This is a genomic window from Kitasatospora sp. NPDC092039 (assembly GCF_044756065.1).
Lineage (GTDB): Bacteria > Actinomycetota > Actinomycetes > Streptomycetales > Streptomycetaceae > Kitasatospora.
Window position 1 is genome coordinate 432,521 of sequence record NZ_JBIVSD010000004.1, and the last position, 57,671, is coordinate 490,191.

Below are 57,671 nucleotides of genomic sequence, written 5' to 3' on the forward strand. Positions count from 1 at the left end.
GCGACATCGCGCACACCCTGGAGATCTTCGGGACCTGCGCGGAGTGCGCCAAGAAGGTCTGACTCCGGCCGGACGACGGAAAGGACCCACCGGGCTGTTGCCGGTGGGTCCTTTCCGTCGTCCGGTACGGCCTCAGCGCGGGGACGGCACCGGCGCGCCGACCTCGTTCGGGATCGCGCCACCGAAGCGCCGGTCGCGCATCGCGTACTGCTCGCAGGCGCGCCACAGGTCGCGGCGGTCGAAGTCCGGCCAGAGCACGTCCTGGAACACGAACTCGGCGTAAGCGGACTGCCAGAGCAGGAAGTTGGAGGTGCGCTGCTCGCCGCTGGGGCGCAGGAACAGGTCCACGTCCGGCATGTCCGGGTGGTACATGTACCGGGCCAGGGTCTTCTCGTTGACCTTCTTCGGGTCGAGCTTCCCGGCCGCCACGTCCCGGGCGATCGCCTGCGCCGCGTCGGCGAGTTCGGCCCGGCCGCCGTAGTTGACGCACATGTAGAGGGTGACGGCGTCGTTGCCCTTGGTCTGCTCCTCGGCGACCTGGAGCTCCTGGACGACGCTCTTCCACAGCTTGGGCATCCGGCCCGCCCAGCGGATCCGCACGCCCATCGCGTCCATCTCGTCGCGGCGGCGGGCGATGACGTCCCGGTTGAAGTTCATCAGGAACTTCACCTCGTCGGGCGAGCGCTTCCAGTTCTCGGTGGAGAACGCGTACAGCGAGATGTTCTTGACCCCGAGCTCGATGGCGCCCTTGAGGACGTCCAGCACCACGGACTCGCCGACCTTGTGGCCCTCGGTGCGGGGCAGCCCGCGCTCCTTGGCCCAACGGCCGTTGCCGTCCATCACGATGGCGACGTGGCCGGGGACCAGCTCGCCGGGGAGCTTCGGGGGCCGTGCGCCGCTGGGGTGCGGGGTCGGGGGGACGTACGTCCTCTGCTTGCCGCCGCCGAAGAGCCGTCGCGCTGCCATGTGCTCACTTCTCCACGTATCTCATCGAGCGGATTCCCCGCTCCAGGTGCCACTGCAGATAGGCCGCGACCAGGCCGCTGCCCTCCCGCCAGTACCGCGGCTCGCAGGCGTCGGCCGTCTGCCAGTCCCCTGACAACAGCGCCCCGAGCAGTACCAGTGTCTCAGGGGAGGGTACGGCACATCCGGGCACTCGGCAGTCCCCGCACAGCACCCCGCCCGCGGGGAGGGAGAAGAAACGGTTCGGCCCCTCCAGGCCGCACTTGGCGCAGTCGGTGAAGCTCGCGCCGTACCCGTTCACCGCGAGCGAGCGCAGCAGGAAGGCGTCCAGCACCAGGTGCGACTCGTGCAGCCCGGCCGCCAGCACGCGCAGCCCGCCGACCAGCAGCAGGTACTGCTGGACGGCCGGCTCGCCCTCGTTCTCGGCGAACCGCTCGGCGGTCTCCAGCATCGCGGTGCCGGCCGTGTAGCGGCCGTAGTCGGTGACGATCGAACCGCCGTACGGCGCGATGGTCTCCACCTGGGTGCAGAGCGGCAACCCGCGGCCGACCAGCTCACTCCCGCGACTGAAGAACTGCACGTCCACGTGCGAGAACGGCTCCAGGCGGGCACCGAACTTGGACTTGGTCTTCCGCACCCCCCGCGCGACCGCCCGCACCTTGCCGTGCTGGCGGGTCAGCAGGGTGATGATCCGATCGGCCTCGCCGAGCTTCTGCGCCCGCAGCACGACGCCGTCGTCCCGGAAAAGACTCATGGGGACCATTCTCCCCCACCCGCGCCCGGCGCCGGACAGCCGTGTTGCCCGCACCGGCGGCCGTGGGGGAGGCCCACAACGGTGCGGGTCACGGCGGGCCCGGGGTGGGGCGCAGGCCCGTTTTGTGGGGGATTCGAGATGGTCTACGGGGAGTCGGTCCACGGTGGCCGCGGACGGCCTTCGGGTTCGCGGGCGGGCCTTCGGGACGGAACGCCGCTACTAGTACGGCGCCCTGGTCGCCGCCTCCAGCAGCGCCCCGACCCGGGACTGCGGCAGGTCCAGGCAGCGCCCCACCGCGGCCAGCGCCTCGCGCTCCTGCGGCAGGTAGCGCCCGTCCGCCAGCGCGATGGCCGCGCCCTGCAGCAGCAGCCGCTCGCGGCCCTGCCGGGCCAGGTGCGGGGTGAGCGGTTCGAGCACCGCGTGCAGTTCGACGGCCAGGCCGCCGGACATCCCGTGGGCTTCGTGGAGTTCACTGCCGAGCCCGGAGAGCGCGGCGAGCGCGGCCAGCACCTGGGCCTCCCCGCAGTCCTCGAACCCGGCCTCGCGCACCGCTGCGCAGGCCGCGTCGCGGGCCGCCCGGTGGGCGGTGCCGCCGGCCGCGAGCAGGGCCAGCGCGACGGTGTACTGGGCGTCCCGCAGCATCGCGCCGAGGCGCACGCAGGTGGGCTGCTCCAGGCTCTCCACGCCGTACCTGCCGTGGCAGCTGGTGCACTGCACACTGCCGATCACCGGGCCGAGCGGGGCCACCGGGGCCCCCAGCAACCGCAGCCACCGCCGGCCGTGCTGCCGGCGGTAGTTGCGGTCCCCGCCACAGCCCGGGCAGAAGAAGTCACCGAGAACGTCAGTCCGCCACCGCGGGCGAACACCCCACAACCTGGTCACGGCGCCACTCCCCAGACATGGCAGGCGGCCTGCTCGACGATGGGCAGGTCACGCGACCGGACACCGAGGCCGTCCCACCGACCCGGCTTTCCGGTGGATCGATGTTGCCACGGTTACCGGCACGTGTCAGTACCTCGAACGGCTTCCGATTCGAAAAAATGTGGCGCAGGCCACAACGGCAGGCGGACACGGCGAAGGGCCGCCCCGCGGGACGGCCCTTCGCACACCACCCGTTCGAATTAACCGCGCTGCGAGCGGTTGACGGCGCTGATCATGGCCTTCAGCGAGGCCAGCACGGTGTTGCCGTCGATGCCCACGCCCCACAGCACCTTGCCGTCCACCGCGCACTCCACGTACGCGGCGGCCTGGGCGTCGCCGCCCTCGCTCAGCGCGTGCTCGGCGTAGTCCAGGACGCGCACGTCCACGCCGATCCGGGCCAGCGCGTCGGCGAAGGCCGAGACCGGGCCGTTGCCGGCACCGGTCAGGGTCACCGGCGCGCCGTCCACCAGGGCCTCGGCGGTCAGCGCGTCCCGGCCGTCCTCGGTGGTCAGGGTGCGCGAGCCGCTCAGCGAGATCCGGCCCCACGGGTTGTCGGTGGTCGGCAGGTACTCGTCCTCGAAGACCCGCCAGATCTCGGCCGGGCTGACCTCGCCGCCCTCGGCGTCGGTCTTGGCCTGGATGATCCGGGAGAACTCGATCTGCATCCGGCGCGGCAGGTCCAGCTTGTGGTCGTTCTTCAGCACGTACGCCACGCCGCCCTTGCCGGACTGGCTGTTGACCCGGATGACCGCCTCGTAGGTGCGGCCGACGTCCTTCGGGTCGATCGGCAGGTACGGCACGCCCCAGGCGTGCTCCTCCACCGGCACGCCCGCGGCCGCGGCGTCCGCCTCCAGGGCGTCGAAGCCCTTCTTGATGGCGTCCTGGTGCGAGCCGGAGAAGGAGGTGTACACCAGGTCGCCGGCGTACGGGTGGCGCGGGTGCACCTCCATCTGGTTGCAGTACTCGGCGGTGCGGCGCACCTCGTCGATGTCGGAGAAGTCGATCTGCGGGTCGATGCCCTGCGAGAACAGGTTCATCCCCAGCGTCACCAGGTCGACGTTGCCGGTCCGCTCGCCCTGCCCGAACAGGCAGCCCTCGATGCGGTCGGCGCCCGCCATGTACGCCAGCTCGGCGGAGGCGACGGCGGTGCCGCGGTCGTTGTGCGGGTGCACCGACAGGCAGACGAACTCCCGGCGGGACAGGTGGCGCGACATCCACTCGAACTGGTCGGCCTGGACGTTCGGGGTGGCCCGCTCGACGGTCGCGGGCAGGTTCAGGATGATCTCGCGGCCCTCGCCCGGCTGCCAGACGTCCATGACCGCCTCGCAGACCTCCAGCGCGAAGTCCAGCTCGGTGTCGACGAAGATCTCCGGCGAGTACTGGTAGCCGAAGACGGTGTCGTCGCCCAGCAGCTTCTCCGCGTACTCCATCACCAGCCGGGTGCCCTCGGTGGCGATCGCCCTGGTGGCCGCCCGGTCGTTGCGGAACACCACCCGGCGGAACAGCGGCGCGGTCGCGTTGTACAGGTGGACGGTCGCCCGCGGGGCGCCGACCAGCGACTCCACGGTCTTCTCGATCAGTTCCTCGCGGGCCTGGGTCAGCACCGAGATGGTGACGTCCTCGGGGATCGCCCCCTCCTCGATCAGCGACCGTACGAAGGCGTGGTCGGTGGCCCCGGAGGACGGGAAGCCGACCTCGATCTCCTTGTAGCCCATCTTCACCAGCAGGTCGAACATCATGCGCTTGCGGGCCGGCGACATCGGGTCGATCAGCGCCTGGTTGCCGTCCCGCAGGTCGGTGGACAGCCAGCGCGGCGCCTTGGTGATCACCTGGTCCGGCCAGGTGCGGTCCGGCAGGTCGACGGTGCCGAACGGCAGGTAGCGCCCGTACCGCATGCCGGAGGAGTGCTGGCGCACCGAGGCGGCGGTGATCGGGGTGGGGCGGTCCACGAAGGGACGGCCGGCGGGGGCGGACACGGCGGAGTTCTGCTCGGTCATGGAGGTGACTCGGCTTCCTGTGATGCGTGGAGCGGGCGGGTCGGGGGTGGTCAACACCTGGTTGACACCGACTGGCCGGCCTCTGCTGCCGCTCGCGATACACCGTCGGATCGCCGATCGCGCGCACAGCACGTTCCCCGCGGCGAGGGTGCCGGCCCCAGTGGACTACAGGCCCTCGACGCGGCAGCTAAGAAGAAGCAGCCCGTTGCGCATGATGGCCCCAGCGTAACCCAGCGCCGCGCGCCCCCGAAGTGATCCGGGCAACCGTTCCACTCCTTGAGACACCGATCGGTCCCGTCAAAGCCGGTGACAACCGGTCACCGAGGCCTCACCCTGGGCGACATGACTGCAGCAGCACCGATCTGCACGATCGTCCCGCCGTACGTCCTGGACCGCCTCGCCGAGGCCGGTCACGAGCCCGCCGCCCACTCCCTGGCCCTCGACGCCGCGCACCGCACGGCCCGGCTCTCCCCCGCCCCGCCGGTGGCCGCCGTCCCGCCGGTCGCCGCCACCCCGGGCCTGGACCGGGTGGTCTACGACGCCGGCCACGGCCAGCGGCTGCCCGGCCGCAGCGTGCGCGGCGAGGGCGCGCCCGCGTCCTCCGACCGCTCCGTCAACCAGGCCTACGACGGCCTCGGCGCGACCTTCGCGCTCTACGCGGACGTCTTCGGCCGCCACTCGATCGACGACCGGAACCTGCGGCTGGACGCCAGCGTCCACTACGGCCGCAACTACGACAACGCCTTCTGGAACGGCCACCAGATGGTGTTCGGCGACGGCGACAACGTGGTGTTCGGCGACTTCACCGCCTGCGTCGACGTCATCGGCCACGAACTCACCCACGGCGTCACCCAGTTCACCGCCGGGCTGGACTACCAGGACCAGCCCGGCGCGCTCAACGAGTCGGTCTCCGACGTCTTCGGCTCACTGGTCAAGCAGTACGCGCTGCGCCAGGGCGCCGCCGACGCCGACTGGCTGATCGGCGCCGGGCTGCTCGCCCCGGGCGTCCAGGGCGTGGCGCTGCGCTCGATGAAGGCGCCCGGCACCGCCTACGACGACCCGCAGCTCGGCAAGGACCCGCAGCCCGCGCACATGCGGGACTACGTGAACACCACCCGGGACAACGGCGGGGTGCACATCAACTCCGGCATCCCCAACCACGCGTTCTACCTGCTGGCCACCGCGCTCGGCGGCTCGTCCTGGGAGCGCGCGGGGCGGATCTGGTACGACGCCCTGACCGGGGGCGCGCTGCCCGCCGACGCCGACTTCACCGCCTTCGCCCGGGCCACCGTGGCCGCCGCCGGGGCCCGCTACCCCGACGACCGGTCGGTCGCGGACACCGTCACGGCGTCCTGGGCCCAGGTCGGGATCAGCCCGACCTGACCTCCGGCGCCGGTCCGGGGCGGCGGGGGCGCGCCTGAAGGGTGGTTGAGACCGGGTTGAGGCGGGCTTAAGGTCACGGTCCGGGAAAAGCCCGGCAAACCCCCTCCCTGCATAGCACCATGGACACCATGCGCATCCAGGTGACCCGGACCGGCGGCTTCGCGGGGATCGTCCGCCAGGCGGAGATCGACACCGCCGACCGCACGGACGCCCCGCACGTGCACGCACTCGCCCGCGAGGCCGTCGCGGGCGGGCTGCGCGCGCCCTCGTACGGGGTGCCGGACGGCTTCCACTACGAGATCACCGTCGACGGCCGGTCGGTGTACTGCGCCGACCCGAAGCTCACCGACTCGCAGCGGGAGCTGATCTCCCTGGTGCTGCGCGAGGGCGCCTAGCACCCGGCGCGAGGGCGCTCAGCACCAGGGAGACCGGGGTCAGAGCCAGCCGTCGAGCGCGGCCAGGAAGCCGACCGGGTCGTCCCGGTGGACGGTGTGGCCCGTGCCGGGGACGGTGCGCACCTCGAAGCCCCGGGCGCGCAGCGCCTCGGCGCTCGCCGCGTCCACCAGCAGGCTGCGGTCGGCCAGCACCACCAGCGAGGGCACCGCCGGCCGGGCCGGCAGGTCCGAGCCGCGTTCGGCCATGGCCTGCGCCGAGTCCGGGTCCCAGGCGGCCACTGCGGCGAGTTCGGCGTCCACGTCGGCCGGTTCCCACTTGGGGCTGAGCTCGACGACCTGCTCCCGGGTGAGGTGCCTCAGCTCCGCCATCACCCGCGGGTCCATCCCGGACTGGGCGAACCGCCAGGCCGGGTCGACGTACACCGCGCGGGCCGGCTTGAGCCGCTCGACCGCGTCGGCCAGCGCGATGCCGCCCAGCGAGTGGCCGATCGCCAGCTCCGGCCCGGCCGGCACGGTCTCCAGCAGGTCCTCGGCGTACGCCTCCAGCGGGTAGCGCTCCAGCGGGCTCGCGCCGGTGCCGCGCGGGCTGGCGCCGTGCCCGCGCAGGTCGACGGCGACCACCCGGTAGCCCCGCTCGGCCAGCGCCGGGCCGACCAGCCGCCAGGTGCGGTGGTCGGACATGATGCCGTGCACCAGCACGGCCAGCCGGTCCCCGCTGCCCCACTCCCGGGTGTGCAACTTCATCGCGGTGTTCCCCTTCTGACGTCGCGTACGGCCGGGCCACGGCGAAGGCCCGCCCGGACGCACAACGTCCGGACGGGCCCCAGGCCTCCCGGCGGCGCGGACTACCGCGCCCCGGGCTCGGATTCCGGGCTCAGAAGCCCAGCTTGCGCAGCTGCTTGGGGTCGCGCTGCCAGTCCTTGGCGACCTTGACGTGCAGGTCCAGGTAGACCGGCGTGCCGAGCAGCGCCTCGATGTGCTTGCGGGCGGTGGTGCCGACGTGCTTGAGCCGCGAGCCCTTGGCGCCGATCACGATCGCCTTCTGGCTCTGCCGCTCGATGTAGACGTTGGCGTGGATGTCCAGCAGCGGGCGGTCCGCCGGGCGGCCCTCGCGCGGCAGCATCTCCTCGACCACCACGGCCAGCGAGTGCGGGAGTTCGTCGCGCACGCCCTCCAGCGCGGCCTCGCGGATCAGCTCGGCGACCATGATCTGCTCGGGCTCGTCGGTGAGGTCGCCCTCCGGGTAGAGCTGGTCGCCCTCCGGCAGCAGCTTGGTGAGCAGGTCGGCGACCAGCTCCACCTGCTTGTCGCCCACCGCGGAGACCGGGATGATCTCGGCCCACTCGAAGCCCAGCTCGACGCCGAGCTGCTGGATCGCGATGAGCTGTTCGGCCAGGCGCTTGGAGTCGACCAGGTCGGTCTTGGTGACGATGGCGACCTTCGGGGTCTTCTTGATCCCGGCGATCTCCTTGGCGATGAACTTGTCGCCGGGACCGATCTTCTGGTCGGCGGGCAGGCAGAAGCCGATCACGTCGACCTCGGCCCAGGTGGTGCGGACCAGGTCGTTGAGGCGCTCGCCGAGCAGGGTGCGCGGCTTGTGCAGACCGGGGGTGTCGACCAGCACGAGCTGGGCGTCCGGGCGGTGCACGATGCCGCGCACGGTGTGCCGGGTGGTCTGCGGGCGGTCGGAGGTGATCGCGACCTTCGTCCCCACCAGGGCGTTGGTCAGGGTCGACTTGCCCGCGTTGGGCCGGCCGACGAAGCACGCGAACCCGGAGCGGTACGAGGAGGAAGGGGCATTCATGGGCTCCATTCTCCCTGATCACCGGAGCCCCGCTGTCCGGGCCCACCCCCGACGCCGCCCGGGGGCGCGCTCAGCCCTTCTTCCCGCCCTTCCCGCCGGTGCCGTCGGTGGGGATCAGCGAGACCACCACCAGCACCAGCAGGAAGCCGAGCGAGCCGAACAGCCAGACCTCCGACCCGGTCTCCTGCCACTTGCCCAGCCCCATCACGAACAGCAGCAGCCCGGCGAAGAACGCCACCGCCCCCATGCCCCCAGCCCCCTCACCGAGTCCACTCCCCCGGTGAGATTATCCGCCGCCGGACCTGGCCGGGACCGTGCCGGGCGGTACCGCCGCCGAGGGCCGCCCCGGGCCCCGGCCGGGCCCCGGGCAGCCACGACGCCGGCCCCTCGCCGGCCCGGTACCGAGCCCCGGCACCAGCCCTCGCCGGGGACGGTCTCAGCGGGCCTCGGCGGACACCCGCAGCGTCCCGTCCGGCCCGGCCAGCAGCACCGGCGTCCCGGCCCCGCCCAGGTCCCGCACGGCCGCCAGGTCAGCCTCGGCCGGCTGCTGCGCCTCGCTCACCACGGCCGCCGCCTCCAGCGACCGGGCGCCGCTGGCCACCGCCATCGCCACCGCCGTCTGCAGGGCGCTCAGCCGCAGCGACTCCAGCGCGACCGTCCCGGCCACGTAGGTGCGTCCGGTCTCGTCACGCACCGCGGCCCCCTCGGCGACGCCGTTGCGGGCGCGGGCCGAGCGGGCCAGGGTGATGATCTTCTTGTCTTCGGGGTCGAGCTCGACGATGTCACTCATGCCGCCGAGCATAGGCACCCGGCGCCGGTCAGTGGCCGACCGGGTGGGTCCGCCCCGGGTTCGGCCTGAGGACCTTGACGAAGGTCTTCGGCCCGGTCGGCAGAGGCTCCTCCTGCTCGACGCGCTCGCGCCAGAACGGGTTGTCGTGCGGCAGGTGGCTGCTCACCCGGCCGTACATCCCGAAGGTCGTCAGGACGATCCCGAAGACGAACGCGAACAGCACGTTCGACATCCGGAAGTTGAGGATGTTCGCGTCCGGCCGCCCGAGCACCGTCAGCCCGTAGAAGCCGGACAGGACGAACAGCACGCCCGCCGCCATGTTGAGGTTGGACGCGAAGTTCCCGCCGATCACCGCCCCCAGCACCAGGATCGCGCCCACCACGATGGACAGGATGCTCAGCGCCCCGTTGGTCGACAGCCCGGCGATCCGGTCACCGTGGGTGGCCAGGAAGCCGGGGTGGTCGGCCAGCCCCAGGCATCCGAACACGATCAGGAAGATCCCCCCCAGCCCCGCTCCGATCCGCCACACCAGGGCGAGTCGGCGGTCGACGGGCTTCAGCGAGTCTTGCAGCTTCATGGCGGCCTCCAGAGCCCGGCCGTGGTCCGGCCGGGCCTAGCTGTAGGGATGGAGCTTCTCCATGTGCGGCGTCTCGTGCATGTAGAGCGAGCCGCACTGCTGGCAGCAGCGCAGCCCGGTGCCCCACTCCTGCTCGGGCCGCGTCTCGGCGTCGTCGGACACCGTCCGGCCGCAGAGCGCCGCCGACAGGTCCTCGTCCCGCACCACGTGCCAGGACTTGACTCCGCCGGCCGCCCCCTGCGGGCCGTACTCCGCGCGAAGTTTGTGCGTCATGCCCTCCATGGTCGCTCGGCGACCGCCCACCCGCTACTCGCCCGCCGGGACCCCGGCCCCGTCGGTGCCCCGGACGGGGGCGGCGACCATGGAGCCGATCCGGTTGCGGCGGCCGGCCGAGGACTCGGCGGTCAGCAGGATGCCGGTCAGACCGCCGTCGACCGGCTCGGGCAGCGGGATCTCGCAGGACGATCCGGGGATCGGCACCCGGCCCAGGTGCTTGGCCAGCAGGCCGCCGACGGTCTCGACGTCCTCGTCCTCCAGCTCGATGCCGAACAGCTCGCCCAGGTCCTCCACCAGCAGCCGGGCGGTGATCCGGTACGAGCCGTCGCCGAGGTCCTCCACCGGGGCGATCTCCCGGTCGTACTCGTCGGTGATCTCGCCGACGATCTCCTCCAGGATGTCCTCGATGGTGACCAGGCCGGCCGTGCCGCCGTACTCGTCGATCACGATCGCCACGTGCGAACGGCGCTGCTGCATCTCGCGCAGCAGGTCGCCGGCCGGCTTGGAGTCCGGGACGAAGACGGCCGGGCGCATCACCGCGCCGACCTCCTCGGACTCCGCCTCCCGGTTGATGTGGGTGCGCCGCACCAGGTCCTTGAGGTAGACGATGCCGACCACGTCGTCCTCGCTGTCGCCCACCACCGGGATCCGCGAGAAGCCCGAGCGCAGCGCCAGGGTGAGCGCCTGCCGGACGGTCTTGTGCCGCTCGATCATCACCAGGTCGGTGCGCGGCACCATCACCTCGCGCACGATGGTGTCGCCCAGCTCGAAGACCGAGTGCACCATCCGGCGCTCCTCGTCCTCGATCAGGTCGTCCTTCTCGGCGAGGTCCACCAGGGACCGCAGCTCCGCCTCGGAGGCGAACGGGCCCTCCCGGTAGCCCTTGCCCGGGGTCAGCGCGTTGCCGAGCAGGATCAGCAGCCGCGGGATCGGGCCCAGCACCGCCGCCAGCGGCAGCAGCACGAAGGAGGCCGCGGTCGCGGTGGTGAGCGGGTGCTGGCGCCCGATCGTGCGCGGCGAGACCCCCACCGCGACGAAGGACACCAGCACCATCACGCCGAACGCCAGCAGCACGGCCTGCCAGGTCGGGCTGACGTTGCGCACGCAGACCACGGTGACCAGGACGGCCGCCGCCATCTCGCTGGCCACCCGGATCAGGGTGGCCAGGTTGAGGTAGCGGATCGGGTCGGAGGCGACGGTCAGCAGCCGCGCGGAACCGCGCCGGCCGCTGCGCACCGCCTCCTCCGCCCGGAACCGGGAGACCCGGGAGATGCCCGCCTCGGCGCACGCGGCCAGCCAGCCGAGCACGACGAGCAGCACGGCACCGAGGATGAAGCTCGTACTCTCACCACTCACAGGGGTTCGGGCTCCGCGCTCAGTGGGTGGTGGGGGCCGGGGAGATGCCGCCGAGGCCGCGGCCCGCCCGCCAGTCGTCCAGGATGCGCTTCTGGAGGGCGAACATCTCCTCCTCTTCCTCCGGCTCCTCGTGGTCGTAGCCGAGGACGTGCAGCACGCCGTGCACGGTGAGCAGTTGCAGCTCCTCGTCCATCGAGTGCTTGGAGGGGGCCGCCTTGCCCTGCTGCTCGGCGACCTCGGGGCAGAGCACGATGTCGCCGAGCAGGCCCTGCGGCAGCTCCTCGCCCTCCTTGCCGGGCCGCAGCTCGTCCATCGGGAAGGACATCACGTCCGTGGGCCCGGGGAGGTCCATCCACTGGATGTGCAGCTCCTCCATCGCCGCACCGTCCACCAGGATCACGGACAGTTCGGACTGCGGGTGGATCCGCATCTTGTCCAGGGCGAAGCGGGCGACGTCGAGGATGGCTTCCTCGTCGGCGTCCCAACCGGACTCGTTGGCGATGTCGATCGACATGACGGGCTGTGTGCTCAGCTTTCGGTGCGATGGGACTGTCGGGGTGCGCGGGGCGCGGTGGCCTTGCCGGTGCGCCGCTGGGCGGGCTTGCGGGCCGCCGGTGCGGCGTCCTCGGCCTCCTGGCGGGCGTCCCAGCGCTCGTAGGCGTCCACGATCCGGCCGACCAGTTTGTGGCGGACCACGTCGGTGCTGGTGAGGACGGAGAAGTGGATGTCGGGCACGTCGGCCAGGATCTCCTGGACGACCTTGAGGCCGCTGCGGGTGCCGCCCGGGAGGTCGATCTGGCTGGTGTCGCCGGTGACCACCACCCGGGAGTTGAACCCGAGGCGGGTGAGGAACATCTTCATCTGCTCGGGCGAGGTGTTCTGGGCCTCGTCGAGGATGATGAAGGCGTCGTTGAGGGTGCGGCCGCGCATGTACGCGAGCGGGGCGACCTCGATGGTGCCGGCCGCCATCAGGCGCGGGATGGAGTCCGGGTCCATCATGTCGTGCAGCGCGTCGTACAGCGGGCGCAGGTACGGGTCGATCTTCTCGTAGAGGGTGCCGGGCAGGAAGCCCAGCCGCTCCCCCGCCTCGACCGCCGGACGGGTCAGGATGATCCGGTTGACCTCCTTGGCCTGGAGGGCCTGGACGGCCTTGGCCATCGCCAGGTAGGTCTTGCCGGTGCCGGCCGGGCCGAGGCCGAAGACGATCGTGTGCTTGTCGATCGCCTCGACGTAGCGCTGCTGGTTGAGGGTCTTCGGGCGGATCGTGCGGCCCCGGTTGGACAGGATGTTCGCGGTGAACACCTGGGAGGGCGCCGGGCTGTCCGGGTCCTGCTCCTGGCTGCGGAGCATGGCGATGGAGCGCTCCACGGAGTCCTCCGTCAGGGGCTGGCCGGTGCGCAGCACCAGCATCATCTCGTTCAGGAGCCGCTGGACGAGGGCGACCTCGGCCCGGGCCCCGGTGGCGGTCACCTCGTTGCCGCGCACGTGGATGTCGGCGGCGGGGAAGCCCCGCTCGATCACGCGCAGCAGCGAGTCCGCGGTGCCGAGCAGGGTGACCATCGGGTGCTTCTCGGGGATGACGATCCGGGTGCTGACGCGGCCGTCGTCGGCCGGTTCGGGGCGCGGCTGTCCGTTGGTACGGGTCTGCGATGTGTCACTCATAGGTCGGCGCTGGGGCCTGCCTCATCCCATCCGTGGTGTCGGGTGCCGCTCGGTGTCTCCGGGGCACCAGGGTACGCCGCGACCGTGATCGCCGTGGCGGGCGGCGGGGCCGCACCCGACGATGCTGCGGCAGTTCGCGGGCCGACGCGAACCCTTTTTCGGGCTGTTCACGACCTTCACAGCGCTCGCGGCGCGCCCGGTCTTCCCGCCCCCGGCGCCGGAGGCGCTCGCGGCGGCCGCGGCGGTGGCGGCCGTCACGACGGGCGGCGGGCCGGGACGGGCACCCGGTCGAGGTCGGCGGCCAGCACCAGCTCCCCGTCGAAGTGCTTGCGGGCGTCGGCCAGGTGCTGGCCGAGGTCCGGGTAGCGCTGGGAGAAGTGGGTCAGCACCAGGGTGCGCACCCCGGCCTCGGCGGCGGCCTTGGCCGCCTGCCCCGCGGTGAGGTGGCCGTGCTCCTCGGCGAGCCGGGCGTCGGCGTCGGTGAAGGTCGCCTCGACGACCAGCAGGTCGGCGCCCTCGGCGAGCTCGTGCACGCCCTCGCACAGCCGGGTGTCCATCACGAAGGCGAACTTCTGGCCCGGCCGCGGCTCGCTAACCTCGCCCAGGGTGACGGTGCGGCCGTCCACCTCGATCGCGCCCTCGTGCTGGAGGCGGCCCACCGCCGGGCCGCGCACGCCGGACGCGGCGAGCCGCTCCGGCACCAGTCGGCGGCCGTCCGGCTCGGACAGCCGGTAGCCGAAGGACTCCACCGGGTGGTCCAGCCGGACGGCGTCCAGCGCGAAGCGGGCGCCGGGCGCGGGCAGCGGCCCGGCCTCGTCGATCGGCCGGGGCCGCAGCACGGCCGTCTCGTGGTAGGCGGTGGAGTGCCGCAGCCGCTCGAAGTAGACCTCGCCGGAGGCCGGGAAGTAGACGTCGACCGGGTGCGGGACCCGGTCCAGGTTGATCCGCTGGATCACCCCGGCGAGGCCCAGGCAGTGGTCCCCGTGGAAGTGGGTGACCGCGATCCTGGTGATCTGGGTGGCGGTGACCCCGGCGTGCAGCATCTGGCGCTGGGTGCCCTCGCCGGGGTCGAACAGCAGGCCCTCGCCGTCCCAGCGCAGCAGGTAGCCGTTGTGGTTGCGGTTCCGGGTGGGCACCTGGCTGGCGGTGCCGAGGACGACGAGTTCGCGCTGGGACACCCGCGGTCAGACCATGCGCTCGGTCATCGGCTTGCCGCCGAGCACGTGGACGTGCGCGTGGAAGACGGTCTGCCCGGCGCCCGCACCCGTGTTGAAGATCAGCCGGTAGTCCTCGATGCCCTCGTCCCTGGCCACCGCGCCCGCCTCGGCGAGCAGTTCGCCGGCGGTCTCCGGCTCGGCGGCGGCCAGCGCGGCCGCGTTCGGGTAGTGGACGTGCGGGATCACCAGCACGTGCACGGGCGCCTTGGGGGCGATGTCGCGGAAGGCGAGGATGCGCTCGGTCTTGCGCACCACGGTCGCCGGGATCTCGCCCGCCACGATCTTGCAGAACAGGCAGTCGGGCTGCGGCTCGCCGGCCATGGCTCTCTCCTCGGGATCGGTACGTCGGGTGGTGGGGCGGTACGGGCGCAGCCTAGCCGAGCCGGGCCACGGCCTGCTGGTACTCCTGGAGGTGCTTCCAGCGCACCGCGCGCATGCCGACGACGTCGCCGTCGTCGGTGTCGAAGTCCTCGGCGAGGAAGGCGACCGCGAGGATGACGAAGCCGAGCAGCCAGCGCCTGGTGAGCCGCCAGGTGTTCGGCCGCATCACGCCCTTGCGGCGCACCACCCGCATCGCCATGATCCCCTTGCCCACGCTGAAGCCGGTCAGCCGGGCGAGCACCACCTGGTTGAGGAAGGACGTGCCGAGGCCGACCACCAGCAGCGCCACGAAGTAGGGCACCACCGGCCCGCCGCTCTGCACCGCGTGGCCGGCCATGTGCCGGGTCTTCGGACGGCTGGCGGCGTTGGCGGCGACGAACCCGAGGCCGACCGCGAACAGCCAGTCCAGCACGATCGCCAGGAACCGCCGGCCGCCGCCCGCCTCCTTGGGGCACGGCGGCAGCGCCGCCCGCCGCGGCTGCCCGGGCCGCGGGTGCGGGTTCGGGTACGGCTGGGCGTACCCCTGCGGCGGCTGGGCCTGCGGCGGCGGGTAGCCGCCCTGCGGCGGGTACGGCTGCGCCGGCGGGTAGCCCTGCGGCTGTGCCGGCGGGTAGCCCTGCGCCTGCGCCGGCGGGTAGCCCTGCGCCTGCGCCGGCGGGTAGCCCTGCGCCTGCGCCGGCGGATAGGGCTGCGGCTGCTGTGCGTAAGGATTCTGGCCGTACTGCGGCGGCGGGTAGCCCTGCGCCATGTGGTTCCCCCGTGAGCTGTGGATCAAGAGCAGCCCCGCATCCTACCCACGCCCCGGGCTCCGGAGCAGGAGGTCGGACGGGCCGACTTCCCGCTCCGGAGCACCCCCGGCCGACCGGTCAGAGCCAGGGCAGCGGTGGCGCCGTGCGGGCCGGGGTCTCGGCCAGCCCCGCCAGGGCGATCCGGACGCCCTCGGCCAGCTGCGGGTCCTCGCCGGCCGCCCAGTGGTGCGGGGCGAACGGCACCTCGACGTCCGGGTCGACCCCGTGGTTCTCCAGGCCCCAGCCGTAGTTCTCCAGCCAGAGCGCGTACTTGGGCTGGGTGACCAGGGTGCCGTCGACCAGCCGGTAGCGGCTGTCGATGCCGATCACCCCGCCCCAGGTGCGGGTGCCGACCACCGGGCCGATCCCGAGCGCCTGGACGGCGGCGTTGACCACGTCGCCGTCCGAGCCGGTGAACTCGTCGGCGAGCGCGACCACCGGCCCGCGCGGGGCGTCCGCCGGGTAGGGCACCGGGTGGTCGGTGTCCCGGATGACGTCCCAGCCGATGATCCGGCGGGCCAGCTTCTCGATCACCAGCTGCGAGGTGTGGCCGCCGCGGTTCCCCCGGACGTCGACGACCAGGCCCTCCCTGGCCATCTCGGTGCTCAGGTCGCGGTGCAGCTGCGCCCAGCCGGCCGTCTGCATGTCGGGCAGGTGGAGGTAGCCCAGCCGCCCGCCGGACAGTTCGCGCACCGCGGCCCGCCGCCCGGCCACCCAGTCGTGGTAGCGCAGCGCCTCCTCGTCGGCGAGCGGGACGACCACCGGGTGGCGCCGGTCGGTGCCGTCCTTCCCGGCCACGGTCAGCTCGACCGGCTGCCCGGCGGTGCCGGCCAGCAGCGGGGCCGGCCCGGTGACCGGGTCCACCGGGCGGCCGTTGACGGCGAGCAGCGCGTCGCCCGGGCGGATCGCGGCGCCGGGCGCGGCCAGCGGCGAGCGGGCCCTGGGGTCGGAGGACTCCCCGGGCAGGATCCGCCCGATCCGCCACCGCTCGCCGTCCCGGACCAGGTCGGCGCCGAGCAGGCCCTGGCGCCGGGCGGGCTCGGTGTACCGGCCGTACGGCATCACGTAGGCGTGCGAGGTGCCGAGTTCGCCGTGCACCTCCCAGAGCAGGTCGACCAGTTCGTCGTGCGAGCCGACCCGCTCGACCAGCGGCCGGTAGCGCTCCAGCACCCCGTCCCAGTCGACGCCGGAGAGGTCGGGGCGCCAGAAGTTGTCCCGCATCAGCCGGCCGTTCTCGGCGTACATCTGCCGCCACTCGGCGGCCGGGTCGACGGTCACCCGCAGCCGGGCGAGGTCGACGGCGGTCTCCTCGTCGTCGCTGCCCTTGTGGTCGGCCGGGACGACCCGCAGCTCGCCCTCGTCCAGCACGGCCACCCGGGTGCCGTCCGCGCTGACCGCGAAGTCGTCCAGGCCGTGCACCAGCTGCTCGACCCGGCGCTTCCTCAGGTCGAAGCGCTCCAGCACCGGGCGGGGCCGCTCGTCGTCCAGGGAGGCGGCCCCGTCGCCGAGTTCGCCGGTCAGCGGGGCCCTGGTCCAGAGCACGCCGTCCTTGGCGGCGGCCAGTTCCTCGAAGCGGCCGCCCTCGACCGGGAAGGGGACGATCCGGTCGGCGATGCCGTCCAGGTCCACCCTGGTCACCGGCGCGGCGCCGGCCGCCGCCTCCTCGCCGTCCGCCTTCCCGGCCTTCGGCTCGTCCTCCTCCCCGCCGAGCGGGCGCCCGGCCCGCTGCGGCCCGAACGGGGACGGCGTGTCGGCGGCCAGCGTGACCAGGTAGGGGCGGCAGCCGTTCGGGAAGGACAGGTCGAAGACGTGCGCGTCGTAGACCGGGTCGAAGTTGCGCACCGACAGGAAGGCCAGGTAGCGGCCGTCCGCGGTGAAGGAGGGCGAGGTGTCCACGAAGCGCGGCTGGGTGACCTCGCCGACCGTCCGGGTGGCCAGGTTGGCCAGCACGATCTGGCGCAGCGAGTGCGGCCCCATCCCGCGCACCGGGCGCGACCAGGCCAGCCAGGCCGAGTCCGGGCTGAAGACCGGCCCGCCGGGCTCGCCGTCGGCGCTGCGGTCCAGCTCGTGCACGGCGCCGTCGGCCAGCGTGACCAGCAGCAGCCGGCCGTCGTGCACGCCGAGCGCGGCCTGCTTGCCGTCCGGGGAGACCACCAGCGAGTTGACCCGGCCCAGCTGCCCCGCGGCGAGCCGGCGGCGCTCCTCGCCGTGCAGGTCGGGGGCGAACTCCAGGGCGTCCTCGCCCTCGGCGTCGGTCACCCACAGCACGCCCTGGGCGCCGTCCTCGCCCGGCACCACCCGGACCAGGCGCCCGCGCACGCCCGGGGTCTCGTCCAGCACCCGGGCCGGGCCCTCGCGGTGGGTCAGCCAGTGCACGCTGCCGCGCACCACCACGGCGCTGCCCCGGCCGGTGCGGTCGGGGGCGACGGACTCCAGCCAGTGCGCGGCCGGCACCGGGCGGGGACGGCGCCCGGCCCGGGGGCCGGCCAGCCGGACGTCCAGCCGGCGCGGCTCGGCGCCCTCCAGGTCGTCCAGCAGCCACAGGTCGCCGGCCCGGTGGAAGACCACCCGGATGCCGTCGGTGGTGGCGTTCCGGGCGTAGAAGCCGTCGGGGTCGGTGGTGTGGCGGCGCAGGTCGGTGCCGTCCGGGCGGCTGGACCACAGCTCGCCGACGCCCTCGTGGTCGGAGAGGAAGGCGATGCGCTCCCCGGCCCAGAGCGGCGAGTCCAGCTGCCCGTCCAGCTCCGCGTGGACGCGGACGAACTCGTCCCGGCCGAGCCACAGCTTGCCGGCCCGCCCGCCCCGGTACCGCTTCCACCAGGCCGGGTCACGGCCGTTGACGCTGGCCAGCAGCACCCTCCCCCGGCCTTCGGCCGGGGGGACCCCCATGCCGCCCGGCTCGAAGGCGAGCCCGCCGACCGGCCCGTACGGCAGCCGCAGCGGCTCGCCGCCGTCCAGCGGCACGGCGTGCGCCCAGGTGCGGCGGAAGCCGGACTCGCCGGCGGCGGTGGCCGCGATCGGGCGGCCGTCGTCGGTCCAGCCGAGCACCCGGGTCTGGTGGCTGCCCCAGTGGGTGAGCCGGCGCGACGGACCGCCGTCCACCGGCACCACGTGCACCTCCGGAGCGCCGTCCCGGGTGGAGGTGAAGGCGAGGTGCCGCCCGTCCGGGGAGAACCTCGGGTGGTGGACCGGCAGGTGGTCCGCCGTCAGCCGCCAGGCCCGGCCGCCGTCCAGCGGGGCGAGCCAGAGGTCGTCCTCGGCGACGAAGGCGACCAGGTCGCCGTGCAGGTGGGGATGGCGCAGGTAGGCGCCGGCCGGGGTGCTCAGGGAGTCCGTCACCCGGCCAGCCTAGGCAGCCGCGCGTACGGTCCGCGCCGTTTTCGGCAGACTCCCGGCGCCGCCCGCGGACGGCCGTGACGCGCTCGCGCCGGGCGCCGTCCCGGGCGCCCCGAGCGCCCTCCGGGCGCCGTCAGGACCAGCGGCCGCTGCGCCCGAGCAGCAGTGCGCCGGCGGCCACCCCGGCGGTGGAGGTGCGCAGCACCGAGGGGCCCAGCCGGTACGGCTCGGCGCCCGCCTCGGCGAAGGCGGCCAGCTCCTCCGGGGAGACCCCGCCCTCGGGGCCGACCACCAGGACGATGTCCCCGGTCTCCGGCAGCCCGGCGTGCGCCAGCGGCTCGGCGCCCTCCTCGTGCAGCACGGCGGCGAACGCGGCCTGCGCCAGGACGGGGGTCAGCTGCCGGGTGGTCATGACGTCCCGGACCAAGGGGAAGCGCAGCCGGCGGGACTGCTTGCCCGCCTCCCGGGCGGTGGCCCGCCACTTGGCGAGGGCCTTGCCGCCGCGCTCGCCCTTCCACTGGGTGATGCAGCGCGAGGCGGACCACGGGATCACCACGTCCACGCCGACCTCGGTCATGGTCTCCACGGCCAGTTCGCCGCGGTCGCCCTTGGGCAGCGCCTGGACCACGACGATCCGCGGCGCGGGCTCCGGCTCCCGGCGCACGGCGGCGACCGCCACGTCGATCTCGTCCTTGCCGAGCACCTCGGCGACCGTGCCGTCCACGCCGAGCCCCAGCCCGTCGGCCAGGGTCACCGCCTCGCCCGGCTGCAGCCGCTTGACCGCGGCCGCGTGGCGCCCCTCCGGGCCGTCCAGGCGCACCACGGCCCCGGGCACGGCGGCGGCGATCCGCTCGGTCTCGACGAAGAAGACGGGCGCGGTCATGGCGGGGACCTTTCCAGGAGGGGCCTGCGGCCGAGGGGGAAACACGGGAGGGGTGCCGGGGCTCACCCCCCGGCACCCCTCCGCGGACGGCTACCGGCCGTTGAAGGCGTCCTTCAGCCGGGAGAACAGGCCCTGCTGGCCCGGCGCGAACTGGCCGGACGGCCGCTCCTCGCCGCGCAGCACCGCGAGGCGGCGCAGCAGCTCCTCCTGCTCGGCGTCGAGCTTGCTGGGCGTCTTCACCTCGACGTGCACTATCAGGTCGCCCCGGCCGCCGCCGCGCAGGTGGGTGATGCCCCGGCCGTGCAGCGGGATCGACTGGCCGGACTGGGTGCCGGGCCGGATGTCGACCTCCTCCAGGCCGTCCAGGGTCTGCAGCGGCACCTGGGTGCCGAGCGCGGCCGCCGTCATCGGGATGGTGACGGTGCAGTGCAGGTCGTCCCCGCGCCGCTGGAAGATGTTGTGGGTGGTCTCGGCGATCTCCACGTACAGGTCGCCGGCCGGGCCGCCGCCGGGGCCGACCTCGCCCTCGCCGGCCAGCTGGATCCGGGTGCCGTTGTCGACACCGGCCGGGATCTTGACGGTCAGGGTGCGGCGGGCCCGGACCCGGCCGTCGCCGGCGCACTCCGGGCACGGGGTCGGCACGACGGTGCCGAAGCCCTGGCACTGCGGGCAGGGGCGGGAGGTCATGACCTGGCCCAGGAAGGACCGGGTGACCTGGGAGACCTCGCCCTTGCCGCGGCACATGTCACAGGTCTGCGCCGAGGTGCCGGGGGCCGCGCCCTCGCCACTGCAGGTGGTGCAGGTGACCGCGGTGTCGACCTGGAGCTCCTTGGTGGTGCCGAAGGCGGCCTCCTCCAGGGTGATTTCCAGCCGGATCATGGCGTCCTGGCCGCGGCGGGTGCGCGAGCGCGGGCCGCGCTGGCCGGCCGCGGCGCCGAAGAAGGCGTCCATGATGTCGGAGAAGCCGAAGCCGGCCGCACCTGCCCCGAAGCCGCCCGCTCCGCCGCCGCCCGGGGACAGCGGGTCCCCGCCGAGGTCGTAGACCTGGCGCTTCTGCGGATCGGAGAGCACCTCGTAGGCGGCGTTGATCTCCTTGAACCGCTCCTGCGTCTTCGGGTCCGGGTTGACGTCCGGGTGCAGTTCGCGTGCCAGGCGCCGGAACGCCTTCTTGATCTCGTCCTGCCCCGCATCCCGTCGGACGCCGAGTACCGCGTAGTAGTCCGTGGCCACCAAATGCTCCGCTTGTTCCGCCTGTAGTAGTGCTGCGACTGGTCGCCGCCGCCGGATTTCCGACGACGGCCGCTTGCTAGGACTCGGCCAGGATCTGGCCCACGTACCGCGCCACCGCTCGCACCGCCCCCATTGTGCCCGGATAGTCCATCCGGGTCGGACCGATCACACCCAGTTTCGCCACGCTCTCGTCGCCCGAACCGTAGCCGACCGAGACGATCGACGTGGAAGTCAGCCCCTCGTAGGCGTTCTCCCGCCCGATCCGGACCGTCATCGCGGCGTCCGCGGTCTCACCCAGGAGGCGGAGCAGGACGACCTGCTCCTCCAGGGCCTCCAGCACCGGCTGGATGGAGAGCGGGAAGTCGTGCCCGAAGCGGGTCAGGTTGGCCGTGCCGGCCAGCATGATCCGCTCCTCGTTCTGCTCGGCGAGCGTCTCGAACAGGGTCGCCAGGACCGTGCTGACGGTCGGCCGGTCGGCCTGCTCGAACTGCGCGGGCAGCTCCTCCAGCAGCCCGGGGACCTCCGGGAGGCGCCGGCCGGCGGCTCTCGCGTTGATCCGGGCCCGGAGGTCCGCCAGCACCGTCTCGCCGACCGGGCCCGGGCAGTCGACCATCCGCTGCTCGACCCGGCCGGTGTTGGTGATCAGGACCAGCATCACCTTCGCCGGGGCGAGCGCCACCAGCTCGATGTGCCGGACGGTGGAGCGCGTCAACGAGGGGTACTGCACCACCGCGACCTGCCGGGTCAGCTGGGCGAGCAGCCGCACCGTGCGGGCGACCACGTCGTCCAGGTCGACCGCGCCGTCCAGGAAGTGCCGGATGGCCCGGCGCTCGGGGGCGCTCATCGGCTTGACCTCGGCGAGCTTGTCGACGAAGAGGCGGTACCCCTTGTCGGTCGGGATCCGGCCGGCGCTGGTGTGCGGCTGGTGGATGTAACCCTCCTCCTCCAGCGCCGCCATGTCGTTGCGGACGGTCGCCGGCGAGACCCCGAGGTTGTGCCGTTCCACCAGGGCCTTGGAGCCGACCGGCTCCTCGGTGCCCACGTAGTCCTGCACGATCGCGCGGAGCACGGCGAGCTTGCGTTCGTCCAGCTGGCGGACCTCACCGGCCATGGGGCACGCACCTCCGTCTTCGCACGTTGTCCGACTGTGTCCCTCGTTGCTGCGGGCCGCTCCGGGAGGCCCTCGGCCTTGGCACTCTGAACACGCGAGTGCCAAAACCGTACCTGCCAGTGTAAGGCCCGGGTCCTACGGCAGGAACGGCCCGACCGGGGTGATCCTCCCCGCAGTTCCGCCCACGGCCCGCGGGGCCCCCGCGGTTCGGTCGTTCCGGCGCCGGGGTGGTGCCGGGAGGCCGTCCGGGTGGCAGCATCGAAGGCGACGGCGAACGGAGGAGCAAGCGATGTCGAGCTCGGGCCAGCACACCCGTTTCGCGCCCGACCGCGGCCTGACCGGCCGCATGGTCGCCACGATGTTCGTGATCGGGCTGCTGTACGTCGGTTTCACGGGCCTGCTGATCGCGCTGATGCGCGGCGCCTGGCCACTGATCGTGCTGATCTCCGGCGGGCTGTTCGTGGCCCAGTTCTGGTTCAGCGACCGGATCACCGAGCGGGCGATGGGCGCCCACCGGGTGTCCCCCGAGGAGTTCCCCCGGCTGCACGGCACCGTCGACCGGCTCTGCGCCCTGGCCGACATGCCCAAGCCCCGGGTGGCGGTCGCCGACAACGACATGCCGAACGCCTTCGCCACCGGCCGCAACCCGCGGAACGCGGTGGTCTGCGTGACCACCGGGCTGCTGCGCCGGCTGGAGCCGGAGGAGCTGGAGGGCGTCCTCGCGCACGAGCTGTCGCACGTCGCCCACCGGGACGTGGCGGTGATGACGATCGCCGGCTTCCTGGGCGTCCTCGCCGGGGCGATGACCCGGATCGCCGTGTACGGCGGGTTCATGGGCGGCGGGCGCAACAACAACGACCAGAACGCGGCCGTCCTGGCGCTGGTCGTCCCGCTGGTGTCGATGGTCGTCTACGCGGTCAGCTTCCTGCTCACCCGGCTGCTGTCCCGCTACCGCGAGCTGGCCGCGGACCGGGCCGCCGCCCAGCTCACCGGCCGGCCCAGCGCGCTGGCCTCCGCGCTCACCAAGGTGACCGGGCAGATCGCGGCCATCCCCAGCAGGGACCTGCGCCAGGCGCAGCCGTACAACGCCTTCTACTTCGCCCCCGCGCTGAGCGCCCGGGAGACCGCCTCTCAGCTGCTGTCCACCCACCCGAGCCTGGAGCAGCGGCTGGCGCAGCTGGCGAGGATCTCCGAGCAGCTCGGCCGCTGACCCCCGAACCCGAGAGGACCGCCGTGGGAATCCTGGACGCCCTGTTCGGCCGCACCAAGCCCGTCAAGCCCGACCTCGACCAGCTGTTCGGCGTGCCGTCCGCCGCGCTCACCCTGGAGGCCGGGGCCGGGTTCACCCCCACCGGGCTCGGCTCGGTCTGCTTCGCGGCCGTCGAGGGCGCGGCCTTCGTCCAGGTCGAGCAGCAGGTCCGGGCGCTGCTGGACGCCGACACCGGGCGCGGCGGCGTCCCGGTGGAGGCCTCCAAGGACGCCTACGGCTACTCCTGGCTGCTCGCCCGGCACCGGCCCGAGGAGCTGCCGGAACTGGTGAACGACCTGCACGCGGTCAACAGCGAGCTGGAGGCGAACGGCTTCGGGCCGCAGCTGCTCTGCTCGCTGGTCGGCTTCCGCAACCCCGAGGGGCAGTCGCTGGCCCTGGTCTACCTGTACAAGCGCGGCACCTTCTACCCCTTCGCGCCGGTGCCCGGCGGCGGGGAGAAGCGCAACAGCCCGCTGGAACTGCAGGTCAACGCGATGCTGGGGAACGACCTGCGGCTGGAGAAGGACCTCGGCCGCTGGTTCCCGGTCTGGGGCGCGCCGGGACTCTGACGGGCCGTCCGCCGTCCCTATGATCACCCGTATGCGCAGCCGCCAGTACGGACCCGACCTGACCCCGCCGTGGAAGAAGCAGCAGCCCGCCCCGGAGGTGCCCGCCGAGCGGGACCTGGTGGTCGAGGAGGCGGCGACCGGCTTCTGCGGGGCGGTGGTGCGCTGCGAGAAGACCGCCGAGGGGTTCACCGTCACCCTGGAGGACCGGTTCGGCAAGCACCGGGTGTTCCCGCTGGTGCCGCGCGGCTTCCTGCTGGAGGGCAGGGTCGTCACCCTGGTGCGCCCGGCCGGCCCGGCGGCGCCCCGCACCCCGGGCCGCACCGCCTCGGGCTCGATCGCCGTCCCCGGCGCCCGGGCCCGGGTCGCCCGCGAGTCGCGGATCTACGTCGAGGGGCGGCACGACGCCGAGCTGGTCGAGCGGGTCTGGGGCGACGACCTGCGGATCGAGGGCGTGGTCGTCGAGTACCTGCGCGGCATCGACGACCTGCCCGCGATCGTCGCCGACTTCGCCCCCGGCCCGGGCCGGCGCCTCGGCGTCCTGGTCGACCACCTGCTCCCGGGGACGAAGGAGCACCGCATCGCCGCCCGGGTCACCGGCGAGTCCGTACTGGTCGTCGGCCACCCCTACATCGACATCTGGCAGGCCGTGAAGCCCGCCAGCGTGGGCATCCCCGCCTGGCCCGCCGTCCCGAGGGGAGAGGACTGGAAGGAGGGCACCTGCCGCCGCCTCGGCTGGCCGGTGGACACCCCGGCGGCCTGGAAGCACATCCTGTCGAAGGTGGACAGCTACCGGGACCTGGAGCCCGAACTGCTGGGCCGGGTGGAGGAGTTGATCGACTTCACGGCCCTGCCGGGTCAGGAGTAGGTCTGGAACTCCGAGGTGTCGAGCGTGACGCCCAACAGGTCGAGTCGAATGGGATCACCGAACTTGCTGATCCGCTCGGACAAGTACCTCGGAAGGCCGGACCCGGGATCCTGGCCCAGTTCGGTCAGGAGCACGCACACTCCCCTGATCGGATCGACGATCAAGTACGCAGGGATGGTGCCCTCCGCGTAGAGCTCCCGCTTGGTCCGGTAGTCACGATCGACACTGGTCTTCGACACCACCTCGACCACCAGGGTGACGGCAGGCGACGGCAGCAGGCGACCGTGTTCCTCGACCGCCCCGCGTTCGAAGACCACCAGGTCGGGCTGGGGTTCGCTCGCCTGCCCGGGGATCCCCACGTCTTGGGTGGTGAGTGGACGCCACCGGCTGAGCGGAAGCTGGTACTGGATGGCCAGGACGATGAGGTTGTGGACCATGTCAGGCCCCGCCATCATCACGATTTCCCCCCTGATGAGCTCGGCCTTGACGCCTTCCGGCACCTCCAGGTTCTCGAAGATCCCGGTCATCCGGTCATCGATGGCGGTCATCGCACGCTCCCTCCGACGGCTGACGCCCACGTTAACGAATGTCAGTCCACCAGGTCACGCACGACGGCGTCGGCCAGCAGCCGGCCCTGGAGGGTGAGGGCGGCGCGGCCGTCGGCGTACGGGCCTGCGGCGAGGAGGCCGTCGGCGAGGTGCCGGTCCGCGGCCTTGCGGCCGGTGTCCGTCAGCAGGTCCAGGGGGATGCCGTCCACCAGCCGCAGCTCCAGCAGGATGCGCTCGACGCGGCGGTCCTCGTCGGCCAGCACCTCGCGGGCCAGGGCCGGGGTGCGGCCCTCCGCCAGGGCCCGGGCGTAGGCGGCGGGGTGCTTGGCGTTCCACCAGCGGACGCCGCCGACGTGGCTGTGGGCGCCGGGGCCGGCCCCCCACCAGTCGGCACCGGTCCAGTAGAGCTCGTTGTGGCGGCAGCGGCCCTCGGGGGTGGTGGCCCAGTTGGAGACCTCGTACCAGGAGTAGCCGGCGGCGCCGAGCGCCTCCTCGGCGATCAGGTAGCGGTCGGCGTGGACGTCGTCGTCGATCATCGGCAGTTCGCCGCGCTTGACCCTGGCGGCCAGGCGGGTGCCCTCCTCGACGATCAGCGAGTACGCGGAGACGTGGTCGGGCCCGGCGCCGATGGCGGCGTCCAGGGAGGCCCGCCAGTCGTCGTCGGACTCGCCCGGGGTGCCGTAGATGAGGTCGAGGTTGACGTGGTCGAAGCCGGCCGCGCGGGCCTCGGCGACGCAGGCCTCGGGGCGGCCCGGGGTGTGGTGGCGGTCGAGCAGCCGCAGGACGTGCGGGCGGGCACTCTGCATGCCGAAGGAGAGCCGGTTGTAGCCGCCCTCGCGCAGTTCGGCCAGGTAGGCCGGGTCCACCGACTCCGGGTTGGCCTCGGTGGTGACCTCGGCGCCCTCGGCGAGCCCGAACTCCTCGCGGATCGCGGCGAGCATCTTCACCAGGTCGCGGGCGGGCAGCAGGGTCGGGGTGCCGCCGCCGAGGAAGACCGTCCGCACCGGGAGGTCCGTGTCCCCCAGCACCCTGCGGGCGAGGCGGATCTCGGCGACCACGTTGTCCGCGTACGTCTCCTGCGAGGCGACCGCCCCGGAGGAGCGCAGCTCGGTGGCGGTGTAGGTGTTGAAGTCGCAGTAGCCGCAGCGGCTGGCGCAGTACGGCACGTGCAGGTAGAAGCCGAAGGGTCGCGAGCCCAGCCCGGCCAGGGCGTGCGCGGGCAGGGAACCGTCGGACGGCACCGGATCGCCGTCGGGAAGTGCGGAGGGCATGGACCCATTGTCCCGTACGGCCCGGCCTGACCGGCGGGCCGTACGGGAGCGGGGCGGATCAGGCCTCGTTGGCACCCGCGTACATCGCGGTCACCGCGTCCGCGTAGGTCCGCTCGACCACCGGGCGCTTGATCTTCAGGCTCGGGGTGAGCTCGCCGTGCTCGATGTCGAGGTCGCGCGGCAGCAGGTGGAACTTCTTGATCGTCTGCCAGCGCTGGAGGTCGCCGTTGACCCGCTTGACGAAGCCCTCGATCAGCTCGTGCACGGCCGGCTCGGCGGCCAGCTCGGCGTAGCTCCGCCCGGCCAGGCCGTGCTCGGCGGCCCACGGCATCAGGACCGCCTCGTCCAGGCCGATCAACGCGGTGCAGTAGTTGCGGCCGTTGCCGATCACCAGGATGTTGCTGACGAACGGGCACACCGCCTTGAACTTGCCCTCGACCTCGCTGGGCGCCACGTACTTGCCGCCGGAGGTCTTGAACAGGTCCTTCTTGCGGTCGGTGATCCGCAGGAAGCCGTCCGGGGTGAGCTCGCCGATGTCCTCGGTGTGGAACCAGCCGTCCGGCTCCAGCACCTCGGCGGTCTTCTCCGGCAGGTTGTGGTAGCCGCGCATGACGCCCGGGCCGCGCAGCAGGATCTCGCCGTCCTCGGCGATCCGCACCTCGGTGCCGGGCAGCGGGCGGCCCACGGTGCCGATCCGCACGTCCTCCGCGCGGTTGACGCAGGAGCCGGCGCTGGTCTCGCTCAGGCCGTAGCCCTCCAGGATGGGCACCCCGGCGCCGAGGAAGAAGTAGCCGATCTCCGGGGCCAGCGCGGCGCTGCCGGAGACGGCGCCGCGCATCCGGCCGCCGAAGGCCGCCCGGATCTTCGCGTACACCAGCCTGTCGGCCAGCGCGTGCTGCAGCCGCAGGCCCAGCGGGGCGGTCCCGGCCCCGGTGGCGACCCGGTTCTCCTGGACCACCCGGGCGTGCTCGCGGGCGACCTTGGCCGCCCACAGGAAGATCTTGTACTTGGCGCCGCCCTCGGCCCGGGCCTTGCCCGCGATGCCGTTGTAGACCTTCTCGAAGATGCGCGGCGCCGAGGCCATGATGGTCGGCCGGATCGCCGGCAGGTTGTGGATGATCCGGTCCACCCGGCCGTCCAGCGCCATCACGTGCCCGGTGGCGATCTGCCCGGAGATCAGCGTCTTGCCGAACACGTGCGACAGCGGCAGCCACATGAACTGGACGTCGTCGGGGCCCAGCAGCCCGCTGGCCTCCTGCGCCCGGCCCTCGTACGCCCAGCAGTCGTGCACCAGGCGCACGCCCTTGGGACGCCCGGTGGTTCCGGAGGTGTAGATGAGGGTGGCCAGCTGCTCCTTGCCGAGCCCGTCGACGGCCTTCTCCACCGCGTCGGGGTGCTCCGCCAGGTACCGGGTGCCGCGCTCCTCCAGCTCGGCGAGGGTGATCACCTCCAGGCCCGCGGTCTCGGGGGCCTCGGCGGGCGCGTCGAAGAGGATCACGGTGCGCAGCTCGGGCAGCTGGTCGATCTGCTCGACGGCCTTGGCCAGCTGGGCCTCGTTCTCGGCGAACATCGCCCGGGAGCCGGAGTCGGAGAGGATGAACGCGGTCTCGGACGCGTTGGTGCTCGGGTAGACGGTGGTGATCGCGGCGCCCGCGCACATGGCGCCGAGGTCGGTGAGGACCCACTCCAGCCGGGTCGAGGAGGCCAGGGCCACCCGGTCCTCGGGCCGGATGCCGAGCGCCATCAGGCCGGCGGCCACCGCCTTGACCCGGGTCGCGGTCTGCGCCCAGGTGAGCGAGCGCCACTGCTCGGCGCCGGGCGCGCCGTCGGCGGCCTGCTCGTCCACCGGCGAGGGGTAGCGGTAGGCCTCGGCGTTCGGGGTCAGGGCGACCCGCTCCAGGAACAGGTGGGCGACGGAGGCGGGGCGCCCGGCGACGAGGTCGGGCCTGCCGGAGTCGATCAGGGACTGCGCGGAACTCAACGAGGACCTCCGGGGGCGGGTGGCCGTCTGAGGGATTGTCGCGGCGTCCGTGGGGGCGGTCGCCGGGCCCCCGGTTCACCTGAGCGGTACCGGTCAGTAACAAAGGGGCAATCAGCAGCCTAGGGGGAAACCGGTCAATCCGTAAGAGGGCAGCGGCCGACGGCACACCGCCGCGGCACCCGTGCCGCACCCGGCCATTCGGCAAAAGCCGGGCAAACCTCCGGCTCCCGCACGCCGAATCGCCTGCGCGACGCTTGAGAACATCGAGAATTGGGGTGCGAACCCGACCGGCGACCGACAAGAGTGTGCTAGTGCTGATCAGACTGCTGAGGGCGTACCTGCGCCCGTACTCCCGACCGATCACCCTGCTGGTGCTGCTCCAGCTGGTGTCCACCCTCGCGGCGCTCTACCTGCCGACGCTCAACGCCGACATCATCGACGACGGGGTGGTCAAGGGCGACACCGGCTACATCCTGCGCGTCGGCGGGGTGATGATCGCGGTCACCGTCCTGCAGGCCCTGTGCTCGATCGGCGCCGTCTTCATCGGCGCCCGCACCGCCATGGCCTTCGGCCGCGACGTCCGCGCCGCCGTCTTCGACCGGGTGCAGGGCTTCTCCGCCCGGGAGGTCGGCCAGTTCGGCGCCCCCTCGCTGATCACCCGCACCACCAACGACGTCCAACAGGTCCAGATGCTCGCCCTGATGAGCTTCACGCTCATGGTCGCCGCGCCGATCATGTGCGTCGGCGGCATCATCATGGCGCTCAACCAGGACGTCCCGCTGTCCGGCCTGCTGCTCGCCGTCATCCCGGCGCTCGGCGTCGTCGTGGTCCTGCTGGTCCGCGCACTGCGCCCCAGGTTCCGCAGCATGCAGGAGCGGATCGACACCGTGAACCGGGTCCTGCGCGAGCAGATCACCGGCATCCGGGTCATCCGCGCCTTCGTCAAGGACGACCAGGAGCAGGCCCGCTTCGCCGGCGCCAACGAGGACCTCACCCAGGTCGCGCGCCAGGTCGGCCGGCTGATGTCCATCATGTTCCCCGCCGTCATGCTGGTGGTGAACGTCTCCAGCGTCGCCGTGCTCTGGTTCGGCGCCCACCGCATCGACGGCGGCGCGATGGAGATCGGCGCGCTCACCGCGTTCCTCTCCTACCTGATGCAGATCCTGGTGAGCGTCATGATGGCCACCTTCATGTTCATGATGGTGCCGCGCGCCGAGGTCTGCGCCGAACGCGTCCAGGAGGTCCTCGGCACCCACAGCAGCGTCGTCCCGCCCGCCGCCCCCGTCACCGAGGTGCTGCGCCGCGGCAACCTGGAGCTGCGCGACGTCGCCTTCCGCTACCCCGGCGCCGAGGCCCCGGTGCTGCGCGGCATCGAGCTCACCGCCCGCCCCGGCGAGACCACCGCCATCATCGGCTCCACCGGCAGCGGCAAGTCCACCCTGCTCGGCCTCGTCCCCCGGCTCTTCGACGCCACCTCCGGACAGGTCCTGCTCGACGGCGTGGACGTCCGCGAACTCGACCCCGCCGCGCTCGCCGAGAACGTCGGCATCGTCCCGCAGAAGCCCTACCTCTTCTCCGGCACCGTCGCCAGCAACCTCCGCTACGGCCGGCCCGACGCCACCGACGAGGAGCTCTGGCACGCCCTGGAGATCGCCCAGGCCAAGGAGTTCGTCGAGAAGCTGCCCGAGGGCCTGGACGCCCCCATCGCCCAAGGCGGCGGCAACGTCTCCGGCGGCCAGCGCCAACGCCTGGCCATCGCCCGGACCCTGGTACGCCGGCCCTCCGTCTACCTCTTCGACGACTCCTTCTCCGCGCTCGACTACGCCACCGACGCCAAGCTCCGCAAGGCCCTCGCCCGCGAGACCTCCGACGCCACCGTCCTGATCGTCGCCCAGCGCGTGTCCACCATCCGCGACGCCGACCGGATCATCGTCCTCGACGAGGGCGCCGTCGTCGGCACCGGAACCCACCACGAGCTGATGGCCGACAACCCGACGTACCGGGAGATCGTGCTCTCCCAGCTCACCGAGCAGGAGGCGGCGTGAACGAGCGAAGCGAGCGAATCATCAAGAGGTGCGCATGGGCGAAGGCCCCTGCCGAGCGCAGCGAGGTGGGCGCATGAGCAGCCCCGGCAAGAAGCCCGACCTGAACAAGGGCCAGGCTCCGAGAGGCGCCGCCCCCGAGCGCGCCCTGAAGAAGGACGCCGCGAAGGACGCCGACCTGCCCAGCGACTCGCAGGCCGCCGCCGCCCGTCGCGGACCGGCCGGCCCCGGCCGCTTCATGGGCGGCCAGGGCACCGAGAAGTCCATGGACTTCAAGGGCTCCGGCAAGCGCGTCCTCGGCCTGCTGCGCCCCGAACGCAACACCCTGATCGGCGTCCTGGTCCTCGGCGTGCTCGGCATCGGCTGCGCCGTCATCGGCCCCAAGATCCTCGGCGACGCCACCGACCTGATCTTCGCCGGCGTCGTCGGCGCCCGCTTCCAGTCCGGCACCTCCAAGGACCAGGTCGTCGACGGGCTGCGCGCCCACGGCGAGGGCGGCGTCGCCGACCTGCTCTCCTCCGTCGACTTCGTCCCCGGCCAGGGCATGGACTTCGGCGCCATCGGCACCGTCCTGCTCTGGGTGCTCGGCGTCTACGTCGCCTCCTCCGTCCTCGGCGTCTTCCAGGGCCGGCTGGCCACCCACGCCATCCAGGCCGCCAGCTACCGGCTGCGCCAGGACGTCGAGGCCAAGCTCTCCCGGCTGCCGCTCAGCTACTTCGACAAGCAGCCGCGCGGCGAGGTGCTCAGCCGGGTCACCAACGACATCGACAACATCGGCCAGTCCATGCAGCAGACCCTCGGACAGGTCGTCAACTCGCTGCTCACCGTGGTCGGCGTGCTCGCGATGATGTTCTGGATCTCCCCGCTGCTCGCCCTGATCGCGCTGATCTCGGTGCCCGTCTCGGTGGTCGTCGCCACCAAGGTCGGCAAGCGGGCCCAGCCGCAGTTCGTCCAGCAGTGGAAGTCCACCGGCCAGCTCAACGCCCACATCGAGGAGATGTACACCGGCCACACCCTGGTCAAGGTGTTCGGGCGGCAGCACGAGTCCGCAGAGACCTTCCGCGAGCACAACGAGGCGCTCTACCAGGCCAGTTACAAGGCGCAGTTCATCTCCGGCATCATCCAGCCCGCGATGATGCTGATCGGCAACCTCCAGTACGTGCTGGTCGCCGTCGTCGGCGGCCTGCGGGTGGCGAGCGGCGCGCTGTCCATCGGTGACGTCCAGGCGTTCATCCAGTACTCCCGGCAGTTCAGCCAGCCGCTCACCCAGGTCGCCAGCATGGCCAACCTGGTGCAGTCCGGCGTCGCCTCCGCCGAGCGCGTCTTCGAGCTGCTGGACGCCCCCGAGCAGAGCCCCGAACCGGCCATGCCCGAACGGCCCGACGTGGTCCGCGGCCGGGTCGCCTTCCAGGACGTGACCTTCCGCTACGACCCCGAGAAGCCGCTCATCGAGGACCTCTCGCTCAAGGTCGAACCCGGCCAGACCGTCGCCATCGTCGGCCCCACCGGCGCCGGCAAGACCACCCTGGTCAACCTGCTGATGCGGTTCTACGAGGTCAGCTCCGGGCGGATCACCCTCGACGGCGTCGACATCGCCGCGATGTCCCGCGAGGAACTGCGCTCCGGCATCGGCATGGTGCTCCAGGACACCTGGCTGTTCGGCGGCACCATCGCCGACAACATCGCCTACGGCGCCGAGTCGGCCACCCGCGAGCAGGTCGTCGAGGCCGCCAGGGCCGCCCACGTCGACCGCTTCGTGCGCACCCTGCCGGACGGCTACGACACCGTCATCGACGACGAGGGCACCGGCGTCAGCACCGGCGAGAAGCAGCTGATCACCATCGCCCGGGCGTTCCTCGCCCAGCCGTCCATCCTGGTCCTGGACGAGGCGACCAGCTCCGTCGACACCCGCACCGAGGTGCTGATCCAGCGGGCCATGGCCCGGCTGCGCACCGGCCGCACCAGCTTCGTGATCGCCCACCGGCTCTCCACCATCCGGGACGCCGACGTGATCCTGGTGATGGAGAACGGCTCGATCGTCGAGCAGGGCTCGCACGACCGGCTGATCGCCGCCGACGGCGCCTACGCGCGGCTCTACCAGGCGCAGTTCGCCGAGGCCGCGGTCGAGGTCGACTGACGCCCGGCCGACCGGCGGGCCGGGGCGGGGACTTCCCGCCCCGGCCCTTCGCGTTCCGGGCCTTCGCGTTCCGGGCTTTCACGTTCCGGGCTTTCACGTTCCCTGCCTTCCCGCCCCTGCCCTGCGCGTTCCGCCCGCCGCGCGCTACCTTGGGCCCGTGATCGACGACCAGGCCCCCGACCACCCGGACGCCCCGTCCGCCCCGGACGCCTTCGAGGCCAACCGCCGCTACCTGGGCTCGGTCGCCTACCGGCTGCTCGGCTCGTTCACCGACGCCGAGGATGTCCTCCAGGACGCCTGGCTGCGCTGGCAGGGCGCCGACCGCACCGCCGTCGCCGACCCGCGCGCCTTCCTCACCACCGTCGTCACCCGGCTCTGCTACGACCAGCTGGGATCCGCCCGCGCCCGCCGCGAGGCCTACTACGGCGAGTGGCTGCCCGAACCGGCCGTCAGCTACGCCGACGTCCCCGACTCCCCCGCCGAACTGGCCGAACGCGGCGAGTCCGTCTCGCTCGCCCTGCTCGCCGTGCTGGAGCAGCTCACCCCCGCCGAGCGGGCCGCCTTCGTGCTGCACGACGTCTTCGCGGTCGGCTTCGAGGAGATCGGCGCCTCCCTGGAACGCAGCCCCGACGCCGCCCGCCAGCTCGCCTCCCGGGCCCGCCGCCGGGTCCGCGACGGCGGGCGGGCCCAGGAGGGCGCCCGGCGCACCGGCGGGGCCGGCCCGGCCGAGCACCGCCAGGCCGTCGAGGCCTTCGCCGCCGCCAGCACCCGCGGCGACATCCTCGCCCTGATGGAGGTCCTCGACCCCGACGTGGTCTGGCACTCCGACGGCGGCGGCATCGTCCGTGCCGGGGTCCGCCCGATCCGCGGCGCCGACCGGGTGTCCCGGCTGGTGGCCGGCCTGGTCGCCAAGTGGTTCACCCCCGACGTGGCCATCGGCCGCGCCGTGGTCAACGGCGAACCCGGACTGGTCTGGTACGAGCGGGCCACCGGCCGGGTCGGCGGCGTCCTCGCCTTCACCGTGGCCGACGGCCGGATCGTCGAGGCCTACGTCGTGGTCAACCCCGAGAAGCTCGCCCGCATCCCCGCCGTGGAGCTGTGACCCGGCTCACGGTCACACCCCGGCCCGCCGCGTCGTCCCCTTCCCGAACAGCGCTCCACCGGAGCGCCCTCGCGAGGAGGCGGACGAGATGAGCAGCACCACCACCGGCCGGCGGATCGTCGTACTGGGCGCCGGGTACGCCGGCCTCACCGCGGCCAACGGCGCCGGACGGCGCCACGCCGTCACCCTGGTCGCCCCCGAGGACCGGATCCTGCACCGCATCCGCCAGCACGAGACCGCCGCCGGCCGCGGCCGAGACTGGCCCACCATCGGCGAACTCACCCGCGGCCGCCGGATCACCCACCGCCGGGCCCGGGCCGTCGGCATCGACCCGGACGCCCGCGAGGTCCGGCTCGACGACGGCACCACCCTCGCCTACGACACCCTGGTCCACGCCCTCGGCAGCCGCACCGCCTGGCACGGCGTCCCCGGCGCCGAACAGCTCGCCTACTCGGCGGAGCGCGCGGCCGAACTGCGCCGCCGGATCGACGGGGCCGACCGGCCCGGCACCATCGCCGTGGTCGGCGGCGGCGCCACCGGCATCGAGCTGGCCACCGAACTCGCCGAGGCCCACCCCGACTGGCGGGTCCGGATCGTCGCCTCCGGCCCGGTCGGCGGCGTCTACTCCGCCAAGGGCCGGGCCCACGTCCGGCGCGTCCTCGCCCGGCTCGGGGTGACCGTCCACGAGGACACCACCGTCACCGAGGTCACCGCGGACGGGCTGCGCACCACCGCCGGGCCGGTCGCGGCCGACCTCGTCGTCTGGGCCGCCTCGCTGGAGCCGCACCCGCTGGCCGCCGAGGCCGGACTGGCCGTGGACGAGCGCGGCCGGGCCCTGGTGGACGACCGCCTGCGGTCGGTCTCCCACCCGGACGTCCACGTGATCGGCGACGCCGCCGCGGTCACCGTCCCCGGCGTCGGCACCCTGCGGATGGGCTGCGCCACCGCCCTGCCGCAGGGCCGGTACCTCGGCCGGCTGCTGGCCGGGCGCACCGGCAAGCCGTTCTCGTTCCGGTACGCGGTGCAGTGCGTGAGCCTCGGCCGGCGGGACGGGCTGCTCCAGGTGGTCCGCCCGGACGACTCGATGCGGCCCACCGTGTTCACCGGCACCGCGGGGCGCCTGGCCAAGGCGGCGATCGTCTCCGCGGTCCGCGGCAGCCTGAAGTAGACCTCGGGGAGGCCCCCGCAGACGCCGGAAGGGCCCGGGCTGGTGCCCGGGCCCTTCCGGCGTGCGTCACCGCCGTGCCGCGGCTACTTCTTGTCCTTCGGCGTCTCGGCGTCGGTGGACAGCGCGGCGATGAAGGCCTCCTGCGGGACCTCCACGCTGCCGACCATCTTCATCCGCTTCTTGCCTTCCTTCTGCTTCTCCAGCAGCTTCCGCTTGCGGGAGATGTCACCGCCGTAGCACTTGGCGAGGACGTCCTTGCGGATCGCGCGGACCGTCTCACGGGCGATCACCCGGGAGCCGATCGCGGCCTGGATCGGCACCTCGAACTGCTGGCGGGGGATGAGCTTCTGGAGCTTGCCCGCCATCATCACGCCGTAGCCGTAGGCCTTGTCCTTGTGGACGATCGCGGAGAAGGCGTCGACCGCGTCGCCGTGCAGCAGGATGTCGACCTTCACCAGCTGGGCGGACTGCTCGCCGATGGGCTCGTAGTCCAGCGAGGCGTAGCCGCGGGTCTTGGACTTCAGCTGGTCGAAGAAGTCGAAGACGATCTCCGCGAGCGGCAGGGTGTAGCGCAGCTCGACCCGGTCCTCGGACAGGTAGTCCATGCCCTGCAGGCTGCCGCGGCGGGACTGGCAGAGCTCCATGATCGCGCCGACGAACTCGTTCGGCGCCAGGATGGTGCCGCGCACGACCGGCTCGAAGACGTCGGAGATCTTGCCGGACGGGAACTCGCTCGGGTTGGTGACGGTGTGCTCGGTGCCGTCCTCCATCACCACCCGGTAGACCACGTTCGGGGCGGTGGAGATCAGGTCGAGGTTGAACTCGCGCTCCAGGCGCTCCCGGATGATCTCCAGGTGCAGCAGGCCGAGGAAGCCGCAGCGGTAGCCGAAGCCGAGCGCGACCGAGGTCTCCGGCTCGTACACCAGGGCGGCGTCGTTGAGCCGCAGCTTGTCCAGGGCGTCGCGCAGCAGCGGGTAGTCCGAGCCGTCCAGCGGGTAGAGGCCGGAGAACACCATCGGGCGCGGGTCCTTGTAGCCGCCGAGCGGCTCGGTGGCGCCCTTGTGCATCGAGGTGATCGTGTCACCGACCTTGGACTGCCGGACGTCCTTCACACCGGTGATGATGTAGCCCACCTCGCCGACGCCCAGGCCGTCGGCGACCTTCGGCTCGGGCGAGATGACGCCGATCTCCAGCAGCTCGTGGGTGGCACCGGTGGACATCATCGAGATCCGCTCGCGCTTGGTGAGCTGCCCGTCCACCACACGGACGTAGGTGACCACGCCGCGGTAGGAGTCGTACACCGAGTCGAAGATCATCGCGCGGGCCGGGGCGTCCTTGACGCCGACCGGGGCCGGGATGGTGTTGACGATGTGGTCCAGCAGGTCCTCGACACCCAGGCCGGTCTTGGCGCTGACCTGGAGCACGTCGGACGGGTCGCAGCCGATGATGTGGGCGATCTCGGCCGCGTACTTCTCCGGCTGGGCGGCCGGGAGGTCGATCTTGTTGAGGACCGGGATGATCGTGAGGTCGTTCTCCAGCGCCAGGTACAGGTTGGCGAGGGTCTGCGCCTCGATGCCCTGGGCCGCGTCGACCACCAGGATGGTGCCCTCGCACGCGGCGAGGGAGCGGGACACCTCGTACGTGAAGTCCACGTGGCCGGGGGTGTCGATCATGTTGAGGATGTGCGTCGTCCCGGCGTCCGGCCCGGTCTTCGGCGCCCACGGGAGGCGGACCGCCTGCGACTTGATGGTGATGCCGCGCTCACGCTCGATGTCCATGCGGTCGAGGTACTGGGCACGCATCTGCCGGGGGTCGACGACGCCGGTGATCTGCAGCATTCGGTCTGCGAGCGTCGACTTGCCGTGGTCGATGTGGGCGATGATGCAGAAGTTGCGGATCAGCGCCGGGTCGGTACGGCTGGGCTCTGGCACATTGCTGGGGGTCGCGGGCACCTTGGTCCGATTCTCCGTTGGTCCGGGGCCGGGGGTGTCCGGGTCATCGCTGACCGGTTTTCCCGGGGACCGGACGGTCTCGTCCGATCGAAATAGTTCCTCCCATCCTCCCACGAGCGCGGGGCGGACCGCCGGTCGGGCACCGGGAGCGGCCGTCGCCTACGGCCGGTTTGGGCCACGGAGCGGGCCCCTGGTAGCGTGGTCAGCTGCACCTGGCCTCGGCATGCCCTCTCAGCTGGACCGAAGGCCGCCGGGTGCGACCCCGTTCAAACCTTTCAGACAGACTGAGGCTCCTTCGTGGCGAACATCAAGTCCCAGATCAAGCGCAACAAGACCAACGAGAAGGCGCGCCTGCGCAACAAGGCCGTCAAGTCCTCGCTGAAGACCGCTCTGCGCAAGGCCCGTGAGGCCGCTGCCGCCGGCGAGACCGAGAAGGCCACCGAGCTGGCCCGCGCCGCCTCCAAGGCGCTGGACAAGGCCGTGAGCAAGGGCGTCATCCACGCCAACCAGGCCGCCAACAAGAAGTCGGCCATCACCAAGCGCGTCAACACCGCCGTCCAGGCCTGACGCCCCCGGGGGCTCCCGCCCCCACCGCTTCGGGACGACCCGGCCCTCTACCCGGACCCCCGAGGCGCGCGAGACTCGCACCGCACGCGGCCTGCGTTCGCCACGCGGGTGCGGTGCAACGAAGCAGTACGGCAGGCGTCGCAGTCGGCCTCCTCCCCGGAGACCACTGCGGCGCCTGTCGCGTTCCGCGGTCCGGCCGCTAGGGTCGGTGCCCTAGGGTCTGTCAGGTCCGATCGGGGCGCGGGGAGCGCCCCGACGCCAGGCCCAGGGGGGAACCTCGATGTCGACGCCACCACCGCCGCCACCGCCGCCGTCACCGGCACCGAACGGGCCGGGGTACGGCTACCCGCAGCAGCCGGGCGGGGGCGCGCAGCCCGTACCGGGCGTTCCCGGACCCGGGGGTGCTCCCGGACCCGCAGGCGCGGCCGGCTTCGGGCCGCCGCCCGGGCTGCCCACCTCTCCCGGGCTGCCCGCGGTGCCTCGGCCCGCTCCGCGCGGGAACCTGCGGCGCAACGCCGTCTGGGCGTTCGTCGGCGCGGTGATCGTCTCGGTCGGCTGGACCGCCGCCGTGCTGACCGTCCCCGGGCTGGTCAGCAGCGAGTCCTCGCCGCGCGGACTGCGCGGCTACCACCTCTCCGACGACTTCTGCACCACCGCGAAGCCCACCAGGATCCTCCAGACGTACGCCGTCTCGGACACCACCGCGCCGACCCACCACACCGACCGGCACCCGGCGCTGGACAGCATGAACTGCTCGATGTCGCTCAAGCGCACCGGCGGCGACAGCGAGTACGCCAACCTCTACCTGCGCGCCGACCTCCACAAGGCGGTCAACCCGGCGCCCGAGCTGGAGGCCAACAAGGAGCTCTACCGGGCGCGCGGCTACCAGGTCACCACCGTCCCGGGGCTCGGCGAGGAGGCGTACTTCCTGTACCAGGACGACGGCTCGGACCAGTACCACAGCGTCTACGCCGAGCTGGACGTCCGCGACGGCGGGATGACGTACTACATCAACTTCTCGGCCGGTTACACCGAGGGCAAGGGCAAGCCGCCGTCCGAGGAGGAGCTGCGCAGCGCCCTCCGGTCCGACGCGCAGGACGCCGTCCGGGCGATGAAGAAGTAGGCCCGGCCGGGCCGCCGGTCGGCCCCGTCGGCCGGCCTGCCGTCAGGACGCCGGCCGTCAGTACGAGGGCCGGGAGCCGGCCCGGGCGGCGCGGGCGACGGCGACCACCGCGCGCTCCAGGGCGAAGGCCGGGTCGTCCGAGCCGCCCTTGACGGCGGCGTCGGCCTGGGCGATCGCGGTCAGCGCGGTGGCCACCCCGTCGCCCGTCCAGCCGCGCATCTGCTGGCGGACCCGGTCGACCTTCCACGGCGGCATGCCCAGCTCACGGGCCAGGTCGCCCGGGCGCATGTTCCGCCCGGCGCTCGCCAGCCGGCCGATGCTGCGCACGCCGGAGGCCAGCGCGTAGGTGATGCCGGTCGGCGGCTGGCCGACGGCCAGCGCCCAGCGCAGTCGCTCCAGCGCCTCCGCGGCCCGGCCGGTGACGGCCAGGTCGGCCACCTCGAAGCCGGTCGCCTCGGCCCGGCCGCTGTAGTAGCGGGCCACCACCGTCTCGTCGATCGCGCCCTCGACGTCCGAGGTCAGCTGGTGGCAGGCGGCCGCCAGCTCGCGCAGGTCGCTGCCGAGCGCGTCCAGCAGCGCCTGGCAGGCCTCCGGGGTCGCGGAGCGGCCGAGGGTGCGGAACTCGCCCTTGACGAAGGCCAGCCGCTCGCTCGCCTTGGCCAGCTTGGGGCAGGCCACCTCGCGCCCGCCGGCCTTGCGCCCGGCGTCCAGCAGGCCCTTGCCCTTGGCGCCGCCGGCGTGCACCAGCACCATGACCACTTCCTCGGCCGGCGCCTCGATGTACGCCTTGACCTCCTTCACCGAGTCGGCGGAGAGGTCCTGCGCGGCCCGGACCACGATCACCTTGCGCTCGGCGAACAGCGAGGGCGTGGTCAGCTCGGCCAGGCTGCCGGGCTGCAGGCCGCCGGGGGGGATGTCCCGTACGTCGGTGTCCGGGTCCGCGGCCTTCGCCGCCGCCACCACCTGGGCGACCGCGCGGTCCAGCAGCAGCTCCTCCTGGCCGACCGCGAGGGTCAGCGGGGCGAGCAGGTCGTCGGGTGCACTCTTCCTGGCCATCGCGTACCAGCATCCCACGGGCCGCGGACACTCCCGCCCGACGGAGCGGGCGGCCCGACCTGGACAATGGCCGGGTGACCGAGAACCACACCGCCGACCTCCCGACCGCCGACCAGCCGGCCGTCTCCGACCCGTACGCCCGGCAGCTGCTCGTCCTGCCCGACCGCGACACCGCCGAGGAGGCCGCGGAGGAGCTCGCCGCCACCCAGCCCGACCTCGGCGAGCTCGAAGTCGTCCGCGACGCGCTCGCGGGCGAGGACGACGCCGAGGACGCCCAGTGGCTGGTCGTGGCCGAGGCCCCGGAGAACGGCTGGACCCCTGCCCTGCTGCACGTCCTCGACACCCTCGCGGCCGGCTACGAGGGCTGGCGCGAGGAGGCCTGAGGGCGGGGCCCCCGGGGGAGCCCCGGCGGCTCCCCCGGGGCCTCCGGTCCGCTGCGGTCCGCTCCGGTCCGCTCCGGTCAGAAATGCGGTGAGCTGGGGGCGCCCCCGAGCCGCAGGTCGCCGACCCCGTCGAGGATCCTCTCCGCCGAGGCGACGTGGCGGCCCGCGGTGATGACGTCGCGCAGGCAGCGGTCCAGCGGGGTGCGCTCGGTGTAGATCGCGGCCGATCCGACCACGTCGTACAGGAGTTGGACCGCCTCCCGGCAGGCAGTGTGCGCGAACCGGCGGGCCAGCGCGGCGGTGCCGCGCTCCGGCGCCAGGCCCGCCGCCTGGGCGGCCCAGGCCCGCTCCAGCGTGGCGTACACGTAGGCGTCGGCCGCGCCGATCAGCGACTCGGCGTGCGCGAGGTCGGCCGGGGCGCCCGGGAAGGGCAGCGCGGTGCGCCGGGCGGACAGCAGCTCCCGGGCGCAGTCCAGCGCGGCCCGGCCGATGCCCAGCGGCACGCCCGCCATCTTCAGGGCGAGGTTGTCGGCGCGCAGGTGCAGCGGCTCCGGCCGGGCGCCGGACGGCGCCAGGGCGAAGGTGTGCCGCTCCGGGACGAACAGGTCGGCCACCTCGAAGTCGTGCGAGCCGGTGCCGCGCAGCCCGGTGGTGTGCCAGGTGTCGAGCACCCGGGCGTGCGCGGCGTCGAAGACGGCGATCCGCGGGGTGCCCTCCGGGGTCTGGAACCCGGCCATCACCCGGTCGGCGTGGGTGATCCCGCTGGCGTGGGTCCAGCGGCCGGTCAGCAGGTATCCCCCGCCGTGCCGGACCGCCCGCCCGGTCGGCGGCAGCACCGTCGCGGTGATCAGGTCCGGGTCCGGGAACAGCTCGGCGAAGACGTCCTCGGGCAGCGAGACCACGGCCAGCGAGGCGTTCAGCGCGACGGAGGCGCACCAGGCGACCGAGGCGTCCCCCGCGGCCAGCAGGTCGATCGCCCGGGTGGTCTCCGGCACGGTCATCTCGACCCCGCCCAGCCACGGCGGCAGGGCGGCCCGCAGCAGCCCGGTGGCCTTCAGGCCGTCGAGGACGTCACCGGGGATCCGGCCCAGCCGCTCGGTCTCGGGCGCGGTGGCGGGCAGTCGGGCGGCGTAGCTCCGTACGCGTTCCAGGACCGATGCTGCGGTACGGGCCGACCCGGTCCGGGGCGTTCCGGTCCGGGGCGGCAGTTCGAGGGTGGTCATCCGGTCCTCCGGGTTCGACGAGGGCGTCGGGCGATGGGTTCGGGACGTTGCGCTGGTCCGGGTCACAGGTCGTTCAGCGCCTTGTCGAGCTCGGCCGCCAGGGTGTGGAGGTAGGGGGCGCGCATGACGCTGTAGTGGTCGCCGGGCACGTCGACGCTCTCCGCCCGGTCGCCGAGCAGGTCCAGCCACTGCCGGGTGGCGGCGGTGGTGGCGCCGTCCATCGCCCGCAGCAGCCGGACCCGGCCCCGGTACGGGACGGGGTCGTGCTCGGCCAGCGCCCGGCTGAGGCGCAGGAACCGGCCCGCGAGCCGCTCCAGGGTGGCGGCGTCGATCTCCTCCGGCAGCACCCCCGCCCGCCGCGCCCGGGTCAGCAGCTCCTCGATCGGGGAGCGGCCGCCGGTGGGCTCGAACTCGGCCGGACCGGGGTTCCAGTCGCGGCCGGCCAGCCCGGCCAGGTCGCGGGCGAACCGGGCCAGCAGCGCCGGCTCGGCGGCGGGCTCGGTACGGCCGGGCGGTTCGAGCAGGTCCACGGCGGCGACCAGCTCGACCACCGCACCCCGCCCGGTGAGCAGCCGGGCGGTCTCCAGGGCGATCACGCCGCCCATCGACCAGCCGCCGAGCCGGTACGGGCCGTCCGGGAACCGTGCGGTGATCGCGTCGGCGTAGTGCGCGGCGAGCTCGGCCACGGTGAGCGGCGCGGGTTCCGCGGCGGGGTCGCGCCGGGGGTCCTGCTCGGAGTCCTGCCGGAGGTCCTGCTCGGGGTACTGGAGGGCGTGGACCGGCTGGTCCTCGTCCAGCAGGGCGCCGAGCCCGGCGTAGCAGAGCACGTCGCCGCCGACCGGGTGGACCAGGAACAGCGGCGGCCTGGTCCCGGTGCCCCGGACGGTGACCAGGGCCGACCGGCCCTCGTCGCCGGTCCGGCCGTCCTCGCCCGCCCGGTCGCGCAGCTCCTCGGCCAGCGCCTCGACGGTCGGCCGGGCGAGCAGCGCGGCCACCGGCAGCGAGCGACCGGTGCGCTGCCGGATCCGGGCCATCATCCGCACCGCGAGCATCGAGTCGCCGCCGAGGTCGAAGAAGTTCGCGGTGACGTCGAAGTCGTTGGCGGGGACGCCTGAGTCGTCCGCGGTGACGCCGGAGTCAGGGGAGTCCGGGCGGCCGCCGTCGGGGTCGGCCGGGCCGCCGAAGGGGTCGGCGGCGGCGCCGGCCGCCCCGCCGCGGGCGCCGAAGAACTCGGCCCAGATCCCGGCGAGCAGCCGCTCGGCGGCGTCGCGCGGGGCGACCGGCCCGCCGGAGCGCGGGGCCGCCTGCCCGGGCGAGGGCAGCCGGCGGCGGTCCACCTTGCCGTTGTCGGTCAGCGGCAGCTCCGCCAGCGGGACGATCCGGGCGGGCACCATGTAGCCGGGCAGCTCCCGGCCGAGCGCCGCGCGCAGCTCCTCCTCGGAGGCGTCCGCCACCGCGTACCCGACGAGCCGCCGCGGTCCCCCGCGCTCGCCCTCGGCCACCACGGCCGCCGCCCGGACCCCCGGGTGGCGCAGCAGCGCCGCCTCGACCTCGCCGAGTTCGATCCGGTGGCCCTGGATCTTCACCTGGAAGTCGGCGCGACCCAGGAACTCGATGTCGCCGTCCGGCAGGTAGCGGCCGAGGTCGCCGGTTCGGTAGAGCCGCTCCCCCGTCGCCGGGTGGCGCAGGAAGGCCGCCCGGGTCTTCGCGTCGTCACCGAGGTAGCCGCGGGCCAGGCCGGTGCCGGCGATGTACAGGTCGCCGGGGACCCAGGTCGGGCGCGGCCGCAGCGCCTCGTCCAGCACATGGAAGCGCTGGTTCCGCATCGGCCGGCCGTACGGGATGCTCGTCCGGTCCGGGTCCACCTGGGTGACGGGGTGCAGGATCGACCAGATGGAGGCCTCGGTCGCGCCGCCCAGGCTGTGGATCCGCGCCTGCGGCAGGATCCCGGCGATCGCGCCCGGGAGGGTGACCGGGATCCAGTCGCCGCTCATCATCACCACCCGCAGCGAGGACGGGCCGCCGCCGAGCGCCCGCAGGTGCTCGACGAACATCTCCATCAGCGCGGGGACGCTGTTCCAGACCGTCACCCGGTGCCGGTGCACCAGCTCCAGCCAGGCGGCCGGCTCGCGCTGCGCCGAGGCGTCGGGCAGGACCACCGCGCCGCCGGCCGCGAGCAGGCCGAACACGTCGTAGACCGAGAGGTCGAAGTTGAGCGCGGACAGCGCCAGCACCCGGTCGTTCCCGGTCACGCCGAAGCGGTCGTTGACGTCCTGGATCGTGTTGACCGCGCCGGTGTGCTCGATCATCACGCCCTTCGGCACCCCTGTGGAGCCCGAGGTGAAGATCACGTACGCGAGGTCCTCGGGCCGGGCCGGGGAGGGCGGCAGCGGACCCTCCGCGCCGGTGTCCTCCGGCTCGGTGTCGACGTGCAGCGCGCGGACGCCGTCCGGCAGGTCGAGCCCGGCCGCCACGGCCGAGCGGGTCAGCACCAGGCCGATCCCGGCGCTCTCCACGATCATCCGCAGCCGGGGCCCGGGCATCGCGGCGTCGACCGGCACGTAGGCGGCCCCGGTCTTGAGGACGGCCAGCGCCGCGACGACCTGCTCCCAGCCCTTGTCCATCACGATGCCGACCAGCACGCCCGGCCCTGCGCCGTACCCGATCAGCCGGCGGGCGATCCGGTCGGAGCGGCGGTCCACCTCGCGGTAGCTGAGCGTCCGGGCGGCGGTGATCACGGCGGGCGCGTCCGGCCGGGCCGCGGCCTGCCGCAGGAACGCGTCGTGCAGCAGCTCGGCGGGGACCGGGCCGTCGGTGGCGTTGACGGCCCGGCGGACCTCCAGGTCGGCCGCCGGCGCGGGCACGGACGGCGGGCGGCGCCACGCCCCCTCGCCGCAGAGGTCCCGCACCAGGTCCAGGTAGGCCTCCCACATCCCGTCGACCACGCCGTCGGGGAACACCTCCTCCACCACGTCCCAGTTCAGGACCAGCTCCCCGGCCTCCTCCAGGGCCTGGTGGTCGAGCCACACCTGCGGGGTGCGCACCGAGCTGGAGGCCAGCTCGCCGGCGGTGCCGAGGGTGGTCAGCGCGGTGAGCGCCCCGCGTTCGGCGTCGTCGGCGAGGCCGCGGTCGGCGACGCCACCGCCGGGGAGGCCACCGTCACCGTCGCCGGCGAAACCGTCACCGGCGAAGCCGCCGCCGGAGAAGCCGATCGTGCTGGTGAAGACCACCGGCATGCCCGCCAGGCCCGTCCCGCCCCGGGTGCGGTTGAGCTCGCGCAGCACCTCGACGCCGCTGACGTGGCCGTGTTCGAGGTCGGCCAGCAGCTGGTCCTGCAGGCGCGCGGCGCCGTGGACGAAGGCCTCGCCGGGAGCGGCGTCGACCTCCAGCAGGGTGGTGGAGCTGAGGTTCCCGACCACCCGGCCGGCGTCCTCGTGCAGCGGCCGCCGGTGGAACGCCAGCAGGTTGAGCGTGAAGCGCGGCGAGGCGCTCCAGGCCCCGAGCACCTGCGCGTACGCGGCGCACAGCGCGGCCGAGGGCGAGAGGCCCGCCACGGCGGCGTGCTCCTTGAAGCGCCGCCACGCCCCGGACTCCACCCGGGCCGTGCGGTGGACGAACAGCGGCTTCCGGGGCGCCGGGCCCGGGCGCAGCGGCAGGGCGGGGGCGGGCGGCAGCGAGTCGACCCGGGCCCGCCAGTAGGCGAGCGAGGTCTCGCGCCGCTCGGCGTCCGCCTCGGCGGCGGCGAGCACGTAGTCGCGGTAGGTGACGGCCGGGGCGGGGGTCGCGGGCGTCCCGTCGCGGTAGGCCTGCGCCCACTCCCGGAACAGCAGCCCGGAGCTGCGGCCGTCGACGATCAGCGCGTCGAAGTTGAGGTGCAGCCGGGTGGTGCGGGCGTCCAGCAGGGTGGCCCGGACGTCGAACAGCGGCCAGACCTCGGTGTCGAAGACCTGGTCCCGCATCTCCCGGTGGATCCCGGCCAGGCGGTGCTCCCGGTCGGCCCGGTCGCAGGCCCGCAGGTCGACGGTGGCGATCCGGTAGTCGGGGACCTCGGCGAGCACCCGCTGGTGCCCGTCCCGGGAGACGACCGCGCGGAGCATGTCGTGCCGGTCGACGAGCTGTCGGAAGGAGGCGGTCAGCCGGTCGAGGTCGGTGTCCGTCAGGTCCACCTCGACCAGGAAGGACGTGGAGACGTTGCCGAGTTCGAAGGCGTCGGTCCGGCCGACCAGGTAGGCCTGCTGGAGGTCGGTGAGCGGGAACGGCTCGTGGCGGGCCGCCGGATCGGCGACCAGCGCCGCCCCGGGCCGGCCGCCTTCGCCGCCGCCGCTGCCGCCGTCGTTGTTGTTGTGGTGGGCGGTCTGGGCGGCTTGGACGGCCCGGGCGATCGCGGTGACGCTGCGGCCGTCCAGCAGCTCGCGCAGCGGCAGGTCCACGCCGAGCCGCCGGGCGAGGGTCTGCCGGATGTCCGTCGCGATCAGTGAGTCGACGGCCAGGCGGCGCAGCGGCAGGTCCCGGTCGTCGCCGGTGACGGCCGCGCCGCGCGCCCGGCCGACGATGCCGGCCACCAGCTCGACCACGTCCTCGGTCCCGGGAGCGGCGGGCTCCCGCTCCCCCGCCGCCCGGACGGGCGCGGGGGCGTCCGGCACCGCTTCCAGGCGCACCCCGTCGGCGAGCGCCACCGGCGTGCCGTCGGGGCCGACCAGCCGTACCTGCGCGACCAGCGACCCGTCCGGGGCAGCCGGAGCCCCGCCCCGGCGGGGGCCGCCGGTCCAGAGCCAGTAGCGCTCGCGCTGGAACGGGTACCCGGGCAGCGGAACCGGCGGCCCGCCGGGCTCGCCGTGCACCCGCGCCCAGTCGATCCGCACGCCCCGGGTGTAGAGCGCGCCGAGGCCGTCCAGCAGGGTGCGCCGGGCGTCCTCCCCCGGGCGCAGCGACGGCAGGACGGCGGTGTCCCCGGCCGCCCGGACCTCGTCGAGCAGCGGCGAGGCGGGCCCGAGCTCCACGAAGGCGCGGTGACCGTCCCGCAGCAGCGCGGCGAGGGCCGCCCCGAACCGCTCCGGACCGGCGGCGTCCGGACCGGCGGCGTCCGGACCGGCGGCGTCCGGACCGGCGGCGTCCGGACCGGCGGCGTCCGGCACGCTCCGGGCCGCCACCAGCGCGTCCTCCGGGCTCATCGTGCCCATGACGCACGCGGCCACCAGCTCGCCCGTGCCGTGGCCAAGGACGGCGGCGGGCCGCACCCCCCACGAGCGCCACAGCTCGGCGAGCGCGTACCCGACGGCGAACGGCGAGAGCCGGCCGCCGGGCGCCTCGGCGCACTGGTCCAGTGCGCGGCGGAAGACCGGCTCGGCCTCGGCCAGGACGGCGACCGCCTCGGCGTCCGGCCCGGCCAGGGGGCCGTCGGCCCCGGTGAGGAGGAACACCGGGCCCCGGCCGCTCTCCGGCGTCCGGGTGCCGACGCGGACGCCGGGCGGCGGCTCCTCCCCCCGGCGCGTCCGCAGGAGGAGGTCCCGCAGCTCGGAACAGGAGGAGGCGACGGCCGTGAGCCGGTGCGGGAAGTGCGCCCGGCCGAGACCGGTGGCGCGGCAGATCGCACCGAGCGGATCACCGGCTCCGCCCGGTTCGCCCGCAAGCAACTCGGTGTAGCGGTCGGTGAGTTCGGCGAGCGCGGCGGGCGTCCTGGCCGACAGGGTCAGCAGCCGCGGGCCGCCCGGCCCGGCCTCCTCGGACGGCTCCGGCGCCGGGGCGGCCGGGGCCTCCTCGATGATCACGTGGGCGTTGGTGCCGCTGATGCCCTGCGAGGACACCCCGGCGCGCCGGGGCCCCGACGTCTCGGGCCACTCCGTCTGCTCGGCGACCAGTTCGACCGCGCCCGCCGACCAGTCGACGTGCGGGGTGGGATCGTCCGCGTACCGGGTGGCGGGGAGGATGCCGTGACGCATCGACAGCACCGTCTTGATGACCCCGGCGACTCCCGCCGCTGCCTGGGAGTGCCCGATGTTGGGCTTCAGCGAGCCGAGCTTCAGCGGCCGCTCCCGGTCCCGGCCGTAGGCGGCCAGCAGGGCGCGCGCCTCGATCGGGTCGCCGAGCTCCGTGCCGGTGCTGCTCGCCTCCACCACCTGGACGTCACCGGGCGACAGCCGCGCGTCCGCCAGCGCCTGCCGGATGACCCGCTGCTGCGCCGCCCCGCTCGGCGCGGTGAAGCCGTTGCTGGCACCGTCCTGGTTCACCGCGCTGCCGCGCACCACGGCCAGCACCTGGTGGCCGCGCCGCCGCGCGTCCGACAGCCGCTCCAGCAGCAGCACGCCCACGCCCTCGGAGAGCCCGCTGCCGGCGGCACCGGCCGAGAAGGGGCGGCACCGCCCGTCCGGTGACACGCCCTGCATCCGGGTGAACTCGGTGAACAGCTGCGGGGTGGACATGATCGTCGCACCGCCCGCCAGCGCCATCTCGCACTCGCCGCCGCGCAGCGACCGGACGGCCAGGTGCAGCGCGACCAGCGAGGACGAACAGGCCGTCTCCACGGTCATCGCCGGGCCGCGCAGGCCGAAGGTGTAGGAGATCCGGCCGGACGCGGCGCCGCCCACCGCCCCGGTGGTCAGGAAGCCCTCGGCCTCCTCCGGCACCTCGCCGAGCCCCAGCCCGTAGTCGAGGTTCGACAGGCCGGTGAACACGCCGGTCTCGGTGTCGCGCACCGACTCCGGGTCGATCCCGGCGTCCTCGAAGGCCCGCCAGGCGGTCTCCAGCAGCAGCCGCTGCTGGGGGTCCATGGCCAGCGCCTCGCGCGGGCTGATGCCGAAGAAGCCGGCGTCGAACTCCGCCGCGTCGTAGAGGAATCCGCCCGAGCCGGTCAGGCTCCGCCCGCCGTTGTCGGGGTCGTACAGCCCCTCCTCCCAGCCCCGGTCGCGGGGGAACGCGCCGACCGTCTCCCCGCCCGAGGCCAGCAGCCGCCACAGCGCCTCGGGCGAGTCGACACCGCCCGGGTACCGGCACGCCATGCCGACGATCGCGATCGGCTCCCGCTCCCCCTCCTCCAGTTCGCGCAGGCGCCCGCGCGCCTCGTGCAGGTCGAGGGTGAGGCGCTTGAGGTATCCGAGCAGCTTCTCGTCCGATGCTGATGCCATGACGGATCGGTCCTTCCTCCGTGGGGGTGCGGTGGGCTCGCGGCGGGGTGGGGCGGGGGTCAGATGAGCTCGCGGCGGGGCGGGGGTCAGATGAGCTCGCGGTCGATGAAGTCGAGGAGTTCCTCGGCGGTCGCGGCCTCGACGAGCGCCGCCACGTCCTCGTCGAGGTCCCCGACGGACGGCTGTTCCGGGGTGGAAGGGCCTCCCTGGACGGACGGCGCTCCCTGGACGGGCCCGGTGTCCGCGACGGGCACGGTGTCCCGGACAGGCCCGGCGGCCTCGACGGGCGGCACGAGTCCGTCGTCCAGGACGGCGACCAGCTCGGGCAGCGTCGGCGCCTCGAACAGCAGGGTGAGCGGGAGCTTGAGCCCCGTCGCCGCGCCCAGGCGGTTGCGGAACTCGACCGAGGTGAGCGAGTCGAAGCCGAGCTCGCCGAACGGCCGGTCGTCCGGGATCGCCTCGGGCCGGGAGCCCAGGACGGCGGCCATGTGGGCCCGGATCAGATCGGCCAGCACGTCGGCGCGTTCACCGGCCGTCCGGCCGCTCAGCTCCTCGCGCAACGGCCGGTTCCGCCGCCGGCCGGGGCCGTTCCCGGCCCGCCCCGCCCCGGCGGCCGCCACCACCTCGCGCAGGACCGGCGGGAGGTCCGGCCCGAGGTCGCGCAGGACGTCCCGGTCGAGCCGGGCGGGCACCAGGACGGCGTGCGGCGACGGCAGCGCGGCGTCCAGCAGGGCCAGGCCGTGCTCGGGGGCGATCTCCACCAGCCCGGCCCGGGCGAACCGGGCGCGATCGGCGTCACCGAGGGCGCCCAGCATGCCGTCCTGGTCGCCCCACAGGCCCCAGGCCAGCGCGAGGGCGGGCAGGCCCTGCGCCCGGCGGTGCCGGGCGAGCGCGTCGAGGAAGGCGTTGGCGGCGGTGTAGCCGCCCTGGCCGGCGCCGCCGAGCGTCCCCATCACCGAGGAGACCAGGACGAAGGCGGTGAGCGGGTGGCCGGCGGTCAGCTCGTGCAGGTGCCAGGCGCCGTCGGCCTTGACCCGCATCACCCGGTCGATCTGCGCGGGCGTGAGCGAGGTGACCGGCGCGTCGTCGACCACCCCGGCCGCGTGGATCACGGCGGTCAGCGGGTGCCCGCCGGGGACGGCCACGATCATCGCGGCGACGGCGGCCCGGTCCGCGACGTCCACGGCCGCGAACGCCACCTCGGCGCCGAGCCCGGACAGCTCGGCCGCCAGCTCGGCGGCTCCCGGCGCGTCGCCGCCGCGGCGGCCGGCCAGCAGGAGCCGTCGGGCGCCGTGCCCGGTGACCAGGTGCCGCGCCAGGGCCCGGCCGATGGCGCCGGTCCCGCCGGTGATCAGCACGGTTCCGTCCGGGTCGAGGACCGGGGGGACGGTGAGCACCACCTTGCCGACGTGACTGCCCTGGCGCAGCAGCCCGAGGGCCTCGGGCGCCCGCCGGACGTCCAGGTCGGTGACGGCGGGCCAGCCGAACGCGCCCCGGGCGAACAGCTCGACCGTCCGGCCCAGCAGGCGGGCGAGGTGCTCGGGCGGCAGCTCCAGCAGGTTGAACGCCCGGTAGCGCACGCCGGGGTGCGCGGCGGCCACCTCGGCGGGGTCGCGCTGGTCGGTCCGGCCCAGTTCGACCAGGAGTCCGCCGGGGCGCAGCAGCCGCAGCGACTCGTCGACGAGCTCGCCGGTCAGCGAGTTCAGGACGAGCGCCATGCGGCGGCCGTCCGCGGCGAGGCGGGCGCCGAAACGGGCGCCGAAGCCCGGCTCGCGGGAGGACGCGAGGTGGTCGTCGTCCAGGCCGAGGGCGCGCAGCGCCGGCCACTTGGCGGGGCCGGCGGTGGCGAAGACCTCCGCGCCCAGGTGCCGGGCCAGCTGGACGGCCGCCAGACCGACGCCGCCCGCACCGGCGTGGATCAGCACCGGGTCGCCCGCGCCCACACCGCCCAGTTCGACCAGGGCGTGCAGGGCGGTCAGGTGGGCGACCGGCACGGCGGCGGCCCGGGTGAAGGACCAGTCGTCCGGGATCCTGACCAGGGTGCGGTGGTCGGCCTGGGCCACCGTGCCGAACGCGGCGGGGAACAGGCCCATCACCCGGTCGCCGACGGCCAGGCCGGTCACCCCCGGGCCGGTCGCGGTGACCACGCCCGCGCCCTCCAGGCCGAGCGGGCCGGGGTCGCCGGGGTGCATGTCGAGCACGCCCAGGACGTCGTGGAAGTTGAGCCCGGCGGCGCGGACCGCGATCCGGACCCGGCCGGGGCCGGGTTCGGCGGCGGCCTCGGGGCAGGGGCGCAGCTCCAGGCCGCCGAGGGTGCCGCGCTCGGGGATGTCCAGGTGCCAGGCCGCCGCGTCCTGCGGGGGCCGCAGCGCGGGGTCGCCCGCGGCGGAGACCAGCCGGGGCACCAGGACGGCGCCGTCGCGGACGGCCAGCTGGTTCTCGTCCGGGGCCAGTGCGGCGGCCGGGACCGCCGGGGTGCGCTGCGGGGTGTTCTGCGGGCTTCCCGTCGGGTCGGTCTTCGGGTCGGCCGCCGGGGAGGTGGTGCCGGGGGCCAGGTCGACCAGGGTGAACCGGCCCGGGTGCTCGACCTGGGCGGTCCGCACCAGGCCCCAGACCGCCGCCTGGGCGAGGTCCCGGACGGTCTCGCCGGGCCGGACGGCGACCGCGCCCCGGGTGACCAGCACCAGGCGGGCGCCGGCGAGCCGGTCCTCGGCGAGCCAGCGGCCGAGCAGGTCGCGGGTGCGGTGGACGGCGGTCCTGGCCGCCGTCGCCGGGTCGGGGCGGGCCTCGTCGTCCTCTCCGGTCTCTCCGGTCTCGCCGGTGGGGCAGGTCACGGCGGTGGGTCCGGCCGGGTCGAGGGTGTCGAGGTCGAGGGTGTCCCAGGGGACGACCGGCACCTGACCGTCCGTCGGTCCGGGCGTCGGTCCGGAGGCCGGTCCGGGCAGCGGTCCGGGCGTCGGCTCGGGCAGCGGTTGCCAGCCGAGGGCGAACAGCGAGTCGCGTGCGGCGGCCGCCGGGTCGGCCGGGCGGCCCGTCGCGACCGGGCGCAGCTCCAGCGACTCGACCCGGCCCACCGGCTCCCCGGCGGCGTCGAACAGGGTCAGCGGGAGGCCGCCGTCCACGGCGGCCCCGGCGTGCACTCTCAGGGACGTACGGCTGCCGGGCGTACCAGTGGTACCGGCTGTGCCAGGTGTACCGCTCAGACCGTTCGCACTGCTCGGACCGTCCGGACCGTTCGTCAGGGACACTCCGCGCCAGCGCAGCGGTTGGACGGCCCGCCCCTCGTGGTCCGCGGCGGCGGCGATCAGGCCGTGCAGGGACGCGTCCAGCAGGGCGGGGTGCAGCCGGTAGGCCCCGGCGTCGGCGGCCGCCGGCTCGGGCAGGACGGCCTCGGCGTACTGCTCGCCGCCGTCGCGCCGCCAGGCGGCCCGCAGGCCCTGGAAGGCCGGCCCGTGCTGGTGGCCGCGCAGGGTGAGGTCCTCGTACATCCGGGCCAGCGGCACCGGCGTCGCACCGGCCGGCGGCCACGCGGCGGGGGCCGGGACCGTGCCCGGAGCCGGAGCCGGAGCCGGAGCCGACGCGGACGCGAGAGCCGATGCCGGGGCGCGGTCGGTGCCCAGGGTGCCGGTGGCGTGCTCGATCCACTCCCCGCCGGTCGCCCGGCCCGAGATCCGGCAGGTCCGCAGCCCGTCGCCGTCCGCACCCGACACCCGTACGCGCAGGTCGACGGAGCCGTCCGCGGGCAGCTCCATCGGTGTGCCGACGGTCAGTTCCTCGATCCGCGGCGTCCCGGCCTTGGCGCCCGCGTGCAGGGCCAGTTCCAGGAACACGGTGCCCGGCACGACGACCGACCCGGCGAGGGCGTGGTCGGCCAGCCAGGGGTGGCTGCGGGCCGACAGCCGTCCGGTGAACACCGTTTCGCCGTCGCCGAGTTCGACGGCCGCGCCGAGCAGCGGGTGGTCGGCCGGGGCCTGGCCGAGGCCGGCCGTGCCGGACGGTCCGGCCGCGCCGGTGAGCCAGTAGCGGCGGCCCTGGAACGGGTAGGTGGGCAGGTCGACGGGGCCGGCGGCCGTCCCGGTCAGCCGCTCCCAGGCGACGGGCAGGCCGCGGACGTGGGCCTCGGCGGCGGAGGTCAGGAAGCGGCGCAGGCCCCCGTCGTCGCGGCGCAGCGAGCCGGTCACGATCCCGTCGGCGCCGGCCTCCTCCAGGATCTGGCCGATGCTGCCGCTCAGCACCGGGTGCGGGCCGACCTCGACGAAAGTGGTGTGGCCGGAGGCGACCAGTGCCTCGACCGCCTCCTGGAAGCGCACGGTGTGCCGCAGGTTCCGGTACCAGTAGAAGGCGTCGAGCCCGGCGCCGTCCTGCCAGTCGGCGGTGACCGAGGACATCAGCGCGATCCCGCCGGTGCGCGGCGTCAACGGAGCCATCCCGGCCAGGAGCTTCTCCCGGATCGGCTCGACCGCCGGGCAGTGCGAGGCGTAGGCCGCCGGGATCACCCGGGCGTTGACGCCCTCGGCCCGGTACCCCTCGACCAGGGCGGTGATCGCGTCCGGGGCGCCGGCCACGGCGGTGGTGGCCGGCCCGTTGACCGCGGCGATGCTCAGCGCACCGCTCACCGCCCCGGTCAGCGTGCCGAGGCGTTCGCGCACCCGCGCCGCCGGCAGCGGGACGACGGCCATCATCCCCCGGCCCATCAGGTCGACGGCCAGGGAACTGCGCAGCGCGATGGCGCGGGCGCCGTCCTCCAGGGAGAGCGCCCCGGCCACGACGGCGGCGGCGATCTCGCCCTGGGAGTGGCCCACCACGGCGTCCGGGACGACCCCGGCCTCCCGCCACAGCTCGGCCAGCGACACCATCACCGCCCACAGCGCGGGCTGGACGACGTCGATCCGGTCGAGCAGCGGCGCGCCGGCCAGGACGTCGGTCAGCGACCAGTCGACGTACGGGTCGAGCGCCCGCTCGCACTCGGCCAGGCGGGCGGCGAACACCGGGCTCTCGGCGGCGAGCCGCGCCGCCATCCCGCGCCACTGGCCGCCCTGCCCGGGGAAGACCAGCACGGTGCGGCCCGGCTCGCCGGCCCGGCCGGTGACCAGGCCGGGGGCCTCCTCGCCGCGGGCCAGCGCGGCCAGGGCCCGCTCGGCCTCCGACCGGTCGGCGGCCACCACCACGGCGCGCTCGTCCAGGGCGGCCCGGGCGGTCAGGGCCGGCGCCGCGGCCACCGGGTCGAGCCGCCCGGACGCCAGCCGCCGGGCCTGCTCGCGCAGTGCGTCCGCGGTCCGGGCCGACAGGACGACCGGCACCACGGCCGGCCGCACCGGCTCGTCCACGGCCTGCGCCCCGGGCTCGGCCGGCGGCTGGGTCAGGATCACGTGCGCGTTGGTGCCGCTGATCCCGAACGAGGAGACGCCGCCGCGCCGCGGCTCACCGGTCTCCGGCCAGGGCCGGGCCCGGTCGAGCAGGGCCACCGAGCCCGCCGTCCAGTCCACGTGCGGGGACGGCTCGTCGACGTGCAGGGTGGCGGGCAGCGTGGACTTCCGGATCGCCTGGACCATCTTGATCACGCCGCCGACGCCCGCCGCGGCCTGGGCGTGCCCGATGTTGGACTTGAGGGACCCGAGCCACAGCGGCCGCTCCCGGTCCCGGCCGTAGGCGGCCAGCAGGGCGTTGGCCTCGATGGGGTCGCCGAGGGCGGTGCCGGTCCCGTGCGCCTCCACGGCGTCGACCTGGCGGGGCGCGAGCCCGGCGTCGGCGAGGGCGTCCTCGATCACGCGCTGCTGGGCGACGCCGCTGGGCGCGGACAGCCCGTTGGAGGCGCCGTCGGAGTTGACGGCGCTGCCGGCCACGACCGCCAGCACCGGGTGGCCGTGCCGGCGGGCGTCCGAGAGCCGCTCGACCACGACCATGCCCGCGCCCTCGCCCCAGCCGGTGCCGTCCGCCCGGGCGGAGAAGGCCTTGCAGCGGCCGTCGGCGGCCAGCACCCGCTGACGGGACAGCTCCACGAACATGCCGGGGGTCGCCATGACGGTGACCCCGCCGGCCAGCGCGAGCGAGCACTCGCCGGCCCGCACCGCCCGTACCGCCTGGTGCAGGGCGACCAGCGACGCCGAGCACGCGGTGTCCACGGTCAGCGCGGGCCCGTTCAGGCCGAGGACGTAGGCGATCCGACCGGAGACCACGCTCACGCTGGTGCCGGTCAGCAGGTGCCCGGCGACGCCGTGCCCGGCCGTCTCCATACTCGGCCCGTAGCCGGAGTGCATCGCCCCGGCGAACACGCCGGTCCGGCTGCCCTTCAGCGCCGTGGGGTCGATCCCGGCGCGCTCCAGCGCCTCCCAGCCGACCTCCAGCAGGAGCCGCTGCTGCGGGTCCATGGCCAGGGCCTCGCGCGGGCTGATCCCGAAGAACTCCGCGTCGAAGTCCGGTACGTCCCGGACGAAGCCGCCCCGGCGGACGTAGGAGGTGCCGACCCGGTCCGGGTCCGGGTGGTGGAGTGCCGCCAGGTCCCAGCCGCGGTCGTCGGGGAAGTCGCCGACGGCGTCGGTGCCGGCGTCGACCAGGTCCCACAGGTCCTCGGGGGAGCGCACCCCGCCGGGGAAGCGGCAGGCCATGCCGACGATGACCACGGGGTCGTCGGCCTCGACGGCGGCGCGTTCCGGTACGGACACCGCCGGGGCGGCGGTGGCGGTGAGCCCGGCCACCGCGGCGGCCAGCGCGGCCGGGCTCGGGTGGTCGTACAGGACGGTGCTCTCCAGGTTCAGCCCCGTCGCGGCCGCCAGCCGGTCGCGCAGTTCGAGCGTCATGGCCGAGTCCAGGCCCATCTCGCGGAACGTCCGCCCGGGCCGGACGTCGGCGGCCGAGCCGGCACCGAGCACGACGGCGGTCAGGCTCCGGACCAGCTCCAGGGCCGACCCTCCGTCGGGGGGCGGAGTCTTCCCGGCGGGCTGTCCGGCAGGCTGTCCGATCGGCTGCTCGACCGACTGTCCCGCCGTCTGCCCGGCCGTCCGCTGGGCCGACCGCTCGACCTGCTGCTGGGCCGACTGCTCGACCGACTGTCCGGTCGCCGGCCCGGTGGCCCGCTCGGCCACCTGCTCGGACTCGGTGAGCCCGGCCCCGGGCATCCCGGACGGCCAGCAGGAGCGGCGCTGGAACGGGTAGGTCGGCAGGTCGGCGAGCGGTGCCGAGTCGGGCAGCAGCGCGGACCAGTCCACGGCGACACCGCGGACGAAGGCCTCGGCCGCCGCCGTGAGGAACCGGCGACGGCCGCCGTGGCCGCGCCGGAGCGTGCCCAGCGCGGCGCCCTCCCCGCCGCGCAGGTCGATCGCCTGCCGGACGCCCATCGCCAGCACCGGGTGCGGGCTGATCTCCAGGAAGGTCGAGTGGCCCGCGTTCAGCAGGCCCTCGACGGCCGGCCCGAACCGCACCGGCTCGCGGAGGTTGCGGAACCAGTACCCGGGGTCCAGCTCGGCGGTGTCGACCGGTGCGGCGGTGACGGTCGAGTGGAACGGCACGTCGGTGGAGTGGGGGGCGATCCCGGCGAAGGCGGCGAGCAGATCCTCCCGCAGCCCCTCGACGGCCGCGCTGTGCGAGGCGTAGTCGATCGCGAGCCGCCGGGTGCGCACCTGCTGCCCGTAGTGGGCGGCCAGCGCGTCCAGCGCGGCCGTCGGCCCGGCGACCACCGTGTGCGCGGGCCCGTTGACCGCCGCCACCGACAGCCCGGAGCCGCCTGCCGTCGCCGGGTCGCCCGCCGTGAGGCCGGCCGTCGCGAGATCCCTCTCCACCCGTTCGACCGGCAGCTCCACCGACAGCAGGCCGCCGTCACCCGCGATCCGGCTCAGCACCCGGCTGCGCAGGGCCACGATCCGCGCACCGTCCCGCAGCGACAGGGCGCCCACGGCGGTGGCGGCGGCGATCTCGCCCTGCGAGTGGCCCACCACGGCGGCGGGCTCCACCCCGGCCGAGCGCCACAGCGCGGCCAGCGACACCATCACCGCCCACAGCGCGGGCTGGATCACCTCGTCGCCCTCCAGCGCCGGCGCACCGGGAGCGCCGCGCAGCACGTCGGCCAACGACCAGTCCACGTACGGGCGCAGGGCCTCCGCACACTCGCCGATCCGCTCGGCGAAGAACGGGGAGGTCTCGATCAGCTCCGCCGCCATGCCCGTCCACTGCGAGCCCTGGCCGGGGAAGACGAAGACCGGCCGGACCGCCGGTCCCTCGTGCCGGCCCTCCACCACGGCCGCGGACGGCTGCCCGGCCGACCGGGCCGTCAGTTCGGCGAGGAAGCCGTCCCGGTCGTCCGCGACGACGACGCAGCGGTGCTCGAACGCGGTGCGGGTCACGGCCAGCGACCGGGCCACCGAGGCCGCCCCGAGCTCCGGGCGCGCCGCCACCTGGGCGCGCAGCCGGTCGGCCTGGTCGCGCAGCGCGGCCTCGTCACGCCCGGACAGGACCCAGGGCAGCGCCCCGGCCTCCTCCTGCTCGTCGACGGCCTCGGCATCCGTCCAATCCGACAGGACCACATGGCAGTTGGTCCCGCCGATCCCGAACGAGCTCACTCCCGCCACCAGTCGCCCGCCCGACTCCAGCGGCTTCCCTCCCGACTCCGTCGGTTGCCCGCCCGACTCCGCCAGTCGCCCATCCGCCTCCGGCGGTGCGGGCCAGGGTCGGGTCTCGGTGTTCACCCGCAGCCGCAGCTCCTCCAGCGGGACCCGCTCGCCGGGCCCGACGTGGTTCAGGCTGGGGACGAGCTCGCGCCCGCCGAGGCACAGGACGGTCTTGATGAACCCGGCGATTCCGGCCGCGCCCTCCAGATGACCGATGTTCGTCTTCACCGACCCGACCAGCAGCGGGAGTTCGGCCGGACGAGCCGAGCCCAGCGCGGCGCCCAGCGCGGCGGCCTCGACCGGGTCGCCGGCCCGCGTCCCCGAGCCGTGCAGCTCGACGTACTGGACCTCGCCCGGCTCGACGCCCGCGTCGGCGCAGGCCGCGAGGACCACCCGCTCCTGCGACGCGCGGCCCGGGGTGGGCAGCGTCTCGGTCGCACCGTCGTTGTTCAGGGCGCTGCCGCGGATGACGGCGTGGATGCGGTCGCCGTCCCGGACGGCGGCCTCCAGGAGCTTGAGGACCACCACCCCGCCGCCCTCGCCCCGGACGTAGCCGTTGGCGCGGGCGTCGAAGGTGAAGCAGCGCCCGTCCGCCGACAGCGTTCCGGCCCGCTCCAGCGCCAGGGTGCTCTCCGGCGCGAGGATCAGGCTCACCCCGCCGGCCAGGGCCAGCTCGGACTCGCCGCTGCGCAGGCTCGCGCACGCCAGGTGCACGGCGGCCAGCGAGGACGACTGGCCGGTGTCCACCACCAGGCTCGGGCCGTTCAGGCCCAGCGTGTAGGAGATCCGGTTGGCGGTCACCCCGCGCTGCAGCCCGGTCAGCGTGTGCCCGGTCACCGCCTCGGGGCCCATCCCGTGCAGCAGCGTCGCGTAGTCGTCCGCGATCACCC

The 57,671-nt window shown here is 74.2% G+C and carries 41 protein-coding genes and 2 pseudogenes (2 of these 43 running past the window's edge); 14 read left to right on the plus strand and 29 right to left on the minus strand.

The features are described from left to right. Positions 1-62, plus strand: the 3' end of a protein-coding gene (locus ACIQI7_RS11570; protein WP_049651097.1) for a Fur family transcriptional regulator. 349 nt of this gene lie to the left of the window's left edge; the window shows 62 of its 411 coding nt (coding positions 350-411); the start codon falls outside the window, past its left edge; the stop codon is at positions 60-62. Positions 63-132: 70 nt separating this feature from the next. On the opposite strand, the gene ACIQI7_RS11575 is transcribed toward ACIQI7_RS11570, so the two are convergent. The 4 genes from ACIQI7_RS11575 to leuA form a co-directional block, all read right to left on the minus strand. Further along, complete coding sequence (locus tag ACIQI7_RS11575; protein WP_401107737.1) at positions 133-966, minus strand: isoprenyl transferase; 834 nt, start codon at positions 964-966, stop codon at positions 133-135. Positions 967-970: 4 nt separating this feature from the next. Continuing rightward, entirely contained in the window at positions 971-1,717 is a 747-nt protein-coding gene (recO, locus tag ACIQI7_RS11580; RefSeq protein WP_401107739.1) for a DNA repair protein RecO, read from the minus strand. Positions 1,718-1,936: 219 nt separating this feature from the next. Further along, positions 1,937-2,599 (minus strand): TerB family tellurite resistance protein, encoded by a 663-nt coding sequence (locus tag ACIQI7_RS11585; protein WP_401107740.1) that lies wholly within the window; start codon positions 2,597-2,599, stop codon positions 1,937-1,939. Between the two features lie 239 nt (positions 2,600-2,838). Then, the gene (gene leuA, locus ACIQI7_RS11590) at positions 2,839-4,635 is read right to left on the minus strand and encodes a 2-isopropylmalate synthase (RefSeq protein WP_401107744.1); all 1,797 of its coding nucleotides are present in this window, start codon (positions 4,633-4,635) and stop codon (positions 2,839-2,841) included. A gap of 342 nt (positions 4,636-4,977) precedes the next feature. Here leuA and ACIQI7_RS11595 point away from each other — a divergent pair, with 342 nt between their 5' ends. Together ACIQI7_RS11595 and ACIQI7_RS11600 are read left to right on the plus strand one after the other, a co-directional pair. Continuing rightward, positions 4,978-6,018 carry a M4 family metallopeptidase gene (locus ACIQI7_RS11595; RefSeq protein WP_401107747.1) on the plus strand — a complete coding sequence of 347 codons (1,041 nt, stop codon included), beginning with the start codon at positions 4,978-4,980 and terminating at the stop codon, positions 6,016-6,018. A 128-nt stretch (positions 6,019-6,146) separates the two neighbouring features. Further along, positions 6,147-6,413: a protealysin inhibitor emfourin gene (locus tag ACIQI7_RS11600; protein WP_401107750.1), complete on the plus strand. Its 267-nt coding sequence runs from the start codon at positions 6,147-6,149 to the stop codon at positions 6,411-6,413. 39 nt (positions 6,414-6,452) lie between these two features. On the opposite strand, the gene ACIQI7_RS11605 is transcribed toward ACIQI7_RS11600, so the two are convergent. The 16 genes from ACIQI7_RS11605 to hrcA all read right to left on the minus strand — a co-directional run bounded on the left by ACIQI7_RS11605 (position 6,453) and on the right by hrcA (position 21,824). Continuing rightward, the gene (locus ACIQI7_RS11605; protein WP_401107752.1) at positions 6,453-7,157 is read right to left on the minus strand and encodes an alpha/beta fold hydrolase; all 705 of its coding nucleotides are present in this window, start codon (positions 7,155-7,157) and stop codon (positions 6,453-6,455) included. Between the two features lie 130 nt (positions 7,158-7,287). Next, a complete protein-coding gene (era, locus tag ACIQI7_RS11610) occupies positions 7,288-8,217 on the minus strand; it encodes a GTPase Era (RefSeq protein WP_030290771.1) in 930 nt (309 codons plus the stop codon). 70 nt (positions 8,218-8,287) lie between these two features. Next, entirely contained in the window at positions 8,288-8,464 is a 177-nt protein-coding gene (locus tag ACIQI7_RS11615) for a hypothetical protein (protein ID WP_401107755.1), read from the minus strand. 189 nt (positions 8,465-8,653) lie between these two features. Continuing rightward, positions 8,654-9,007, minus strand: coding sequence for a cytidine deaminase (locus ACIQI7_RS11620; protein ID WP_387748314.1), 354 nt, complete (start codon positions 9,005-9,007; stop codon positions 8,654-8,656). A 28-nt stretch (positions 9,008-9,035) separates the two neighbouring features. After that, the gene (locus ACIQI7_RS11625; RefSeq protein ID WP_387748312.1) at positions 9,036-9,584 is read right to left on the minus strand and encodes a DUF4383 domain-containing protein; all 549 of its coding nucleotides are present in this window, start codon (positions 9,582-9,584) and stop codon (positions 9,036-9,038) included. A gap of 36 nt (positions 9,585-9,620) precedes the next feature. Continuing rightward, positions 9,621-9,857 (minus strand): hypothetical protein, encoded by a 237-nt coding sequence (locus ACIQI7_RS11630; protein ID WP_401107759.1) that lies wholly within the window; start codon positions 9,855-9,857, stop codon positions 9,621-9,623. Between the two features lie 33 nt (positions 9,858-9,890). Beyond that, positions 9,891-11,216, minus strand: a complete 1,326-nt coding sequence (locus ACIQI7_RS11635; protein ID WP_387748308.1) for a hemolysin family protein — start codon at positions 11,214-11,216, stop codon at positions 9,891-9,893. A gap of 19 nt (positions 11,217-11,235) precedes the next feature. Then, entirely contained in the window at positions 11,236-11,730 is a 495-nt protein-coding gene (gene ybeY / locus ACIQI7_RS11640) for an rRNA maturation RNase YbeY (protein WP_030061268.1), read from the minus strand. 14 nt (positions 11,731-11,744) lie between these two features. Continuing rightward, positions 11,745-12,776 carry a PhoH family protein gene (locus tag ACIQI7_RS11645; RefSeq protein WP_387749256.1) on the minus strand — a complete coding sequence of 344 codons (1,032 nt, stop codon included), beginning with the start codon at positions 12,774-12,776 and terminating at the stop codon, positions 11,745-11,747. Between the two features lie 356 nt (positions 12,777-13,132). After that, positions 13,133-14,056: a ribonuclease Z gene (locus ACIQI7_RS11650; RefSeq protein WP_401107761.1), complete on the minus strand. Its 924-nt coding sequence runs from the start codon at positions 14,054-14,056 to the stop codon at positions 13,133-13,135. Between the two features lie 6 nt (positions 14,057-14,062). After that, positions 14,063-14,416 (minus strand): histidine triad nucleotide-binding protein, encoded by a 354-nt coding sequence (locus ACIQI7_RS11655; RefSeq protein WP_387748304.1) that lies wholly within the window; start codon positions 14,414-14,416, stop codon positions 14,063-14,065. Between the two features lie 52 nt (positions 14,417-14,468). Continuing rightward, a complete protein-coding gene (locus ACIQI7_RS11660; protein ID WP_401107764.1) occupies positions 14,469-15,224 on the minus strand; it encodes an RDD family protein in 756 nt (251 codons plus the stop codon). Positions 15,225-15,342: 118 nt separating this feature from the next. Next, positions 15,343-18,603 (minus strand): PDZ domain-containing protein, encoded by a 3,261-nt coding sequence (locus tag ACIQI7_RS11665; protein ID WP_401107767.1) that lies wholly within the window; start codon positions 18,601-18,603, stop codon positions 15,343-15,345. Positions 18,604-18,733: 130 nt separating this feature from the next. Then, positions 18,734-19,483, minus strand: a complete 750-nt coding sequence (locus ACIQI7_RS11670; RefSeq protein WP_401107769.1) for a 16S rRNA (uracil(1498)-N(3))-methyltransferase — start codon at positions 19,481-19,483, stop codon at positions 18,734-18,736. 90 nt (positions 19,484-19,573) lie between these two features. Beyond that, positions 19,574-20,713 carry a molecular chaperone DnaJ gene (dnaJ, locus tag ACIQI7_RS11675; RefSeq protein WP_387748296.1) on the minus strand — a complete coding sequence of 380 codons (1,140 nt, stop codon included), beginning with the start codon at positions 20,711-20,713 and terminating at the stop codon, positions 19,574-19,576. 76 nt (positions 20,714-20,789) lie between these two features. After that, positions 20,790-21,824 (minus strand): heat-inducible transcriptional repressor HrcA, encoded by a 1,035-nt coding sequence (gene hrcA, locus ACIQI7_RS11680; protein ID WP_401107772.1) that lies wholly within the window; start codon positions 21,822-21,824, stop codon positions 20,790-20,792. A 289-nt stretch (positions 21,825-22,113) separates the two neighbouring features. On the opposite strand from hrcA, the gene htpX reads away from it, so the two are divergent. Genes htpX through ACIQI7_RS11695 form a run of 3 tightly spaced genes read left to right on the plus strand, consistent with a single transcriptional unit; the run spans position 22,114 to position 24,507 of the window. Continuing rightward, positions 22,114-23,034, plus strand: a complete 921-nt coding sequence (gene htpX / locus ACIQI7_RS11685; RefSeq protein ID WP_401107775.1) for a zinc metalloprotease HtpX — start codon at positions 22,114-22,116, stop codon at positions 23,032-23,034. A 23-nt stretch (positions 23,035-23,057) separates the two neighbouring features. After that, positions 23,058-23,642 carry a hypothetical protein gene (locus ACIQI7_RS11690; RefSeq protein ID WP_401107778.1) on the plus strand — a complete coding sequence of 195 codons (585 nt, stop codon included), beginning with the start codon at positions 23,058-23,060 and terminating at the stop codon, positions 23,640-23,642. Positions 23,643-23,673: 31 nt separating this feature from the next. Beyond that, positions 23,674-24,507, plus strand: coding sequence for a DUF3097 domain-containing protein (locus tag ACIQI7_RS11695; protein WP_401107781.1), 834 nt, complete (start codon positions 23,674-23,676; stop codon positions 24,505-24,507). Here ACIQI7_RS11695 and ACIQI7_RS11700 read toward each other — a convergent pair. Genes ACIQI7_RS11700 through ACIQI7_RS11710 form a run of 3 tightly spaced genes read right to left on the minus strand, consistent with a single transcriptional unit; the run spans position 24,498 to position 28,307 of the window. Next, a complete protein-coding gene (locus ACIQI7_RS11700; protein ID WP_401107784.1) occupies positions 24,498-25,055 on the minus strand; it encodes a Uma2 family endonuclease in 558 nt (185 codons plus the stop codon). The genes ACIQI7_RS11695 and ACIQI7_RS11700 overlap by 10 nt on opposite strands. A gap of 41 nt (positions 25,056-25,096) precedes the next feature. Next, positions 25,097-26,326 (minus strand): radical SAM family heme chaperone HemW, encoded by a 1,230-nt coding sequence (gene hemW, locus ACIQI7_RS11705; RefSeq protein ID WP_401107787.1) that lies wholly within the window; start codon positions 26,324-26,326, stop codon positions 25,097-25,099. Between the two features lie 58 nt (positions 26,327-26,384). Continuing rightward, positions 26,385-28,307, minus strand: coding sequence for an AMP-dependent synthetase/ligase (locus ACIQI7_RS11710; protein ID WP_401107790.1), 1,923 nt, complete (start codon positions 28,305-28,307; stop codon positions 26,385-26,387). 311 nt (positions 28,308-28,618) lie between these two features. On the opposite strand from ACIQI7_RS11710, the gene ACIQI7_RS11715 reads away from it, so the two are divergent. From ACIQI7_RS11715 to ACIQI7_RS11730, 4 genes are all read left to right on the plus strand, one after another. Beyond that, positions 28,619-30,352 carry an ABC transporter ATP-binding protein gene (locus tag ACIQI7_RS11715; RefSeq protein ID WP_401107793.1) on the plus strand — a complete coding sequence of 578 codons (1,734 nt, stop codon included), beginning with the start codon at positions 28,619-28,621 and terminating at the stop codon, positions 30,350-30,352. A gap of 73 nt (positions 30,353-30,425) precedes the next feature. Continuing rightward, positions 30,426-32,486 (plus strand): ABC transporter ATP-binding protein, encoded by a 2,061-nt coding sequence (locus tag ACIQI7_RS11720; RefSeq protein ID WP_401107796.1) that lies wholly within the window; start codon positions 30,426-30,428, stop codon positions 32,484-32,486. A gap of 157 nt (positions 32,487-32,643) precedes the next feature. Then, a complete protein-coding gene (gene sigJ / locus ACIQI7_RS11725; RefSeq protein WP_401107799.1) occupies positions 32,644-33,588 on the plus strand; it encodes an RNA polymerase sigma factor SigJ in 945 nt (314 codons plus the stop codon). Positions 33,589-33,676: 88 nt separating this feature from the next. Then, a complete protein-coding gene (locus ACIQI7_RS11730) occupies positions 33,677-34,756 on the plus strand; it encodes an NAD(P)/FAD-dependent oxidoreductase (RefSeq protein WP_401107802.1) in 1,080 nt (359 codons plus the stop codon). 83 nt (positions 34,757-34,839) lie between these two features. Here ACIQI7_RS11730 and lepA read toward each other — a convergent pair whose 3' ends face one another. After that, complete coding sequence (lepA, locus tag ACIQI7_RS11735; protein ID WP_387748276.1) at positions 34,840-36,708, minus strand: translation elongation factor 4; 1,869 nt, start codon at positions 36,706-36,708, stop codon at positions 34,840-34,842. 297 nt (positions 36,709-37,005) lie between these two features. Here lepA and rpsT point away from each other — a divergent pair, with 297 nt between their 5' ends. Next, positions 37,006-37,275 (plus strand): 30S ribosomal protein S20, encoded by a 270-nt coding sequence (rpsT, locus tag ACIQI7_RS11740; RefSeq protein WP_030309778.1) that lies wholly within the window; start codon positions 37,006-37,008, stop codon positions 37,273-37,275. Between the two features lie 475 nt (positions 37,276-37,750). Then, positions 37,751-38,398, plus strand: a complete 648-nt coding sequence (locus ACIQI7_RS11745; RefSeq protein WP_401107805.1) for a hypothetical protein — start codon at positions 37,751-37,753, stop codon at positions 38,396-38,398. Positions 38,399-38,455: 57 nt separating this feature from the next. Here the strand turns inward: ACIQI7_RS11745 and holA are convergent, their stop codons facing one another. After that, entirely contained in the window at positions 38,456-39,454 is a 999-nt protein-coding gene (holA, locus tag ACIQI7_RS11750) for a DNA polymerase III subunit delta (RefSeq protein WP_401107807.1), read from the minus strand. A gap of 146 nt (positions 39,455-39,600) precedes the next feature. On the opposite strand from holA, the gene ACIQI7_RS11755 reads away from it, so the two are divergent. After that, complete coding sequence (locus ACIQI7_RS11755; protein WP_401108032.1) at positions 39,601-39,837, plus strand: hypothetical protein; 237 nt, start codon at positions 39,601-39,603, stop codon at positions 39,835-39,837. A gap of 77 nt (positions 39,838-39,914) precedes the next feature. Here the strand turns inward: ACIQI7_RS11755 and ACIQI7_RS11760 are convergent, their stop codons facing one another. The 3 genes from ACIQI7_RS11760 to ACIQI7_RS11770 form a co-directional block, all read right to left on the minus strand. After that, entirely contained in the window at positions 39,915-41,060 is a 1,146-nt protein-coding gene (locus tag ACIQI7_RS11760; RefSeq protein ID WP_401107809.1) for an acyl-CoA dehydrogenase family protein, read from the minus strand. A gap of 62 nt (positions 41,061-41,122) precedes the next feature. Further along, positions 41,123-48,181 carry an amino acid adenylation domain-containing protein gene (locus ACIQI7_RS11765; RefSeq protein ID WP_401107811.1) on the minus strand — a complete coding sequence of 2,353 codons (7,059 nt, stop codon included), beginning with the start codon at positions 48,179-48,181 and terminating at the stop codon, positions 41,123-41,125. A gap of 86 nt (positions 48,182-48,267) precedes the next feature. After that, positions 48,268-55,140: an SDR family NAD(P)-dependent oxidoreductase gene (locus tag ACIQI7_RS11770; protein ID WP_401108035.1), complete on the minus strand. Its 6,873-nt coding sequence runs from the start codon at positions 55,138-55,140 to the stop codon at positions 48,268-48,270. A gap of 41 nt (positions 55,141-55,181) precedes the next feature. On the opposite strand from ACIQI7_RS11770, the pseudogene ACIQI7_RS11775 reads away from it, so the two are divergent. Next, positions 55,182-55,280 (plus strand): annotated as a pseudogene (locus ACIQI7_RS11775) (hypothetical protein); the annotation flags it as partial. A gap of 118 nt (positions 55,281-55,398) precedes the next feature. Here the strand turns inward: ACIQI7_RS11775 and ACIQI7_RS11780 are convergent. Then, positions 55,399-57,671, minus strand: a pseudogene (locus ACIQI7_RS11780) (type I polyketide synthase); its annotated part runs 352 nt beyond the window's last position; the annotation flags it as partial.

What these genes read in the sequence shown, in the direction of transcription:
- ACIQI7_RS11575 (WP_401107737.1), bottom strand. Translation starts at nt 966, where the DNA reads ATGGCAGCGCGACGGCTCTTCGGCGGCGGCAAGCAGAGGACGTACGTC.
- recO (WP_401107739.1), bottom strand. Translation starts at nt 1,717, where the DNA reads ATGAGTCTTTTCCGGGACGACGGCGTCGTGCTGCGGGCGCAGAAGCTC.
- leuA (WP_401107744.1), bottom strand. Translation starts at nt 4,635, where the DNA reads ATGACCGAGCAGAACTCCGCCGTGTCCGCCCCCGCCGGCCGTCCCTTC.
- ACIQI7_RS11595 (WP_401107747.1), top strand. Translation starts at nt 4,978, where the DNA reads ATGACTGCAGCAGCACCGATCTGCACGATCGTCCCGCCGTACGTCCTG.
- ACIQI7_RS11600 (WP_401107750.1), top strand. Translation starts at nt 6,147, where the DNA reads ATGCGCATCCAGGTGACCCGGACCGGCGGCTTCGCGGGGATCGTCCGC.
- ACIQI7_RS11605 (WP_401107752.1), bottom strand. Translation starts at nt 7,157, where the DNA reads ATGAAGTTGCACACCCGGGAGTGGGGCAGCGGGGACCGGCTGGCCGTG.
- era (WP_030290771.1), bottom strand. Translation starts at nt 8,217, where the DNA reads ATGAATGCCCCTTCCTCCTCGTACCGCTCCGGGTTCGCGTGCTTCGTC.
- ACIQI7_RS11615 (WP_401107755.1), bottom strand. Translation starts at nt 8,464, where the DNA reads ATGGGGGCGGTGGCGTTCTTCGCCGGGCTGCTGCTGTTCGTGATGGGG.
- ACIQI7_RS11620 (WP_387748314.1), bottom strand. Translation starts at nt 9,007, where the DNA reads ATGAGTGACATCGTCGAGCTCGACCCCGAAGACAAGAAGATCATCACC.
- ACIQI7_RS11625 (WP_387748312.1), bottom strand. Translation starts at nt 9,584, where the DNA reads ATGAAGCTGCAAGACTCGCTGAAGCCCGTCGACCGCCGACTCGCCCTG.
- ACIQI7_RS11630 (WP_401107759.1), bottom strand. Translation starts at nt 9,857, where the DNA reads ATGACGCACAAACTTCGCGCGGAGTACGGCCCGCAGGGGGCGGCCGGC.
- ybeY (WP_030061268.1), bottom strand. Translation starts at nt 11,730, where the DNA reads ATGTCGATCGACATCGCCAACGAGTCCGGTTGGGACGCCGACGAGGAA.
- ACIQI7_RS11645 (WP_387749256.1), bottom strand. Translation starts at nt 12,776, where the DNA reads ATGGTCACCCTGCTCGGCACCGCGGACTCGCTGCTGCGCGTGATCGAG.
- ACIQI7_RS11655 (WP_387748304.1), bottom strand. Translation starts at nt 14,416, where the DNA reads ATGGCCGGCGAGCCGCAGCCCGACTGCCTGTTCTGCAAGATCGTGGCG.
- ACIQI7_RS11660 (WP_401107764.1), bottom strand. Translation starts at nt 15,224, where the DNA reads ATGGCGCAGGGCTACCCGCCGCCGCAGTACGGCCAGAATCCTTACGCA.
- ACIQI7_RS11670 (WP_401107769.1), bottom strand. Translation starts at nt 19,483, where the DNA reads ATGACCGCGCCCGTCTTCTTCGTCGAGACCGAGCGGATCGCCGCCGCC.
- hrcA (WP_401107772.1), bottom strand. Translation starts at nt 21,824, where the DNA reads ATGGCCGGTGAGGTCCGCCAGCTGGACGAACGCAAGCTCGCCGTGCTC.
- htpX (WP_401107775.1), top strand. Translation starts at nt 22,114, where the DNA reads ATGTCGAGCTCGGGCCAGCACACCCGTTTCGCGCCCGACCGCGGCCTG.
- ACIQI7_RS11695 (WP_401107781.1), top strand. Translation starts at nt 23,674, where the DNA reads ATGCGCAGCCGCCAGTACGGACCCGACCTGACCCCGCCGTGGAAGAAG.
- ACIQI7_RS11700 (WP_401107784.1), bottom strand. Translation starts at nt 25,055, where the DNA reads ATGACCGCCATCGATGACCGGATGACCGGGATCTTCGAGAACCTGGAG.
- hemW (WP_401107787.1), bottom strand. Translation starts at nt 26,326, where the DNA reads ATGCCCTCCGCACTTCCCGACGGCGATCCGGTGCCGTCCGACGGTTCC.
- ACIQI7_RS11720 (WP_401107796.1), top strand. Translation starts at nt 30,426, where the DNA reads ATGAGCAGCCCCGGCAAGAAGCCCGACCTGAACAAGGGCCAGGCTCCG.
- ACIQI7_RS11730 (WP_401107802.1), top strand. Translation starts at nt 33,677, where the DNA reads ATGAGCAGCACCACCACCGGCCGGCGGATCGTCGTACTGGGCGCCGGG.
- holA (WP_401107807.1), bottom strand. Translation starts at nt 39,454, where the DNA reads ATGGCCAGGAAGAGTGCACCCGACGACCTGCTCGCCCCGCTGACCCTC.
- ACIQI7_RS11760 (WP_401107809.1), bottom strand. Translation starts at nt 41,060, where the DNA reads ATGACCACCCTCGAACTGCCGCCCCGGACCGGAACGCCCCGGACCGGG.
- ACIQI7_RS11765 (WP_401107811.1), bottom strand. Translation starts at nt 48,181, where the DNA reads ATGGCATCAGCATCGGACGAGAAGCTGCTCGGATACCTCAAGCGCCTC.